The following is a 44,218-nucleotide window of genomic DNA, read 5'->3' as shown; positions in this document are numbered from 1 at the left end:
TGGCGCACCACATCGGCGTTGCCGCCATGGCGGAAGAAGCGCTCCCGCAGCCAATCGTCCAGCCCGTCAAACGCGGTCCGCCGCACAGGCTTGCGGAACGGAAAAGTCCCGCCCTCGCGCAGATACCGACGCACCGTGTTGCGCGCGCATCCGAATTCCTTCGCAAGTCGCTTCGCTCCCCAGCCAAGCTCATGCAGCCGCAGCATCGCTGAACTTCTTCAGGCTGAAGCAGCTCCTCCCCCCGCATCGTTCTCGACAATGCAGGAATCGCCGAAATCTCAACCGTCATCCATGCCTCCTCTCATAACCGAGGGGTCAGTTCTTCATTTCGTCAGGGGGTCAGTTTCTCAATTCGGCCGACATGAGGGCTTCGCGTCTCCGCCGGTTGCTCCAACCGCGCCATACGGCGTAACAGAAACGGTCGAGGCTCTAATCGCCACTGATGAAAGTTCAGTGGCAGGTCAGTTCCAAGAAGGTCTCCGACGGAACCTATACGTGATCGCCGTGGACGCCGGTTCAAGCGACCAGGGGCCATACTACCCAGGAACTGACGTTTGCTTTGATGGAAAAGCTCCGTGAAACGCGGGATCTCCCCGCGAGATACCCGTCATCATCGGATCGGCGGGCGGAGCGGGAGCTGGGCACATCTCAACCGGGTCGCCGAGATCTTTCGAGAGATTGCGCCAACTTTTTAGAAACTAAGGTTATTTCTATGTTGCGCTTTCATAACGATAGCGAAGCATAAATTCAAGTTAAATAACACTAATAACAGCAACGATGTGGTAGAGCTTTGACGATGCCAGCCTGACGAGGACGGCGCGCAGAGCCGTACCTTCAAAGCCGGCAGCTTGTGGGCCAGTGACACCCTCCTGTGCAAATGGCTGTGGAGCAGAGACTATGGAACACCGGCGGATTAGCGGCATCGAGGAGATACCTCCCCTTTCTCCAAGAGAAAAGGAGTGCATCCTATGGACGGCGAAAGGGAAGTCGTCGTGGGAAATAGGGCAGATTATAGGCATATCTGTAAATACTGTTAACTTCCACATAAAAAACGTTATGAAAAAGACGGACACTGGTAGCAGAATAACAGCAGCCATAAAAGCGCTACAATTTGGAATTATCGAATTGTGAAAAATCGACCAAAAATCTCGCACAAAGAATGTCATGCCGCGCAAAGAATGTCATGCCTAAGTCACGATGCTTTTGTTGCGGAGAAAGGCACTCCTGCGATTCGGCGGTTTTAACGTCCGTTGTGCCAGGAGTTTTCTTGAACCTGGATCTGTCGGAGCGGTGGGAGCACTAAGCTTCGGTCCATTTTCGGAAACGGTCCAAGGCGAGCCGCGGTGCACTGCACACTGACGCAGGTAAACGCCCGATCGATGTAGGAAGAAGTATACGTTGGCTAGATCACCTCTCGCGTTGCTTGTGCCTTGCTTAACATCACCTCGCGATGCGTGTTCGGCTCGGCACCGGGAACAGTGGAGCGCCGGGTAACGCGGACAGGTAATTGGTAATCGTGTCGGAGACCGGCAGCACCTGAAACGCCAAGGGCTTCATGATAGTGTCGGTCTGGATCAGCCCGAGGGCGGCTGTGACTAGAGGGGCCTCCCCCTCGCGTTGCGACCGATGTGACACCTGTCGGCGGAAGCCGGTCTGTCGCTGCGACATCCAACTTCAGGTCCACCAGAGAACTAGATCCGGCCGCGCAAACCCGAAAAAGCTGTTCAGCACTAGGCGACGCTTTCCGTTGCCTGGTTGACCCGTGACCCCGTGAACGAAACCGCCATCGATCAGGCCGATATCCCCCGCCCTGAGCTGGAAGTCGCGACAAGGAACGCCCTCGAGATAGGCTGCCGAATAGGGATAGCCCGTAGTCTCCACACGTTGAGACTTTCGGTCGATGACTCTCGGCTTGTGGCTCCAGAGCCGCAGATTGCCACCTTCCTCGGGCATGCTGGGATAGAAGTTGAGTGCTGCGACGGTGTTGTGCGCCACCGCAGGAAGCTCGTAATCGTTCCCAGCACATAACACTTGAGCGACGTCGTCGTGGGGGTCCAAGGAGAATGTGCCGCTGCCAGACCAACTGAGAGCGCGACAAACATTAGCCTGACCGTGCTCCGAACGGGCCAGCCGCAATTCAATGCCCTGTTTGTGAAGCTCGCGCTTCAACGCGTCGAACAGTGCTCGGACCGGATCAACCAAATTGCCGAAAAGGGCATCGACGTAGGGTCGCGCAGTTTCTGACTCTGCGAAATAGGTGGCTGCATCCTTCCTGTAGTGGGATGCGCCGACATATTGTCCGGGGACGCCATCCTTACGCTCCTTGAGACCGGGACTGCCACTGAAGTTCGCGGTGATCTCCTCGGCAATTTCGGTGCTGAAAGCTTGCTTGACGTGCAGAGCGGTGATCTCACCTTTCAGGACTGAGATGATGTCCGCAGTGCTGATCGAGCCGGTTCGTTCTCTGATCGCAACAGGCGAGGTGGCTGCGGCTTGGGATGCTTGATTAGCCTTCATTGACTTGCTCCTTTAGTGCGTGATCAAGGATGGCGATGCCATGATCGAGTTCGTCATCGGTGATGGTTATCGGTGGGAGGACTTTGATGACGTCGCGATTTGGTCCTGAAGATTCGATCAGCAGGCCATTTTCGAATGCGACATCGTGCACACGGCCGACAACGGCCTGTGAACGGCATTTGAGACCGGCCATCAGACCACGGCCGCGCTTTTGTTCGATGCACGTGGGAAATTTCGCAACGAGCCTGTCCAGGTGTCTTTGGAGTTTGGCGGCTGTCCGCTCAACGCCTGCAGTGAACTGCGTGTCGGACCACATTTTGCACATCGCCCCTGCAGTCACGAAGGCGAGATTGTTGCCTCTGAAGGTCCCGCTATGTTCTCCGGGATTCCAAATGTCCAAGTCGGGGCGAATCAGAACGATGGAGAACGGGCTGCCTGATCCGCTTAGGGACTTTGAAAGGCATATGATATCGGGATCAATGCCCGCGAACTCGAATGAGAAGAAGTCGCCCGTTCGGCCCGCACCAGCCTGAATATCGTCGACGATCAATACAACGCCGTGTTTGCGGCAAATGCGCTGAATTTCCGTTAGCCAAGCTGCTGATGCGGCGTTCATGCCGCCTTCTGCCTGAATGGTCTCCAGAATAATTGCCGCGGGCTTTTCTATCCCGCTTCCTGGGTCGCCCAATAAGGAGTCTATGTAACTCGGGGAATCGAAATCTTGGTTCGGATATCCGTCATAAGGGACGCGGATCACATCGTGACGAGCAACGCCGCCTAATTCCCTGGTCGACGCCGAACCCGAGACCGCCAGAGAGCCGAGCGACATACCATGGAATGCGTTTGTGAAGGCCATGACGCTTGAGGCGCCGGTATATTTTCGCGCCAGTGCCAGCGCTGCTTCGTTAGCGTTTGTGCCGGTCGGCCCAGGAAATTGTATCTTGTGAGAAAGCCCCCTGGGCTTCAGGATCGAATCCACAAACGCTTCAATGAAGTCACGCTTCGCCGCTGTATACATGTCTAGGGATAGGAGAATGTTCTCGCCAACCATATATTCGATTGCTGGCGCAATAATGTCTGGATGGTTGTGTCCGTAGTTGAGTGCGCCGGACCCTACAAGGAAATCGATATAAGGGTTACCGGCCTCGTCCCAGATTGTCGCCCCAAGGGCCTTCGTAAAGACTGTAGGAAACGACCGCCCGTACCGACGAACGTTGGACTCATGAGCCGTAAAAATCTCAGTGTTCATTTCAGGGTCCCTCTGCGTGTCGCGTCGCGTCAACGAGCAAGTGATTAAATGCGCTTGGTTTGTTGCGGTTGTTTTCAGCTTCACTTGAAGATCGGAACGGTCCGGGCGGAACTTTGGGCGGTCGTGACTTCCCATGAATATGTTGAGGAATGCCGAAACGCTCCTCAAAAACGTCCGTGACAAAAGGGAGACCGGACTTCGGCAGCTCAACTGCTGCACTGACGCACTTCGAAACCTCCTCTACCGTAGTCACGTTGCTCTGCACGGCGATATCTCTCGTCTAAGCGTTGGTCGAGCTCCGTTCTAGAGTTTTTGGGGAGGCGTCGATACTACGGCATTTGGTAGTTGACGCACCTCTTGTACCCGGCGAGACGCCCTGCCAATCCTATCAAGCTCAGCGCTAGCACCGGCTCATGTGTGACGGGCGCTTCTGCCATGCTGCAGCAGCATGCTAAGGTGTTGCAGGCCGCTTCGGCCGCAACACGAGCGGCGTAGCGGCGATGATCGGCGTTCTTCGATGTCGGGGCCGCTTTCGGACGGCTTATGAAGCGTCTCGACCAATTATGCCTAAATGAGGATCAGGCTCCCGAAAGGCCAACGGCGGAGGATATTACAGTCTGTTTGTAGGACCAGACTAAGCCGGTTCTCCCCCCATTTAGGCCAACAAGAGTTTACCAGACAACTTTGTGCTGAGAGATGCGCCCACGGATCGGTCGGAGCCGCGCGAGAATAGGCGACCAGACTCGTCGACCTGTTCCACATGATGCCCGCCTTATGCAGTCTCAGGAGGATCGAGATTCGCTCGCGCTTTCAGGCGGTTTGCCGACCTCCAGTCAGCATGCGAACGCCTTTGGATGGGCATATTCGCACATCCTACAAAGCAGAAAGCCATCCGTCCCATTCATGCACCATGATCCGGCTCAAGAGAATGTTGCCGAACCGGTCGTAGACGGTGTCCTCATGGGGTACCCCGCTCTCCTGACCCAGGAGACATTTCATGCCGATCTTGGCGGCGACCGCGGCGACCATCCGCGTGTGGTTGGACTGCACGCCGCCGATGGAGACAAGCGTGTCCGCATTTAACACGATCTCGTCGGGGATGATGTATTCGAGCTTGCGGAGCTTGTTTCCGCCAAATGCGAGACCGGAGTTGCAGTCCTCGCGCTTAGCGTAGATTTCCACCCTGCCCCCCAGATGCTTGGAGAGGCGGTCGAGCTTCTCGAAGGCGTGGGCCCAAAGGTGAGCGATAGCGTTCGAACTTTTGCAGCATTTTCTCTCCGGCAACACGCGATGGAGCTGATTAGCCATGCACGAGTGATTTTAGAGGCGTCTTTGATTTTGCGTCGTCTGTGTTATCCGACGCCCAAAAGTGTCCCATTACTATTTCCAGCGCCTCGTTCGTCATTGGGAGTCGCAACCGCACGCCGGCATACTGCGACCGGCTACCAATATGGCATTCACGAACTGCCTCTCCTGGATTAACCAGAATGACCGGATTGCGGTCACCATGGACTTCTCAAGCACAGTATTCCTTCTAATATCTGCTCAATGTTGATGGGGTCCAAAGTCTGCGCTATCTTGAGCACTGACCTTGTCAATGGGCCTCAAGGCAGCAGCAGCGATATGGCGAGCATTTGATCGCGCTGGAGCAAATCTGCGGACTCATTCGTCACCTCATCAAGGTCTGGCGGCTCGGATCCAACTTCCTTGCAACTGCCGAAATGCTCAGCCCTTCGGCTAATTCGGCTATCGCAGCCAGACCGCCAGATCAGAAAGAGCACGCTTGCGAAATACGCCAGCTGAAGGAGCAGGGAACAAGCCAGGGTTGTGACGACTACTGTGCCGATCGAATGAGATGCGAAGTAGACAGTCAGTGCGGTGCTGCACAGCACCACCCCCAGGACTCGACAAAACATTCTAAAGGTCAACGCCGTTCTCCTGGTTTTGTCTCCTCAGATCACGCTGCGACCTGATCGGCCGCAACATGGGTCTGGCAGTTCTTCGGGCAGACGCGGGCGCATGCCCCGCAGCCAATGCAGCGGCCGGCATGATCGACGACCATGATCATGCGATTGAGCTCGCCATCGAAATCGTCGTCTTCGCCGTCGCAGGCGCCGAGGATTTCACCCGCGTCATCGACGCCGTAAAGATGCATGACCTCGCGAGAGCAGACTTTGAAACAGCGGCCGCAGCCGATGCAGGTCGTGCCGTCTATAGCGGTGAGATATTCCGGCACCCATCCGGAGCCGTCGCGGGTGATAAATGTGTTCGTCATCGTAACTTCTTCATTGCAGCGAGGGCTCTTTTGGCACCATCCAACTCGGAAAAAACCGCCGACTTTTCCTGAGCAACTTCCTCTATCTCAGTCCATTTTCCCGGGAGATCCTCTGCAAGGTCGCAATTGCATCTTGGCAACTGCCGCGCGCAGCTGAAGCCTTCGGACTTTCTTCCCCATCTCGTCTAGCTTTGACATAAACTCTTGCTCGAAATCGGTTTCTTCACGCCCGTGCCACGTCGGGCTAGGCTTCGATGGCTGAAGTCGAACCAGTTTCGTACCGGCCTCCTCGATCTTCCTGAACGTCTCGAAGCCGAACCCATGGACGTCTGGACAGAAAGACGAGTTGCCCGACCATGAAAAGGACGGCCCGAAGTCCTTACGGTTTCATCTCCACGATTGGCGATGTCACCGGGCGGAGACGCTCCGCAATGGCAAGCCCGACGGCGGTGTAAAACAAATCGAGCCTCCACAGCAGGTCCGGATCGGGGTAGCCCATGCCACGGATCGCTTGGCGCTTTTCTGGTGATGATGAAGTCGGCCAGCAGCGTGGCGTCAGATTTGCCTTCCCATAAGCAGTAGGACTCCTGAGCACGGATCATCCGCACCAGGCATTTGACGAACGGGGTGGCAAGGGCCGCCTCGTCCTCGTTGACAGCTAGGCTGACCGCGGCATCAGACATTTCGCCTTTTGCTCATTTCAGTCCTCTTCCTCGAAGCACGATGTCTTTTTTCTGGCGCGCCTACTTCGGGCACACTTGCACAGCCGACGCCCGGCTCGGCGCCGCTGATTCCACGCAATTGACGTCCCTTTGGCCGACCTTGAACACGTCCTCGGCTGCGAAGTCTTCCACGCGAATTCGCGTCGAACATCACTTCCGCCGCAATGCGGCCGGAGGCCATGAAGATTCGAGCCTCGATCCTGCTGCAAACGATCGACCAAGTGCTGCATGGACCCTCCTTGCTGCGGTCACGCGAGGGAAATGGACGCAGTGGCCAGTAAGCCCTTTCGACCAATTACCCTTTTTTATCTTTCTTTCTTGGCCGACCGCGCTTTGGCACCTTCGGGAAACTGTTTTGCGCAGCGGCAAAGAGAGCGCCGCAACAAGCCTTCGCACGCCTGTACTTGGCGAGGGCCTGCAGCAAATCCGGCAGATGCTGCTCTTTCAATTCGGCCGGGATAGGCTCCGGACCGTCCAGCGACGTCAGTGCCAGTTCGACCAACTCGATCGCGCGATCATTGTTGCCGTTCTCGTGATAGTACCGGGCGGCCGCGGGATAAGATCGGAACTTGGGACTGTCGCCTTGCGGGGGATTCAGCGCCAGGATGTGTTCGGACAGCTCCTTGCCCATCGCGAAGCGCTCAGCAGGGGGAAGGCGCGAATGGTCATTGGCCGGATGGAAAAGTTGGTCTAGCGCCGAAACCATCCAATCCTCGGAGTTTTTGTCGATCGCGTCGCGAACCAACTGGCGCATCACGGGCAAGCCGGTCCACATGTCTTGTATTTTGTGAAGCAACAGATGTGCATGGGCCAAGCGGAAATTGAGGTCGTCCGGCATGAAGGCAATGCCCTCTTCGATCGCCCAGAGCGCCGTCTTCCAATCTTCCAACTTCACCGCCGCCCAGAACCTGTCATCGATCGGCTTCTCCAACGCTTGTTCGCGCGCCAGGGGTTCGCTTGTGGCGATCCGCTCATGATCGGCGGCTTTCGCTTTCTTGCTGGTACGCCAGCTGCCGTTGAGCACTTTCGGCAAAACCTCACCGAGTTGGCTCGTATGGCCGATAAAGGCGATGCAGCCGTCTCGGTCGACTACGAACGAGCTCGGAATCCCGACGCAAAAACTGGGTTCCCTCCAAAGCTTCTTCATTTCGCCTGTGTAGTCGAACCCAATCCGATGATTCAGATCCGGGCACTTTTCGGCCAACCACGCGTCCAACTTGGTCCGGGCCTCGACGGCCGTTGGAGCGTCTTCATCAGCCGCGATCCCGACGACCTCAAGTCCGCTGTCCTTGTATCTCTCCTGTAGCTGCATCAGCTCGAGAATCTCCGCCGCACATAGTTCGCACCAAGTTGCCCAAAACCGGGCGATATAAATTTTGCCGGGCTGGAAGTCCGCAAGGGGCTCGCCACGCAGCCAGTCCTCCACTTTGATCGAAGGAGCCGGAGACCCCATCCGCAACATATCTTGCCCTCCAAAGCTGTTGCCAAAGGTTGCGTGGCCTTATGCGCAAGCTTGTTCCCCCTTTGACACGGGGCACGAGGTAAGGAAGAGAGACCATCGCTCGTCTCGCGCATCTGCGTGCAGTCAGCCTTCACTCAGTGTTGCTGAATCTCAATTCGCAAAGGCCGTGCCACGCGCTCAGCGTACAGCAAACGCTTGATTATCCTTAGAAAGGCTTCCGGGGCGCGCAGTAGCCGGTTGTATTAGTCGCGACATGTTTTTGCCACTGTCAGGTCTTGGACACGCATCACCCGCTTCCCGTCGGCGCAGAAGCGTGGCCACCGACGTCTCGACATATAGGGACGAACAGATGCATGACCGCGTTGGCTGCCGCCAGCCTCGTCATCATCGTCCGCCTCAAGCCTTGCTTGAGCTTCTTGCCGTTCCGGTCGCCCAGCGGAACGCCATTGCGATTGCGGGGCCGCTCCCTCCAGCATCGCCTCTGCCTTACCTCTTCCGCTTTGCGCTTGAATTCCTGCTGGCGACGCAGGAGTTCTTCACGACGACGCCGGTTATGTCCGGCTGCGGGTCGCGAGTACCGTTATCGCCAGATGATGATCTGGGGAAGAGGGCCAGGATGAGTGCCGGCCTGTGCCGGGCCGGTGAACTCTCCCGGATCCTACTTTTGTTGTTCTGTGTCCCTGTGCGCAGGCCCTACAGGGACCACCTGGTGCGAATGTGAGCGTTGTCGGAATTTGGCCCGCCTGAAGGCCGCTAGGTCGCCACGCGATGGGCCAAGGCAGACTGAAAACGCCGAAGATGCGGCCGCCCTCGCCGCTGACGGCTACCATCCCAGGCGATGCTACGTGATTGATGCCACCGTTCGCGCCGAGGGCCGGCAAGAGCCCGACCGCCGGACTCGAAGGTCGGTGCGTTGGCCGCTGCACGGTCGTTCCGTGTTCAGTTCCCGGCCAGTGGTGAGGGAAATCGTGATAACGCTAGTACGAAGAGGCTATGGTCCGAACGCGGCCTGCCGCGCTGAAACGACTCTCTTTCTCGACCTGACGCCGGCTCGAGTATCTGTGTTTGAGCGCATTGAGGACGCCTGGGCTTCTGCCCGGCCGTTTGTCTGAGCGTTACGGGTTGTCTCGGCGAGCAGACACCGAGCGCGTTAGAGGCGTCCGGGGAATGTGCTTCGCGACGGCGCTTCCAAGTTGCGGGGCCGACGATTGTCAGGTCGGTGCAGAGCGCCCGCTGTCGCACCGCGTCACCGACGCCAGCCTTGTCGCAGTGTTCGGTGTCGACATCATAGCAGCGCCACGTGGCTCTCAGCACTTTGTGAATTTCCCTGCATGTCTTTTCCAGGTTGGCCATCTCCTGTGAAAATTGTTCCCGTGCGGCAATGTGGTGTGTGCGATGTCTAGACCACTCGGGGATGCCACCGCCCAACGCCGGAGGGGGACCAATAAGCGGAGGCGACATCAGGAGCGGCGGAGGCGATATAATCAGTACGGAAAGATACGCGCCGACCTCGGCGCACAAGCGAGCAGCTATTGCGACGTCCTGATCGGAATGGTCAGCTCCCGTCACACTGAGTATTTTCTTGAAGGCCATCTGACTGCTTCCCCCTGAGATGTCGGGCCCGTAGCGCGTTTCGAACCGCAAGACTTGCCTTTCAACGAAGACGGAGAGTGGCACACCATCCGTTCGCGATTCAGTCGTCCGGCTTCTCGAGCGAGTAGCCGGCAGACCTGACAGTACGAATGACGCTACCTGGCGAGGCCGCCTTCAGCGCCTTTCTAATCCGGCTGATATGGACGTCGACAGTGCGTTCACCGATATGGATATTGTCCGGCCAGGCCGCGTCGATCAGCTCGTCTCGGCTGAAGACCTTGCCGGGAGCCTCAAGAAATTGCCGCAGCAGGTTGAATTCGAGAGGTCCGAGGTGGATGTCGTGGCCATTGCCGCGAACTCGGTGGGCATCGAGCTTCATCTCAAGGCTGCCGCAGCAGAGCCAGCTGCCATTTTCGATCCCGTTTGAACCCGGCTTCGGTAGCGCCAGCTTCGTGCGTAGATAGTCGAGCAGCATCGCCGGCGTGAAGGGCCGCACAAAGCTCTCATCAATACCTGCCTTCAAGAGATCGAGCTGCTGGTTTTCGGCGCCGGGCGCGATCAGCGCAATAACCAGCAGGCCTCTGTTCCGGAACTCCGCCTTGAGCTGGGCACAGATGGTAGACCCTGTCGAGCTTGCCGGCTGGCAGTCCAGCACCACGGCCTGCGGCTCCCGTTCACTGGCTAATGCCAGCGCTTCCTCCACGCTTCTGGCCAGTTCAATCCTGAAGCCATCCACCCCCAGAATGTGGCTGTAGTACAGATACAACTCCGCATCTTGCGAACAGATCAGTACCCCTGGCTTCATCAGCGCTACCCCAAGAACCATATCGGCATGGACCGCCTCAATTGAGAGGGCTGGCCACCGCATGTCCTCAAGACCTGACATGATCCCCTCGATCGAAAGTCGGTTGCATCACGCCCGCGCCACCTCGGGATGAGCCTCAATGGCTGCGGTGGCATCGCCGGCCAGTTTGGTACCGGCCGCGGCGAGCTTCCAGAACGTCTCGAAACCGAACCGGTGGACGTCGCGCAGGGTCTTTGACAGAACGACCAACCGCCCGGCTGTGAAGAGCACGCGCCCGAAGCCCTCATGGCTCATCTCCATCATCGGCGATGCCATCAGGCCCGTGCGCTCCTCAATCGCAAGCCCGACGGCGGTGTAGAACTTATCGAGCCTCCACAGCACGTCCGGATCGGGATCGCCGATGATTGGAATTGCACGGCGCTGTTCCCTGGTGATGATGAAGTCGCCCAGCAGCTCGGGGTCCGATTTGCCTTCCCATGACCCGTGGGAATCATTGGCACGGATCAACCGCACGAGGCATTTGACGAACGGGGTGGCAAGGGCCGCCTCGTCCTCGGTGGCGGCAGGGCTAACAGCGGCTTCAAACATTTCGGCTACTCCTCAATTTAGCCCTCGTCCTCGAAGGAGGGTTTCTGTTCAGCGACACCTGCCTGCGCCAGCACCTTGCGCAGCCAAGGGGGAGGACACGTCCTGAGCATCATCTGCGTGCGCAACAGCACCTCTTGGATGGTCTGGGGCTGCGGGACTTTGATCGGATGGATCTTTGCGGAAACAAGTTTGGCTGCCGAAGGTCCGCCGATCGCCAGACAAAACAGGAGATGACAGCCCTTCAGCGCCTCCACCTTCGGGGTGATGCGGTCGTCGCCCTCAGTTGGGTGCTTCCCGCTCTCGTCGGAAACGTCATCGAAGGCCACGGCTTCGACGAGCTTCCACTCCTCGCGCATCACGTCGTAGACAGCAAAGCGCCTGGCTGAACCGAAATGGGCGTTGAGGTTCTTCATGTCCTGCGTGGCGATCGCCACGCGCAATGCGCCGGCTTGGCGTTCCGGCCTCGGTGCGTGAACCTCGTCAGTGACGAGCGAGAGGCGACGAACGGAGCTCATCTGGCATTTCTCGCTTACGGAGTGGATCAAGCGCCTCAGGCGTCGGCGCTCGCCCGTTGGCTTCGAAAATGTTGGCAACCTCGAAGATCAGGTCGCGGGTCCCCTGGTAGAGGATTGTGAGCTTGTGCTGGGCCCCGAGCCGGTCGAAGATCGGGAAGCCGACCCGCATGAGCGGAATGCCGAGGCGCTGCGCCGCCTGGCGGCCGTGGGAATGAGTAACGAAAAGATCAGCGCCGGCGCCAAGCGCTTCCAAATCGCCGAGATCGCCGATTTGAACCGACTGCGCCGGCACTTCCTCCAGAATTTTCGACATAGCGGCCGTTGTGACCGCCGCCCCGATTTCGGAGCCCATGCCGATGAAGAAGCTCGCGAGTTGGTAGAGTTGGTCTGGTTCAGCAGCGATCGCAATTTTCTTGCCTCCAAAGTGGAAATGTCCGTCGAGCAACGCGTCCTGCAACTGCGCCCGCCGACGGCGCACCTCAGCCGGCGCCGCCGCGCCCGAAACTGCGGACAGCAGGGAGACGAACCGGTCGGCGTCCCTCAATCCGGTCAGCGACCGGAACAGCACGTAAGGCACGCCGGTCAACCTCTGCAGCAGCTCGGCCGGGCGGCGCATATGCTCACCGATGACGATACATTGCTCGGCCGTGCCAAGCTCGCGGATATCCTCGACGCTGGTGCCGCCATAGGTGGTGGTGACCCAACGGTCGGGCACCGTTCCGTCGAGCGAGCCGGATACATCCGGCAGAACCACCGGCTTCAGTCCAAAGCTTTCAACCATCTGACGCAAATGCTCGATGTCAGCCACAGTGAGGTTCCAGCCAGGCAGGATCACGATCTTCTTCGATTGCCGCGCCTGCTCGCCGGGCCGTGTAATCCCTTCGATCATTGCGGTGACAGCTTTGGCCCAGCCCTCTTCGATCGCGCCATCGAAATCCGGTGTGTTGGCTAGCACCACCTCCGTACCCGCGAGTTCTTCCGTGCGCTTCAGCCTGATATTGGCGATATCTCCTGCGCAGTCTTCGCCCCGGGTTTCCAACAGCGCGGTCGTGCAAACCCCGATCAGCGTTGGCTTTGTGCGGGCCTTGAGGTTGAGGATCGCCTCTTCCAGATGGTCTGCCCCGCCGAGGATCGTCGCGACCTCGTCCATCGCGGTTGTCTGCAAGGGAATGGCTTCCTTGAAATGTCGCACGAAGAGCACGAGCGCGAAGCTGGTGCACCCCTGGCTGCCGTGGAACAACGGCATCGCGCCGTCGACGCCAAGAAAGGCCAAGGCGGCACCCAGAGGCTGCGATGACTTCAGCGGATTGACCGCCGCCGCTTTGGTCTGGGGAAGGATGCGGCCCATTGGCTTCTCAACACTCGCCGAAATCAGCGGCGTCGTGCCGGAGAATTCCTGGACAGCATGCAAGGTCACGGTCTCGCTTTTCGTGCGCGGCAGTTCCTCCCTCACCGCAGGCTGGCAATCCCATGGTGCCGGCTCCCGTAGCTGGCACCAGATGGGGTTTTGAATGGCCAGGTCGATCTGGCGTACGAGTTCCACCATGCCGTCATAGCCGGCGTAAGGGTGTTGACGCTCCTGGTTGATATCGAGCCAAGGTGTCTTGGCCTTCAGAGCGACGAATTGCGTGCGCCCGCCTGATAGCAGGATATCGGCCTTGTGTTCGGAGAGCATGGCGTAAAGCTCGCGCGCTGCCATCTGCTCGAATATACGGTTCTCGTCCTTGAGGGTCTGCTTGATCCGCTCCTTGTCTTCCACGGTCGACTTCTTGACAGAGGTGCCAACGATCTCGATCCCGATCTCCATCAGCGCATGGACGACCGACCAGGACTTCACGCCGCCGGTGTTGAGCAGCACGCGCTTACCTTCGAGCCTCTGCCGGTAGGCGGCTAGCTTCTTCCAGGCGATCGCTTCTTCCTCTGCAATCAATGCCTCGGTGCGGCCGAGGATCTCCGGATCAGCACCCTGCTTCACGAGCAGCTCAGCTATGTTCCGGAGTGCATCCGAGGTATCGGTGATGCCGTAGAAGGAGCCCTCGAAAAACGGGATGCCCCAGCGCTCGTGCATCTTGCGGGCGAGATTGATGAGCGCAGTGGAGCACACCATCATAGCCGCCCGGGCGCGGTGCGCGCAGGCAATGTCGAAGTAACGCGCGTCACCCGGAATGCAGGCGCGCACCCGGATCCCGAGCCGATCCAGCAGCGGCTTCACCAGCCAGAATTCGCCTGAGAGGTTGAATTCGCCAAGGATGTTGATGTCGTAAGGGCCGGGATCGTCGGGCTCGGCCGTTCCGATGACATGCTTGAGCAACGCCTCGCCGGCAAGCTTGTTGCCAAGATTCTTGGAGCCGACGAAGCCCGGCGCATTGACCGGTACAACGGCCAAGCCGAACTTTTCCGCCGCGCGCTGGCAGACGGCCTCTATGTCGTCGCCGATCAGCGCCGTCACGCAGGTTGGATAGACGAAGATCGCCGGCGGCCCATACGCTTCCTTGATCTCGCGGATCGCTTTGAAGAGCTTCCGCTCGCCCTGCCCCATGACAACATCGAGTTCGGTGAGGTCTGTCGTGAAGCTCGTGCGCCACAGCGTTGGCCCGGACGAAGCCGCACCGCGGTTGTCCCAGGAATTGCCCTCGCAGGCGAGCGGCCCATGGACCAGGTGTGCGACGTCCGTGATCGGCTGCAGCACGATCTTGGCGCCATCGAAGGCACAGCCGCCGGCCGCCGCCCCGGGGATCAGTGGCTTCGAACAGCCCTCCTTGCGCGCCTTGGCATCCTTGCCGCGGTTCTTTTCGCAGCCAGGCTCGTTGAAGACATCCTGGATTTTGGCTCTGAGCAAGGACATTGCGTCGGTCTCCAAAGTCCCTCGGGAAGACGACCGGCCAAAGCCGACCGTCAAGCTTAGCGGGTGAGGTCATACGAATAGTCCGTCACGCCCGTCTCGCTTGTCTCGCGATCGAGCTTGTCGAAGATCTTGTCGAGGATCGTCGTCAGCACGCGCAACCCGCCTTGGTAGCCCATCAGCGCAAACCGATGGTGATGGTGGCGATCGAAGATCGGAAACGTCAGCCGGATCAGCGGCGTGCCGGTGTCGCGCTCCAGATACTTGCCATAGGAGTTGCCGATCAGCAGGTCCACCGGCTCGGTGAAGAGCAGCGAGCGCATCGCCCAGAGGTCCTTGCCCGCCCAGACTTGAGCATCCTTGCCGAAGGGCGATGATGCAAGCAGTTCCTTCAACTCCGCTTCCCATGCCGACGTGCCGTTGGTGGCGAGGCAATGGGTCGGCTCGCCGCCCGTCTCCATGATGAAGCGGGCCATGGCGTAGACAAAGTCCGGATCGCCGTAGATAGCGTATTTCTTACCGTGCAGCCAGGATTGGCTGTCGGCCATGGCGTCGACAAGTCGGCCGCGCTCGAGGCGGATTGCCTCGGGGATTTGCTTGCCGGAAATCGCGGAAACCTCCATCAGGAAGTCGTCAGTCGCCTTTACACCGAGCGGGTAATGGAACGAGGCCGTCGCCTGCCCCACCCCCTCGCAATACTCTAGCGTTTTTCGGCTGTTGTAATGCTGCAGCGACAGCGTCGCCTCGGCGTTGAGCGCCTTCCTCACGTCTTCGATCTTCGTGCCGCCGTCATACATCCGGTATTCGCCGTCGGACGGCGTGTCGAACTGGTCAGAGGCGTCTTGGATCAAGGTATAGGACACGCCTATCAGGTCGAGCAGGCGCTTGAGTTCCCGGTTGTTGCCAACACAGAATCCGTCGAAGCCCGGAATGACGTTGATGGTCCCCTCGGCTTCCGTTCGCTCCTCGCCTTTCCAGAAATGCTCCAAAATCCCCTTGAGCGTGACGTCGTAGCCATCGACATGACTGCCGACGAAGGCCGGCGTATGGGCGAAGGGGACGTCGAAGTCGCGCGGGACCGAGCCTTCGTCCTTGGCGTTCTCGATGAAGCTGTGCAGGTCATCGCCAATGACCTCCGCCATACAAGTGGTCGAGACGGCGATCATCTTTGGGTCGTAGAGTTGGTACGTGTTGGCGAGCCCATCGACCAGGTTCTTCAGGCCGCCGAACACTGCCGCGTCCTCGGTCATCGAGGATGAAACCGCCGAAGCAGGCTCCTTGAAATGGCGCGACAGGTGCGAGCGGTAATAGGCCACGCAGCCCTGGCTGCCGTGGACGAATGACATGGTTCGCTCGAAGCCCGCGGCCGCGAAGACCGCGCCGAGCGGCTGGCAGGCCTTGGCGGGGTTCACGACAAGCGCTTGGCGAGCGAGATTCTTTTCGCGGTATTCCCACGTCTTGGTGAATTCGCGTTGGTCGGTAACGATCTGGTCCGGGTGCGGACATTCGAAATTCAGCTTCTTCTCGGCAAGCATCTGCCTGTATTCCGGTTCGCGGAACAGGGGAGCGTGGTCGAGAACTTTTTCAGCCGACTGCGGCATGGGTGGTTACCTCTTTCCATCTGGCCCGCCATACGGCGGCACAGGGACGTCGAAACGTTTTCAGGTCTCCCGCGGACAAGCGGCCACAGGCGTTCGCGGCCTCCCGGCTTCCGGGAGGCCAGGGTTTCATTCGGCTGCGATCGCCGCCGACGGCTCGGCTTTTTTCTTCCAGGGGGCGTCGTAGAGGTTCCAGACCGGGTTGTTGATAGCCAGGTCCATATCGCGCGCGAAGATGGCGAAGCCGTCGTAGCCATGATACGGGCCGGAATAATCCCAGGAATGCATTTGACGGAACGGTATGCCCATCTTCTGGACCGGGTACTTTTCTTTGATGCCGGAGCCCACGAGATCGGGACGGATCCCCTCGATGAACTTCTCCAGCTCGTAACCAGTCACGTCGTCATAGATCAGCGTGCCCTTTTTCACGTAGTGGCCGGTGCGCTGATAGTCGTCGTTATGGCCAAATTCATAGCCAGTGCCGACGATCACCATGCCCAGGTCCTCATATGCGGTGACGACGTGACGGGGGCGCAGCCCGCCGACATAGAGCATCACCGTCCTGCCTTCGAGGCGCGGCCGGTACTTGGCTATGACCGCCTCGACCAGCGGCCGGTATTTGGCGATGACCGCCTCGGCCTTTGCCTCGATTTCCGGCCCGAAGTGCTTGGCTATCTTGCGCAGAGAGGCTTCGGTCTGGGAGGGCCCGAAGAAATTGTACTCCATCCAGGCGATGCCATACTTTTCCTCCATGTGCCGGCAGATGTAGTTCATCGACCTGTAGCAATGGATGAGATTGAGTTTCGCCTTTGGCGCTCGCTCTATTTCGGCCAGCGTAGCGTCGCCCGACCAGTTGCCGACCACGCGCAGACCCATCTCCTCGAGCAGAATGCGCGAAGCCCAGGCGTCGCCGCCGATATTATAGTCGCCGACCACATTGACATCGTACGGGCCGGCCTCGAACTCGAGGTCCTTCTTCTCGAACACCCAGTCGCGGATCGCGTCGTTGGCGATGTGGTGGCCGAGGGATTGCGAGACGCCGCGGAAGCCCTCGCAGCGCACCGGCACGATTGTCTTTTCGTGCTCCTTGGCCTTGTTGCGGGACACAGCTTCGGTGTCGTCGCCAATCAGGCCAATCGGGCATTCGGATTGCACAGTCATGCCCTTGTTCAGCGGAAACAGTTCCTCGATCTCGTCGATGATCCGTTCCAGCTTCTTGTCGCCGCCGAAAACAATGTCCTTCTCCTGGAAATCGGAGGTGAACTGCATGGTGACGAACGTGTCGATGCCGGTCGTGCCGACGTAGTAGTTGCGGCGTTGAGACCAGGAATATTGCCCGCAGCCGACCGGCCCGTGCGAGATATGGACCATATCCTTGACTGGACCCCACACCACGCCTTTCGAGCCGGCATAGGCGCAGCCGCGAATCGTCATCACGCCGGGGATGGACTTGATGTTCGATTTGACATCGCATTCGGAAAGGACCTCGCTTTCCTCGCCAGCCTCGTCGCCGCTCTTTGCGACGTTGAGGTGCTTTTTGCGGCGCTTCGCCGACTTGTCAGGATATTGCGACAGCACCTCCTCGATAAGCTTCGCATGGAGGGCACCGTCATTCTCGTATTCCAGGCTCATGGGACCCCTTTCAAGGTTCAGGGACGCCTCACCGACGAGGCGCCGTTCTTTGAAAGGCGCACCAGGTCAGGCGGCGCCTTATGTCGCAGCGGTCGCTACTGTGCGGCCGCCTTGGCCGCTTCCTTGACCTGAAGCTCGGCAAGCATCTGCTCGTCGGTCTTCATGATGCCGAAGTCGAGCAGCATGTCCTCGAGCTCCTCCATGGTGATCGGGGTCGGGATGGTGCCCTGGCCCGAATTCCCATGGATCTTCTCGGCCAGCGCCCTGTATTCGCCGGCCTGCTTGGAGTCCGGCGCATACTGGATCACAGACATCTTCCTGAGCTCGGCGTGCTGGACGATGTTGTCGCGCGGCACGAAGTGGATAAGTTTGGAATTGAGCCTGGAAGCAAGCGCCTCGGCGAGGTCGAGTTCGCGGTCAGTTTGGCGCTCGTTGCAGATCAGGCCCCCGAGCCGCACGCCGCCCGAATGGGCGTATTTCAGGATGCCCTTGGCGATGTTGTTGGCGGCATAGAGCGCCATCATCTCGCCGGACATGACGATGTAGATTTCCTGGGCCTTGTTCTCGCGGATCGGCATCGCGAAACCGCCACACACCACATCCCCGAGCACGTCGTAGGAGACATAGTCGACATCGTCGTAGGCGCCGTTCTCCTCGAGGAAGTTGATCGAGGTGATCACGCCGCGGCCGGCGCAGCCGACACCTGGCTCGGGTCCGCCCGACTCCACGCATTTGATGCCTTTGTAGCCGACCTTGAGCACGTCCGCGAGTTCCAGGTCTTCCACCGAACCTTCCTCTGCCGCGAGATGCAGGACCGTATCCTGCGCCTTCGCGTTGAGGATCAGGCGGGTGGAGTCGGCTTTGGGGTCGCAGCCGACGATGAGGATTCTCTGCCCGAGGTCGACCAGGGCGGCGAGCGTATTTTGGGAGGTGGTGGACTTGCCGATGCCGCCCTTGCCGTAAAAGGCGATCTGACGCAAACCTGACATGTAGCTTTCCTTCCTTCGTTCCCATTCATCGCGGCTGCCGCGACTTGAATGCCGGTCGGGCAGCTCTAGCCGCCTCGCACCTAAGGATCTCAAGACTCATGCCAATTTGGCTGATCCAACCGAAGAATAACTTCATGGTTGCTTTTCAGGGGTTTAGCTTGAGTTCCAAGAAAGGATCGTCGGAACGGCCCGTGTAGCGGACGCGACATTGGCGACACAAAGCGTCGGATCGCGATCCTCAGTCACCGCATTCGGTTGAACCGCATCGTTGTATTGAGGTGGACGAACAGCATCTCGACCCTCTGCGGGATGCTGCGAACTCTTCTGTGCCCGCGAGCTGACGTGCTTGCTCAACGCGTGTCCAAGTGGACACTCCGCCGACTTTGCGCGCGATCCTAGCATGCCACCGATCCACGGCCACTCATCCGGGGCACGGGCGAATAGTGTCCGCTATATCAACCCGAGGGACTCGGTTTACTTCTCGGCGCAGGAGTTCAGTACCGTCGTCATCGCCTTCACATGTTCGTCGATCCGCTCGAGCACTTTCGCTGCGACAACGTCGCGCTCAGGCAGATGCCACCAGTACTCGTTGACGAGTTTGACCGTCTCGACCACTGCCTTCAGGACTGCTGGCTCCGGAAGCCGTGCACGGTTCGCAAATGCTTTCCATCGCGGTGCTGCTAGCGCCTTGAACGAGCGCTCTCCTCCAAGCGACAGCGCCATGGCGTCGGCGGGAATATATGGCACGGTGGACAGGAGGTCGTAGATTGGTGCAAGCGCCGGCTTGTCGCCGTTATCGGGATAGATCAAAGACCAGTTCTTCAGGTGCATGTCGCCATTGCCGGTGATGACGGTCAGTGCCAGGCGGCGGACGAATTCGAGAGCCGCCGTAGGCGAGACGGCCACGCCAAGAGCCAAGGCTATGTCGTGATAAGCAGCCCCCTCATATTTGCGCGAGGGGTAGACACCGAAGACCTGAGCGAAATCCTCGATGTGTATCCTCTCGCCCTCAGCGCCGCGATCGAAGCGTTTGACGAGAAGGACCTTGCCCTCTGACAGCGTGTTGAATTCTTCGGGAATATCCTCAAAATCGGACTTCTCGACAAGTTCGCGTTCAGGAACCTCCATGCCGATTGCTGCTGCCAGCGCCAGGTTGGCGAATTCGTTCTCGGAAACGCCCGGAAACGCCGTCGAAGGGAACTTGGCGATGTACCGGCCCTGCTCGTCGTCCATCGGCAAGGTAAGGCCGCCGCCTTTTCCAATGTTCTTCATGACCGACAGCTTCATCTGCACGCCGGCAAGCGAGAACCGTGCCTTGGGCTGATCCTTTGAAGCGTCCTGTGAAACCGCTATCGCGCCGTCACTGGGCAACGCCCGTACGGCTCCCGGCAGATCGGCGCCCAGCGCCGCTAAAAGGTCGAAATCATTGCCTGGCCGCACATTGCCTTCGTGGTGCCTTTCCATCGCCTCGCGCAATTTCTCCTCCGGCAGGAGGTTCGCGAAGAATGCGGGCAAGGCGCTTGCCAGAGGCTTCGGATCTTTCCGCAATCCTCCCGTCGCTGCCCGGAACGACAGGCTGAGAACCGGAAAGCCGCCCGTCGCGCGGTAGGCCTCATCGAAGTTGAATGCATTGAAATCGCCCGGCGTCCTGACGATTGTGCCGATTTTCGCTGCGTTCAAGAGCACGTCCAGCGACGGGATCGTCTTAGGTGCGCGAAAGACTGGAGCCATGATCGTCATCGTCAGGTTGAGAAACAAAGGCGGGTCGATCGTCATCATCATGTGGACGCAATAGAGCCTGGACAGCCGGCACCATGACTTGCGGAACCAGCATCATTTCCAGACCGAGCGCGCGAGCGATATTCATGAGGGTCGTCGCACGCGCCGCTGCGGCTCCCTTTTCGATGTCGCGATAGCGGGGACGGGATATACCCGCCAAGTCAGCAACCTGCTCCTGCGTCATGGCGGCGGCCAGCCTCGCCTTCCTGAAAAGCCCACCGATTTCGCGCAGAATTTCCGATTCAGAGTCCATAACGATACGCAGATGATTCATTCCAATGCCAAATGATACGCAGGGGTATCTTATCCAGCGGAGCAAGTCAAAGCTTTATGATCTGTTCACGTATCATATATGGAAATGATGATATGCAAAGATATCTTTAGCGCCTCAGAGCGAACGGCGGTCCTCGAAGAGCAGCTGCTACTGCCACCGTGCACCCGGCGTTTCTACCGACTGGGCCGGCCAGGTGCGTACGTCGCCCGAAAACGGCCAACTGCGAACATTCAGCGAAATGGCTATTTTGACCTCGGCGCAATGCGCCCGACGGTGTCCCTATGAACACGAAAGAGATGAGCGATTTCAGCTGCCGTTAAAGTGGTGACGTCCGGACAGGCCTAAAAGCTGGATGGGACGACATCGACGCGATTGGAACTAGAAGCACGAAAGCGCATGGCCGCTGATCAAGGCTGGCAAAGGCCAGGTGGTCGCCCCTCCCACTCGGGCGGGTGGGACGACCACCCATGGCTTGGTCTAAGCGGCTGCTAGAAGCTGGTATCCGTCGTCATTGCTGTGCTGAATTTGGATCGGTTGCGGCTTCAGTGTGTGCACACTCCGACGCGACAGCTCATCCATCCCAGCTCCGGAAGCTAGATCGAGTTTTTCAATCGCTAAACGCCGGATGATTGTCTCCGCCGACCCATCGATCACAAACTCGCCCCGCTCCCATCGTCCCACTGACTGCTTGTCGTGGTGAACAAGCACAGCAAGCTCAGCTTGAGTATACCCCATTTCTGTTCTCAGAAAACGGAGCTCGTCAGGGCTAATCCCATGCTCGTGTGAGACTATGCCAAGAGCGATTACACGATGAAGTTCGTTGACAGCCGGGATGGTGATGATTTCGTCACCTTCATCGTCGTTCACGAAATCAAGACCGCTAATGAAAACGTTCTTCAGTCCGCATTCGGTGTAGTGGTGGCTATTCATCGCATTCTCCATTCAACGTACCTGCGCGGGTAGACGGCTCGTCAACCCACATAACACTGACAATTTTTAGGAAGGTGCCGGTCTTCTCAGGAATGACTATCACTCTCAGAGTGCGGCTATTGCCGTTGGGACAGAGACCTTCCATCGCATATTTTTTGTACGCGGGTCGCGTACTCTCCATCGGCTCCATGTGCACAAAGCCATTTTTGAGGACGTACAAAACGTCACCCATGATAATGTTTCGTTCGGCCATACGGTCGATCGCGTGGCGCTTATAGGAAATCGTAAGCGCTTTCGAACGCGCAATCGCGCGTATTTCGTCCGTTGCTTGCCCCTTCGGCCAATCACAACGACGGACTACAACGCCCCCATGCCCGCTTGGTTTCACCTTAGGTATATCACTATGATACATTTTAAAAGAGTCCCTTTCGCTAAAATTTGTGATTTGGTAAAAAATCTCTCCACGATAAAAAGGGCGCCCTGGGAGGTAAGGGCGCCCTATTTATCACTTCTTGATGTGCGTCACGATATGCGTGTTCGGCTTGCGAACCGCAGTCGTAACAGTCGTGAACCGACCCGAGACCGCACTGCGGCCAACCGTAATCGTCTTCCTGCTCATGCTCATCACCTCCTTTCCGGAGCACGGCGCTCCTAGGGAGACGGGGTGAATCACATGGGCGTAGGTATCATGATGATACTTTGTCCGTCAACGCCAGTGGGCAGAAATCGCCACACTTCGCCGCCTCCCGGTAGGGCGCATGCTTCCTAGCCGCGCCGTCGGTTCCATCAACTCCCATGTCGGGACAAATTTCCTTCAGAGCGAAGGCACCGACCATCCCTTGATGGCATTCCTGTCACAGCATCCATCGGGGATTAAGCTCAACGGCGCCGAAGACGTTCGGCTCCGGCGTATCGCAAACTCCTTGACCTGCCGGAAAGTATGGCAATCCGGGCAAATCCGGCGAAGAAGGCATACGTCACCGCCTGATGATTCACGACCGCGTTCCTTTGCAGCGCTGCCATGATCTTCTACTATCGCAGATCGACAACTGATGTCGCCGTAGAACAGGCTCTCCCAGCTCTTGTCTATCCGGACCTTACCGGCATGTCTCCCAATTCGTTCCAGCCCTCGATCATAACCGACCATTCCACCGCCATCGCTTTGTCTCAAAGCATGCTGATGAACTGCTTGAGCCTAACAACCCGTGTTTGACCCCAGAGAAGTTGTGGACCGCTACTCGTTCATTGCAATGGATTTGCACCATCTGCTCCTGCCGGTCTCCCGGCGCACCTTGTTCCGACCCTTTCAAGGGCTCAGCTCGGTCGGCGTTACCGATCACCCTGATCAAGTATCCGTCGGATACCGCTTTACTCTCGGCTGTCCGTTCGGGCATGGCGGGGTGCCTCCCTGATCACGAAGCAGCACCCGGACAAGCCCGCGACCAGCGCGATTCCCCCCGCATCCGAGACTTTCTGACTCATAAGACTAGGCGCCCGCCGCCACGGGCGCGCGACGCCGGGATCAACCGGCGGGCAGATGCGCCGAGGGCAACAAGCGCGCCTGACGCAACGCCACCAGATCAGCCGAGCCGGTGCAGAAGCAGGCGACGGCCAACTGGCGGATAACGATCTCGAAATGCGCGACAACGGCCTCGCTGGATTGCGTAGCCGCGCGCAGCACGCCGGCTGCCTGCCCGGCGATGTCCGCGCCAAGACGGATAGCCTTGGCCACGTCGACGCCGTCGCTGATCCCGCCCGACGCGATCAGCTTTACCGCTGGCAGCGCCCGACGTACCGCCTGCACGCTGGCCGGGGTCGCAATCCCCCAATCCGCGAATGCCATTGCCACTGCGCGGTCGGCGGCATCGCGGGCCCGCTCGCCCTCCACCGCGGCCCAGCTAGTGCCGCCGGCGCCGGCGACATCGATCACCGCCACGCCCGCCTCGACGAGCGCACGGGCCACCGAGGCGGACAGGCCCGACCCCACTTCCTTCGCCACGATTGGCACGCCGACGCTGCGTGCGGCGCGAGCGATCTGCGCCAGGACGCCGCGCCAGTCGCGGTCGCCCTCCGGCTGTACCGCTTCCTGCAGCGGATTGAGATGGACGATGAGTCCATCGGCCTCCAGTGCATCCACCGCCCGGCGCGCGAGGTCCAGGCCGTCGGCCTCGCGCAGTTGCGCGGCGCCGATATTGGCAAGCAATGGAACGTCTGGGGCCAGGCGGCGCAGCGCGCGCGTCAGCCCATGGGAGTTGCGGGATTGCAGGCTCACGCGCTGCGAACCGACGCACATGGCGATCCCCAAGGCTTGCGCTGCCTCGCTCAGATGCCGGTTGATGGACTCCGCGCGTGGCATGCCGCCGGTCATGGAGCTGATCAGCAGCGGCGCGCGCATGGTCTTGCCCAGCAGCGAGGCGCTCAGGTCGATCTGCGTCAGATCCAACTCGGGCAATGCGCAGTGTTCGAAACGGATGTACTCCCAGCCGGCGGCCTTGGCCCGTGCGGTTCGCCGATTCAGCACGATGTCCAGGTGGTCGTCCTTGCGTCGGCTCAACTTGGTGTCGCTGATGCTCGCTCCATCCGCGTCATCGGGCGACGGCGTTGCGTCGGGTCGGACCGACGGCAGCGCGCGCACGCCATCGTTTCCCCCGCGTTCAGGCCGGCGCACGCTGGCCTCCGCCTGCAGCGTCGCTGCGGTAGCGGCTGGTCGAGGTCTCGTAGTACTGCGCGCGGACTGCCGCCATGGCCTCGATCAACGGTCCCCACGGCGCGGGAAAACGTTCTTCCGCCATCACCCGGTGCAGCATGCGTGTGTGGCCGGCCAACTCGTCCTTGAGGAACTCCACCACAGGCATGGCGGGATAGCGCTGCAGCAGCAGGATCGCCGCGTTGTCGGCCTCGCCGGCCGATCTATCCTTTTCGCGTCCATGCAGATCGTTCTGCAAGCGCCCTATTGCGGATATGAGCCGCAGGGCCTGGCGAAACGCCGGACTCGCGCGCAAGGTCGCCATGTCCAGCCCCCACAGCAACGACAGGCAACAGAACACGTTCGTGTAGGCGATCGAATCCACGCCGTTCTGCAAGTACTCGGCGTAGGACCAGCGCTCCTCCCCTGCCGCCTTCGCGTGTCCGGCGCGCAGCGCCGCGCAGTAGCACCGGGTATCCTCGAGAAGCTGGACATAGTCGCGACGATCGTAGGCGAGCGCGGCCAGCGAAGCGCGCAGCGCAGCACAGCCCTCGAATCCGGGGAGCACACACGGCACGCCTTGCCCCAGCGCCTGCTCGACTGCGGCGAGCTGCTCCGGCGCAATCAGGCCAAGGTCGTTGCAATCGTCGAGCCAGAACAGCAGCGCCAGTTCGCGATAGAAGGCAACGATCAGCGTTTCGTCCAGCGGATCGCGGCCGGTGCGAGCGCTGGCGTCGCGCAGGCTCGGATGGATGCGCTGCAAGATGTACTGGCCGCCCCGGACTGCTTCCACGCCATGCTCGTCGGCGAACCCGGTCAGGGAACGCCCCCACTCCAGCACCTGCTGCAGCGCGCGATCGGTCGGGATCATGGCCCCCCTCCTGCTCCCTCGGCCGAGACGCGCCGCCCCCAACGAAGCGCCAGCCACAACCCGGCGAGTTCGGCCACGCGCACCACCCGGGTGGGGCAATACAGTTCCTTGCCGATCCACAGCGGCGTCTGGGGCAATACATGCGCCGCGTGGCGGGCGAGCATCCACTTCAGCGCACGCGCCACCGCCTGCGCGATGCGCCGGCGCCCTGCCGGCTCTTCGCTCCCGTCCATCACGTGCAACGCGAACAGCGCATAGGCGGTTTCCTCGAATGTAGACGCGCGACCGGCGCCCCAGCCGCCGTCGTCGCGTTGCGCCCGCAGCAGCCCGGCCAGCGCGCGCTCGTCGCGCCACTGGGGGTTGCCTTGCGCCAGCGCAGCAATCGCATGCGCGGTGGGATACAGCCACGAAACGTGCCATTTTTCGTTGTCCCATAGACCGTGCGGGTTGCGATTGGCCTCGACGTAGGCGCTGGTGCCGGCGGCGGGCTTTCCCAACATTCGCAACGCATGCAGGGCATGGATGTTCGTCGACACCGAGGCATTGCGCTCGCCCGGGAAGGTGACGAAGAGCTCGCCGGTTTCGAACTGGCGCAACGCGTCGGCCGCCGGGTCGCGCCCTGCAAGGCGAAGGACGCACAACGCAACGGCGGTGTCGTCCGCATCGGCCGCGAAGTGCAAGGCCGGGCCCAGACCGCGCGCTCCGAGGCGGGCGTCGAGCTGCGCGATGATCACTTGCACCGCCTCGGCGAAAGCGGGATGCGCGAACAGACCGGCCAGATGCAGGGTGTACAGCGACCAGGATGGCTCGAACACATTGATTGGCCAGACGTTGGGAACGACACCTTCGATGCCGGTGCGCGTCGCCCGCGATGCCGCCTGCAGATACCCGTCGGTGCGCCAGACTTGGGCCGTTCTTCCCTGTGTCACGGCGTGCGCACGCCACGCGGCGGTGGCCGCTGGACTGATGCCGATGCTGCTGTCGTCGTCCGGGCATGCGGTGGCCGGCGACGTCCCCCAGGCTTCCCAGGAGTGCAGCAACGGATGGCCGCTCGGCAACGTCGCCACAGCGCCCAACTTGACCAGGCGTGCTTGCCGCAACGGCAACAGCGCCGGGTGGCGCGGAAACGCCAAGCCGCCCAGCAACGATGCGGCCTCGTCGCACAACTGTGGCAGGATCAGCTCCGCGCCGATGGGCGCGTCTTCCGGCACCGCATGCGCGTAGGGATCGGGCTGGCGCTCGAGGAACCGGATTGCAGCCTGGACTGCGTCGGCAGCGCCGGGAAGAGGATCGGCACGCTGCAATGCCAGCAACGCCGCCCACGTGGGCGCATGGCGAAACAGCGGGAAGTCCGCACTTCCCCATCCGCCATCGGCCTGTTGCTGCGCGATGAGCCACGTGTACGCGTCCTGCCGACCGGTGACGTTGCCGTGGAACTGCAGAGCTCGCGCCGTGTCGTAGATGGACGGGCCGACGCTGCCGCCGTCGCTCATCTCGTTCAGCAGGTGGCGCAATTCGGAAAGGATCTGTTCGGACAGCGCGTTCACGCGGGATGTTCCTTCTGCAGAGGGCTAACGAGAACAGAAACGGGCAGACGCCGCGCACGTCGCCGCCGACACGGACACAGTGCAGCATGCAGCGCCCGCCGGCCGATCGCACCAGCACAGGGGCGAGTCCTTACGGATGGGCGCGCTCATGCGTATGGCGCGGACAGATAGACGTTGGCCCGCTGCAGCATCTGAGCCAACCCTTCCGCACGCGGCCCCAGAGGGGCGATGGCCTCCCCGGCGTCGTGCAACAAGTACTGGGCGAACTGGCGCGCTGCCTGCAGCCCCATGATTGACGCGCAGGTCGGCTTCTGCGCCGCCGCGTCCTTGCCGGGGGTCTTGCCAAGAGTCGCGGTATCCGCCGTCGCGTCGAGAATGTCGTCGGCCACCTGCAAGGCCAGGCCAAAACAGGCGGTGTAGCGATCGAGCGCACAGTACAGCGCAGCGTGCGCGGCATCCTCCGTGATGGAGTATAGCGCGCCCATGCGAACCGACGCGCGCACTAGCGCTCCGGTTTTCATCCGGTGCATCGCTAGGATCCTGTCCAGCCCGGCGTGCTTTCCGACCAGGGACAGATCCATGGCCTGCCCGCCTGCGGCACCCTCGGCGGACACCGCCTGCGCCAGTTCGCGCACGAGCGCGATACGATTGTCGCCCGGCGCATCCAGGCTCGCCAGCGTCAGGAAGGCGTGGGCCTGCAGCGCATCGCCGACCAGGATCGCAGTGGCTTCGCCGAACTTTACGTGCACGGTCGGAAGGCCGCGGCGAAGCACGTCGTCGTCCATCGCGGGCAGATCGTCGTGGACCAGGGTACAGGCGTGCATCATCTCGACGGCGGCACCGACGTCGTCGAGCATGTGCGCCGGCGTGCCCGCCAGTGCGCCGGCAGCCAGACAGAGCAAGGCGCGGGTGCGCTTCCCGCCATGCAAGGTGGCGTAGCGCATGGCCGCCATCAGCTCCGTCTTACCGTCGTCTTCGGCGCAGAGCAGACGCCCCAGAGCCTGTTCGACCCGCTTTGCGCCGTCCTGCATCCAGATCTCGGGGAGCAGCCCGGCAGATTCGCCGCGCGCCTGCGCGCCCAATCCGCCGAATGCGGAAACGCCAGTTCGGTCGCCGTGTATTGTGGAACCGGTTTGCATGTTGTTCATGTCCTTGTAGCTGAGACGGCCACGGCGAGCGCAAGTCGTCACACGAGTGCGTGCGCCGAGTGCAGCAATGCCGCGCCCCGCCGGCGCCGCTGCCTTGCCACAGGGCATGCGATGCCAGCTCATGAGAAGCCTATGCGGATTGCCAGGGACGGATGTGCGGTCGGGTAATAGCGCCGGCCTTTTTCGACGTCGCTCAGCAACTGCGGCCGCACCCCGGCCTTGTGCATGGTCAGCGCCAAGGCGATGCAGAACTGCACCATTTCCAGCCATACCAGATGGTAGCCGATGCAGACGTGTGGGCCGGTACCGAACTGCAGCATGTCAACCGGCCGGATCGGCTCCGTGCGTTGCAGCCACCGCGCCAGGCGGAACTGATCAGGCGCCTCGTGCAGCAGCGCCGAGGTCGAGAAATGCAGCAGCGGGATGCATAGATGGGTGCTCGCGGGAATGCGTCGTTGGCCGAGTTGCAATTCCTGCAGCGCGCGACGCGGCAGGAGCGTGGTCGCCGGATGCAGGCGCAGTGTCTCGCGGAACAGCGCCTCGGCGACCGGACACTGCGCCAGGTCCGCGTGCCGGGTCGGCACCGCGCCCACGCGTTGCGCCTCCTCGACGAGGGCGTCCCACAGCACAGGCTGCCGCGCCAGCTCGATCACAATCCAGGCCATCGTCGAGGCAGTGGTGTCGTGACCGGCAAGCAGTAGCAAGCGGATATTTGCGACCAGGACGTCATCGGAGAGCGGACCGTCGCTGCGGTCGAAGGCGCTCACCATGTCTTTGATCAGCCCGGTGCGCGCGGCATGCGCGCGCGCGTCGCGGACGAACCGGCGCAACTGCGCGTCGATCCAGTCGCGGGCGGCGCGGCCGCGCCGCAATGGCAGTCCGGGCAGGTCGACCGGTGGCGCGACGATCAACTGCAGCAATTGCCGGTACTTGCGATGCCATCCCGGCAGGTCCTGCGCGGGGATTCCCATGAGGCTGAAGATGAGCTTCAGCATCAGGTCGCCGGTTTCGCGCAGGATGGTTACCTCGCCGCGGGCGCGCCACGCCTGCACCCGCGCCTGGATGACGGGCGCGAACAGGTCGCCGATCCCGGCCTGGGTCAGCCCCTTGGGCAAGAACGCTGCCTTGATGGCATCGCGCGCCTGCCGGTGCGCGCCGCCGTCCAGGGCAACCAACGTTCCGCCAAGCAATTCGGGCGCGATCTCTTCGATCAGCGCCGAGGACACGTCCTTGTGCCTGAGCAGTGCGAATGCATCCGGATCCACGCAGGTCATCAGATGTCCGGCAGGGCCGAAATCCAGCCAGAAGTGGCTGCCCAGCGTGCGTTGCGCGCGCCGCAGCAGGCGCGGCAGGTCGCAGACAATGGCGGGAAGATGCCCGACCAGGGGGAAAGCGCCAGGCATGACCGGGATGTCGCATCGCAGCCGGTGCCGACGGTTGAGTGGGTTGAGCAGCATGTCCATCAGCAGCGCGCCGCCGCCGCCGATTCGGTGTCGCCGGCAGGGCGCGCGGCGCAGCTGTTGCCACCCTCGGCGTATGTCGGCACATGCGCCAGCATGCCGCCGTCGATGCACACGACCTGGCCAGTGATGAACGCAGCATCGTCGGAGAGCAGGAACGCCACGAGCGCGGCCACGTCCTCGGGGAGGCCGACGCGCTGCAGGAGCTGGTGCCGGCGCAGATGCCGTTGCATGCATTCGTCCAGCTTGGCGAGGAGACGCTCGGTCATGATAAGACCCGGCGCAACCGCGTTGCAGCGTATCTGAGAGTGACCGTACTGGGTGGCGAGCGAAGCCGAGAGCATGTTCATCGCCGCCTTCGACGCGGCGTAGGACGTCTGCGCCGTGTCACCGCTCAGCCCCTGGCATGAGGACATGTTGACGATCGCGCCACCGCCGCGGGCGATCATCCGTGGGATGGCCTGCCGGCAGCAGAGCAGCGTGCCGCGCAGATTGGTCGCCATGGTCTGGTCCCAGACTGCCAGGTCCAGGTCGAGGATCGCGCGGTCGCGCGGGGTCAGATGCATGGCGCTCGCATTGTTCACCAGCAGGTCGACCCCCCCGAAGTGCCGCTCCGCCGTCTCGAACAGCGCTGCCACCGCCTGATCATCGGCGATATCCATGGCTATGGGCAGCGCGTGGCCCGCTTCGGCCGCGATCTGCGCGGTGCAGGCGATGGTAGCCGAGCCATCAATGTCGGCCACCACCACTCTGCCGCCCCCGCGCGCGATGGCGAGAGCGCATGCCTTGCCGATGCCGGCGCCGGCGCCGGTCACCACGGCCACCTTGCCTTCAAACCTTCCCATCGTGTCTCCTGAATTGCATTGGTCTTTCGCGGCATGCCCCTCGGCCTGCGTCGGAGAAGGCGCCGGGTCGGCGCTGGCGCGCTCGTCATGGCCAGTGTCGTTTTCGATGATCCGAATGGCGGCGACCGGGCACTGGTTGGCCGCAAGCCGCACGGCGGCGTGCAGCGCCTGCGGGACCGTCGCCACGCACACTTCGGCCACGCCGTCCGGTTCGCGCTGGCGAAAGGTGCCAGGCAGCGTCAGCACGCACTGCCCGGTCGTTCCGCACAGATCCTGATCGACTACGACGCGCATCTCAGCCCTCCTGCCCATGCAGCCGTACCGGCAGCGCGCGGAATGTTCTAAGGAACGCGGAGGGCTCCCGGGTCGGCTGCTCGGCCAATGCCAGCGTGGGGAAGCGCGCCTGGATCCGCGGCAGGCTCTCGGCCAACTGCACCCGGGCCAGTTGCGCACCAAGGCAGAAGTGGATCCCATGGCCGAAGGTCAGCATGATCTTCCCGTCGATCGACATGCCAGGACTGGTGCCGTAGAACCGCACGGGATCGAAGCGATCGGGATCGGCGAAGGCGTCCGGGTCGCGATTGCCGGCCGCGATCAGCACGCGCACGTCCGCGTTCTTCGGGATCACCACGCCGCCCAGTTCGATGTCGCGCTGGGCGATACGCGGAATGGAGCTGAACATGGCGGGCGCGTCGTAGCGCAGGGCTTCTTCGACGAATGCCTTCACCCCTCCGGCATCTCCCTGCAGCCAGTGCCGCTGTTCGGGATACGCCAGCATCGCCAGGACCGCATGGCCGATGGCCGCGGCAGTGGTGGCGAAGCCGCCCAGCAGCATGCCCCAGAGCATGCTGATCAATTCCGCATCCGACAGCATCTCGGCATCGTCGTCGTGTGCGCCGACCAGCATTGACACGATGTCGTGGCGGGAATCGATACGCTTGCGCTGTATGAGGTCGCCGAAGTAGGCCTGCACCCTGGCGCTGGCCGCGTCCGCCGCGGCGAGCTGGGGATCGCTGGCGTGCGGGCTCAGGCCTTCCAGAATGGCGCTGATGCCGGTGACGAGCGCGAGAATGTCGTCCGGGGGCATGCCGAACAGTTCGCCGAAAACCAGCATGGGCAAGGCCAGCGCGAATTCCCGATGCAGGTCCACCGCCTCCCCGCGCTCCAGCGCGGGCGCCATGCCGTCCAGGCGCGCTGCGACGATGCGAGCGATGGTCGGCCTCAGCTTGTCGATCTGGCCCATGGTGAAATCGCGCGAGATCAGCCGGCGCAGACGCGTATGCGTTGGTGGTTCCTTCATCGCTAAAGTGGACGCCAGCAAACTTAGCGACAGGCTGGTCGCCGCCCGCGGGAAATAGCGCGCCAGTTCGCCTGGCGCCGGCCCCCGAAAAGCATCGCCAGTGGCTTTAAGCGCCCAGTAGATGTCGGCGTGGCGGCTCAACAGAAAGAGGCCCGACGCCGCGCGATGTACCGGATCGTGCTCGCGCAACCACCGCATGAATGGGTACGGGTCCTGAATGCACGCTGGCGACGCCAGTTCGGCGAAGGCGTCCCGGCATGCTACCGTGGTTTCTTGCACGTCCATCTTGGTCACCTGTTGGCTGGCTGATCTGATCGGCGCGCGGCAGGCGCGCCGGCAACTCGAGAACGTCGCGATTCCTGGTGGCGTCCCCGCATCACCAGAGCACCGGGAACTCCTCGAACCCGCCAGTGATGATCTCCTTGCGCAACTTCAGTTCTTCGGGCGCCACGGCCAGGCGTAGCGCGGGAAAGCGCTGGAAGATTGAACCGAACACCGCCTTGAGTTCCAGCCTGACCAGCGCCAAGCCGACGCAGTTGTGCGGCCCGTAGGAGAACGCCAGGTGCGGGTTTTCGTCACGTCCGATGTCGAAGATTTCCGGGTCGTCGAAATGGCGCGGATCGAAGGACGTCGCCGGCAGGCCGACCAGCACCTTGCTCTCCGCGGGAACATGCACGCCCGCAATGGTCACGTCGGTCCTCGGATAGCGCATGATGCCGTCCCAGCCCGCGCCCGGCGGGTACATGCGCAGGATTTCCTCCACCGCCTTGTCCACCAGGGATGGATCGCCGACCAGGCGTTCGCGCTGTTGCGGATGGCGGAACATGGCCAGCAGGCCGAATTCGATCTGCGCGACGGTGCTCTCGTGACCCGCCACGAGCATGCCCGCGGCCAGGCCGATCGCCTCTTCCTCGGTCGCCTTGCCCTGGTCGACCGCCGCGAGCAGATCCGTCAGCAGGTTGTCGCCCGGATCCTGGCGCTTGTCCCGCATCTTGCCGCGAATGTAGGCGCGGAGTTCTTCCCAGGCCAAGCGCGACGCGCTTCGCGGGCCGCTTTCATGCTGGTGCGTCATCACCTCGTCGGACAGCCCGGCGAAAAAGGCGTGATCCTCGTAGAGCACGCCCATCAGCGCGCTGATGACCGTGGCCGGAAGCGGAAAGGAGAGGTGGCGCCGCAGATCGGCGGGCTGGGGCTGGGCCGCCAGCGTGTCGAACAACTGCGCGGCGATCGCCTCGACCTGCTGCGCGAGCAGCTTCACCCTGCCGTTGGTGAAGGCCGGCGCCACGATCGTGCGTAACCGCGTATGCTCGCCCCCCTCGTGCGAGACCAGCCATCCTGGCGAACCGAGAATCACCGAATCCGGGGTGAATGCCGCCGGCGGCATTCCCGCGGGCCGGAACGCCGCGTCGGACAACACCGCCTTGGCCTCCTCATAGCCTGTCACCCACCAGCCTTCGTGCCCGGACGGGAAGCGCACGCGGTGGATCGGACCGTTGGCCCGTAGCGCCAACATCTCGGGCGAGGGCTCAATGTGATCGACGCGCCACATCGGCAGCGTCGGCAAAGGTTGTTCGGACATGCTGGCACTTCACTCTATAGCGATGGAAGGGCGGAAGGTGACCGGCGGGTGCTGCGGCAGCGAAGACCTAAGACGGCATGTAGACGACGTCGTCCGAAAGCAGACCGATTATCAAGATCGGCCAACGTGTAACTGTCTAGGCACACCGCGCGGCGAGATGCAGAACTTTATCCTGCACCATCGATTTCAGGATAAGGTCGGTGTGGTGGGCCTTTGAGCCGCCGGCGGCCAAGATTTCCTGCGCAAGGGTCGACAAGGGCGGCGAGCTGTTGGGTAAGGGCGGCTTCGCCGAGGACCCCCTGCCCATAGACGCTATCCGACGCGGATTTGACATTTTGCTTTTCTTTCTTCGTTCCATTCGTGCCATCCACGAAATGAAAGTCGGTCGGCGGCTCCCGGCCCGCAACGAAGGTGCTTCAAATCTCGTGCCAATTTGGCCGCAGCAGAAAAAGATTGTGGCAGCTTCTCAGCGGCTTAGCCTGAGGCCAGAGAAGAGCTAGGCGAAATAAGCCGGTGTCGCGGGCCAACAAAGGCGACGGAACAGTGTCGGACAGAACGCCTCGGGCGACCTTTAGGTCGGGCTTGCGACATTCTGGTCCAGTTTCGAACATAAGAGGGCGGCAAACAGACACGATTGTGGAATTCGATCCTCACGGAATCAGGGCGCTTGCCGAAGAGCGCGCGCTCATGGTTGCTGCGACAGGCGCGTGTTCGCGATAGCCGTGGCTCCGCACGCAAGAACACGCAATCGCTGCAGTGCCCGCCGGTGTGAGGTAGTGCATCGGCTCGGCTTCCGGTTCGTCTTTGCCCAGCCGGGGCGGAAGCGCCGAATACCCGCACCATACAGCACCGTTGCGTGTGGTGACGAGGCGGTTATAGCGTGCGCCCGATCTTCTAAGACACGGCCTCCGAGAAAAAGGGGGCGGTCCAAAAGCATCTCTATTTGAAATGGCACGCCGCTTGCTGCTCCTGGTTAGAGCACCATCAAAAACGATGAAAGCGACTTGCACTATGCCCGACACGCGAAGCTCTAGACCGTGGCCTGAGGAGACGGTGCCCGCTCCCGTTGAACATCGGGGGCATCGTCTCCTCCGGAGGTCCTTGCTCGGTAGCCGCTTTGCGCATGGCTGGTCCGGTGCCGGCACGCCAACACGGGGCGCTCGCGCAATTGCCGTTTGCCGGTTCTGTTCAGCATGTGAGTGCCGAAAAGTCCCCGTCAAAGGGTCGCCCAAGCCAAGGTCGGCGGGTCACCGCCACATATCGACAACACGCTGAACCAGTCCAGTGACGCGGGTCTGTTGCGTAAAGTCACATTTGAGGCCTGCACATGCTTGCGATATTGGCTACTTCCGGCCGCTATCACTTTTCCGTGGGCACGAGCGCGAGTGATCGATCCCGCTTGCGGCGCCATAGCCGTGGAAAGCAAGCGGCTCGACGGTCTCCAGCTCGCTCAGATCGATTGCGTTCGGATGGCAAAGACCAGCAGCCAGGACGTTCCCATACGTCGGGATGGAAAAGGAGGTTGCGACCCGCGAGGTCCTCATTCCGTGCCCGAGCATACGAGCCTTTTCTCGGTATTGCGCCAGCCTCTGCCCGAAATCAACGGCAGTTTTCTTCTTTAGGAGCAACTTGATGACAGTTCAAAAGAAAGTTCCCTTCGTCACCTTTCTCACGCGTGTTCACGATAAGTCGGTCCAGGGGCCAAATCCATATCGCTGGGAAGAAAAGACATCTGACGACTACTTTGCCGGCAAGCGGGTCATCCTGTTCTCGCTGCCTGGCGCCTTCACGCCGACCTGCTCGACCTACCAATTGCCCAAGTTCGAAGAGCTCTATGATGAGTTTGAGAAGGAGGGAATTGACGCGATTTACTGCCTCTCAGTCAACGACGCCTTCGTCATGAATGCGTGGGGGAAGTCCTTGGGCCTGAAGCAGGTCGAGCTCATCCCCGATGGCTCAGGCGAGTTCACACGCAAGATGGGCATGCTGGTTGCCAAGGACAATCTCGGATTCGGGATGCGCTCATGGCGCTACGCCGCCCTGATCAACAATGGCGTGGTGGAGCACTGGTTCGAGGAGGAAGGTTTCTCCGACAACTGCGAGGCCGACCCGTATGGCGTCTCATCCCCGCAAAACGTTCTCGAAACGCTGAAAGCCGCCGCATGACCTAGAAAACGTCTCACTGGCGCCATTGCAGGCCCCAAGAGGCTCCTCGACAGGATTATAGCACTCACCATGCAATCTTCAGCAAGCCTGTTTCAGCGCCAGAAGCAATCAATCGTCGCATCGCCTCAACTGATTGAGTCGATTCGCTTGCTGCAACTGGCGCATACTGAACTGCATCAGTTCGTGGAGCGGGAAATCGAGAAGAACCCGCTCTTGGAATCTGCGTCAAACGATGGCGGGCCTTTTGACGATGCTTCGATTTCGGGAGCGGATCAGCCTGTCGGCCCTAGGGCAAACGCCGTTGAAGGACCGACCGGGGGAGGTTCGCCTGAACGGCTCGGGCAATGGAAATCACTTCGCAACACGACCAACAACCCGCCCGGCAATGGCCCTTCCCTCGACGAGTATGCCACCCTCGCCGAAACATTGCACGACCATGTCGCTCGTCAGATCGCCCTCACTGCGTTCACACCACAGGAGCGGCTGATCGCTGGCCAGCTTGCCGCCGATCTGGAAGACACTGGCTATCTTCGGGCAAACCTTTTGGAGCTGGCCGAGAGCCTGAATGTCCATGAGGCTGTTGTGGAACGGGTTCTCGGAACCTTGCAGCAATTTGATCCACCGGGAGTTTTTGCGCGAAGTCTCAGAGAATGCCTCGAGATTCAGTTGCGCCAGCGAAATCGGCTCGACCCGGCAATGGCAGCTTTGGTTGCCCATCTTGAAAAGCTTGCGCGACGGGATTTTGAGGCACTGAAGCAGCATTGCGGCGTCGATGAAGAAGACCTTCTCGACATGATGCATGAGATTCGGGCGCTCGATCCCAAGCCTGGGAACAGATTCGAATCCGGTGCGTCTGAATCAATCATACCCGACGTCTGGGTCACGCCCTCGCCGCAAGGCGGGTGGCAGATCGAACTTGATCCCGCCACGCTGCCAAAGCTGCTGATCAACCAAACCTATTATGCCGAAGTCACGCGTCAAACTGCCCAAAATTCGAAAGATCAAGCATTTCTCGACGAATGCTTGCAAAACGCGAACTGGCTAATCCGCAGCCTCGATCAGCGCGCCAAGACCATTGTTAAGGTTGCGGCTGAAATCGTGCGTCAGCAGGATGCCTTTTTGGAACACGGCGTCGCCCACCTGCGGCCTCTCAATCTTAGAACCGTCGCTGACGCGATCGGCGTGCACGAGTCGACGGTAAGCCGGGTGACCTCGAACAAGTACATGCTTACCCCGCGCGGAGTTTTTGAACTGAAGTATTTTTTCACCGTCGCGATCGCGTCCTGCCAAGGCGGCGATGCGCACTCCGCCGAAGCTGTCCGGCATCGGATCAAAGCGATCATTGCCGCAGAATCTCCCGGCGACGTGCTTTCCGATGAGGACATCGCTGTCCGGCTGAAGGAAACCGGCGTCGATGTTGCGCGCCGCACCGTCACAAAATATCGCGAAGCAATGAACATCCCCTCCTCCGTGCAACGCCGCCGGGAAATGCGCTTGTGTTTTTAGATTTGGGTCAAGGCAGCCAACATCACGTTGCATTGCATCAAAGTGGAGACTTCGTTCATGACCCAATCCGCAGCAGGTGTCATGGACGCTGTTCTGCACCCAGAAAAGCCCGTCCCACCGTCTGGTCCCGCATGGGGTGCGGTCATTTCGCTTTCCTTGGGCACCTTCGGGCTGGTCACGGCAGAGTTTCTGCCTGTCAGCCTGCTCACGCCCCTCGCGCATGATCTCGGTATCAGCGAGGGAGCGGCTGGACAGGCGATGACGGCGACAGCTATCGTCGGGGCGATCTCGGCGCCGACGGTGGCCATCATCACAAAGCGCCTGGACCGCAGGACCGTCATGTGGACCATGACGCTGCTGCTGATCCTGTCGGACGTTCTGGCGGCCGGCGCGTGGTCGCTGGCGGTTCTCCTGACTGCACGCGTCGTGCTCGGCATAGCGCTCGGAGGCTTCTGGTCGATGTCGGCAGCACTGGCGATGCGGCTCGTTCCAAGCCACCTCCTGCCCCGCGCCATGTCGATCATCCTCACCGGCGTTTCCGTAGCTACCGTCTGCGCAGCTCCAATCGGCGCCTATGTCGGCGATATCTGGGGATGGCGAAGCGCCTTCATGCTCGCCGCAGCCGGCGGCGCGGCTACACTGCTGGTGCAACTCATAACCATTCCGAGACTGCCTCCGATTGGAGTGGCTAGCTTCCGCAGCCTGCTGGATGTGGCTAAGATTCCGATGGTCAAGGTTGCGCTTTTGGTCGTCCTGCTGGTCGCTTCCGGCCACTTCGCCGGAATCACCTATATCCGCGCCTTCCTCGAGAAGATTCCCGCGCTGGATGCAGAAACGATCTCGCTTGTGTTGCTTGCTTTTGGCATCGGCGGATTTTTCGGCAATCTGGCCGGCGGGCTTCTGGCCGAGTACAGTCTCAAGGCAGTCGCGGCCCTTGCACCGCTGCTCATAGCGATAGCCGCTGTTTCGCTGCTGACGGCGGGAGCATCGGCCTTGGCCTCGGCGATTGCTGTTGCCGCGTGGGGGTTTGCCTTCGGCGCGGTGCCAGTGGGATTGCAGACGTGGATGGTACGGAGGGCCGTTCCCGAGCAGGCCCAAAGCGCCGGTGTGCTGCTGGTCACAGTATTCCAAGTGGCAATCGCCGCCGGCGCGATTTTCGGCGGACTGTTGGTGGAGAATGCGGGGATTACCAGCGCCATTGCCTACAGTGCTGTTGCCACGTTCGTCGCTGCCCTCATAGTGTTCGTGCTCGGCCCGAAGCGCGAAACCTAGACCGCCTGACAGAAGAGGCCTCAGCAGCGCAGCGGGACGAGAGATGCGATGCACAGCGCGGCGCGGTCCTCCGCACGATTACGCATGGACCAGCGCAAGCGCCTCGCCGGCTTCACCTCCGGGCCACGCGACCTTCGCCGCCAGACACGCGAACCTCGCCGGCACCGGTTTCCATTTGGCGTCGGTGAGCGCTGCCGGCGCGATGGAACCCTTGCTGGCGGTCATATCCTTTACGACAAGCAGGCATTATGGGCAAGCGACAGCTACGCGCCGGCCATGCCCGTCAGAACGCCGGTGACGATGCCGCTCGATAGCGCAGACAGGTCGCGAATTGCCAGTCGTGTCAACGGCGGCCGGATTATCGTCGACGGCGCCTACCTTGTTTCGGCCGCAGACTATCGTTCGGCAGCTTGATGATGTTGACCACATAGCCTAGGAGCTATATATGACTTGGGAAGTCGTTTTTGGCGATGAGTTCGATGGGGAGTTCGAGGCGTTGCCCCAGACAGTCCAAGATGAGCTATTGGCCTCCGCTAAGCTGCTCGGTGTGTTTGGGCCCCAGCTGGGGCGACCGCATGCGGATACCTTGAATGACTCGTCGTTCGCGAACATGAAAGAACTTCGCTTCGATGCTGATGATGGTGTCTGGCGGGTTGCGTTCGCATTCGACCGGAAGCGGAAGGCGATCCTGCTCGTCGCCGGCGATAAGTCGGGCGTGAGTGAGAAGCGCTTCTATAAACGTCTGATCGCCAAGGCGGACAAGCGCTATCAAGGGCATCTCGACCGTTTGGCGGCGGCGAAGAAGGAGAAGAAGTGATGGGACGCAAGCTTGATGACCTAATCGCTGCGCTCCCCGAGGATCGTCGGGAGCGGGTCGACGCGCGTTTCGAAGAGTTAAGGGGAGAAGTCGAGAGTCTCGGCGATTTGCGGCGTGCCGCTGGAAAGGCCCAGGCCGAAATCGCTTCGGTCCTCAAGATCAAGCAGCCTTCGGTCTCGAAGATCGAGAAACAAGCCGACATGTACTTGTCTACTCTTAAAAGCTACGTCGAGGCGATCGGGGGGCAACTCGAACTCGTCGTTCGCCTTCCCTCGCGCGCGCCCCTCCGTATAGAGCGGCTCGGCGACGTCGTGGCTCCCAAAGCCGTCTCCGTGCGTAGCGTTAAAAGAGCGGCAGGTGGACGTAATCGCACAAAGGCCGCACGCGCCGGCTGACCTCACTCTGTTCGGCGAAAGACTACCGATGGGGGCGAGATGCTCTCGTCCATGCGAGGAGTAGGTATGAGCAAGGTCCTAGTTAAGCCAGCTCGCGGCAAGTTAACGGAGGCCGACATAGGTGTGAGCTGCGGATGCCGGCGACTTTGGCTGCCTCCTGGACTGCGCGGTGCAATTGCCTCGATGAGATCGGCGCGGTGAAGCTGCGCCCCGGGGAACAGTCAGCCATGTGCCCCTATTTCGGCAACCATCAAACTTGATCCGACGCTTAACGAAACGGGCGGGGTTTGTCCGACTTGCAGAGTATTGTCGTTAGCTCCCATCCCGCCACGGAACGTTAGCAGCATCGGAGGCAGGTGCTCAAACTTGCAGGAGACCACAGTCGGTTCTCCCGCCGCAAGCGCAACCATCTGAAAGGGCAGGCACAAAGCCACAGCCAGTCCAATTAGTCTCGCTGTCATCGTCGCCATTCCTAGCATAAGGTTTCGCACGCCTGCCCGTCGCCATCCCGGTCGAGCTTGCCGCCCCACGGACAATTACTGAGATACCATTGAGCCTCGTCGCACGAGCTGATTTGCGAGCATTTCCGCCGCGGCTGGCATGAGTAGCTTTGCGCTACCTGTTGACGGCTGATGGTGCCGAGCGGTTGGCTCACCGCCGGTTGGGCATTGTCTCCATGCCCGGCGCGCCATTCCCACGGCGCTTGGAACTTTCCGACCCACAGCCCGACCTTCGCCGCTTCCGCCTTCCCCTGCTGCGCTGCATAGGCACCATGGCTGTAGCGGGGCCAGTCGATCGCTTGGCCGTGCTCGACCATCCAAGCGCCCACGCTGGCGCCATCGGCACGCTGGCAGTCGCCGACAAAGCGGTGATAGCGATCCCAGGTCAAGAATGTGCATTGCACTGGCTTCGACGCGGCCAGGAAGGTGTCAAGCGCCTGTGCCGATCGCCGGCCGTAGGGATAGTCGCTCGCATTTTTACAAAGCTGCTGGCTCTCCGGCGCGTCGATGCCGTTGAAGCGGATGCGCTGTCCGTGGATTTCGATCGTGTCGCCGTCGATGACGGATGCCACGCCGGCAATCGTCGCCAAGCCCGCGCTGGTCCAGTTCGGCAGATGGAACTCAGGTACGCGGTCGCTGTGTTGCATGGCCGTTTGCGCAGCCAGAGCGCCAGCCGCGGCCACCGTCACCAAGATCAGGCGCCTTTGCACCACGCCAAGTGGCCTCCGGCGAGGCGATCGCATTCTACGCAGCATTGCTAGTTCGCCTCATGTCCGGTGCGGCCGCCCGGTTTCGCTTCGGCGGCACGTTCACCGCAAGCCCGGCCTAGGCTGTCAACCCCATTGCGCAGATCGCATGGATGATTGCCAGAGTCCCCGCCGCCACCTTGGCGCGCACCTTGGCCTGGCGGTGTCAGCGGGATTCCGCGAAAGGCCTGGATGACTCCAGCTGTTCGCTGGCCGTCGCCCTCGATATGCGTGTTCTGACTGTTCGGGTTGAACGGGTCGACTGTCTGGGCGAGGCTATTGGCGTATTGGCGTCGCCGGCAGAGAGCGTCACGCTGTCGTAGTGATTGAGATAATCCGCTGCGCAGCCGCTCAATGCTAGAACGATGCCAAGGCAGATCGCCAGGTTCCACTGCATGGCCCCTAGACCGGCGCCGGGTTTATGCCGGCGGCTCTCAGTTGCGCACCAAGCTTCGCTCGAGTCCCACACGCGGCCTTGTCGCCGGCGACGCACTTGTTATTCGCGTCTGACCAGTCCAGCAGCGCCGTATTGATCCAGCTGCCAGGTGCGCGCTGGATCCCATAGGGTGTCGGTGGCGCGCCACCAGCAACGGCTGGAGCTGCCGTGGCACTCTGGCCATGCGGGGCACGCTTCCACCCGCTTAGGATGAGGCAGTTCTTCATATACTGGTCTTCGGCAGCCAAGTTGCCGAGGGCATTGCCGATTCCGGCCCCCGCAACAAAGCCCGGGGACCCGATAGCAATATAGCCTTGGTCAACCGACCCCTTGTGCATTTCGCATTGAGCGTGGGCGACGTCGAAACTAGGCCCGTAGCCTATTTGCATGTAGTCAGCTTGATTGCTTGTTTGGCAGCCGCCCAGCGCTGCCGTGGCACCAAGTGCCACAAATGCTTTTATTCTCATCCCCCAGCCCTCCCAAGGCCGAGTTAGCATCTCCTAAAGTTGAATTTTGGTGCAAGAGTGATGAACAAATCTGGTAAATTCTGCCAAATTCCACCTGCTGGCAGTTCGTAGACTTCCCTATTCCGACGGATATACCCCGTTATTTTATCCATCATTCCGTAGGAATGAAGATGCGAAACAGCGAATTGGCGCAACGGCTATGCAAGGGCTGGACCCCATGGGCAAAGGGTCCAGGCGACCACGATATTGAGAAAATATGATGGGCGGCCCGCGTGCTGCATTTTCCGAAGCTGAACTTTTCGACTTGGTTCGAGGGCTCGGAAGTCGTCGGCACCTGGCATTGGGGATTCGTCAGGAGCGGCATGCTTCCCCTCTGACCCGATCGTGCATCTCTTACGGGATGTAGAGCTACGGATTCCGGCTGACGTCCGCGACATGCGCCCGCAGAGCAGAGTGAACCTCTAACATGGAAGGTGGAGGTTTTTGTCCTCCTTGGGCGATCAACGCTGGAATTTCGGCGGGGGGCGCTCGACCAAGGATGCCGAGACCGAGATTACGCCTTTTGAAGGCGTGCAGAATTGACAGAAAGGGCAGTTTCAGGTCATGCGGCCGGCAGCATTCGCCATAGCGCCGATTTGATCCGCAGCTGCAAAGCTCGGCCTCCTTAAACTGAGTTAGCCGATAATAGGGATCAGATTGGCCCAGTTCATCAGGCATCGCATACTGGCGTCCCGGCCACCGATCAAACACCACCAAATGAAGGTGACGAAGCGCCCATACGCTATAAAGGTCGAGCAACGTGCACAAATCACCACCTGGCGACCAAGCTTTGTCGAGCATGGGGTGATAAGCGCAGACCGAGCCGTCAGGGAAATTGGTATGTCGCGGGCCGATCCATTCGACCTGCCCATCTTGCTCCCAGAACGCCCATCCACGCGGCTCGACCGCTGGTGTTTCTGGTAAGGCAATAAGGAATATGGCTTCTCGCGCTAAACCATCTATGACTTGGCTGCGAGCGAGAAGCCATACTCCATGGTCATCGGGGAGGAGAGTTGCTCCGGGGTATGCCCGTTGCACATTCTCTAGCTGCCCGGCGTAGTTGCCGGCGAGGCCGACGATCCGTGATCCGGCACGGGGCGCCCGTGATCGATCGGACGACCTTTGCCGTCTGGTGGACCCTTGCCGTGATCGGGCTGCGGGTCCTCCCGCTCCTTGCTGTTGCTCATTACTTTTCTCCTGGACAGTCGGTGATGTGGGCTGTGGGCCGAGAATTACGATTCCCCGGTCCCTTACCCCCACGGGCTGGCGCGCGTCCAAACCGTCGCCAATCCGCTGCAACTCAGCCCGCGCATCGTTGGTCAACAACACTTCCATTTTGCTTGCCGATGTGCGAGTCTGTGTCACCAGCACAGGATGCATTCTGGAGCGGAGTGTGTCAAGGTGTGCTGATCGCACAATGGTGAACATGAACGAATTCGAAGAAAAGCTCGTCGGGGCGGTCCGCGAGAAGCGGGAACGCGAAGGTCTTAGTATAAGGGCATTATCGGGGATTGTGGGGATCAGCTTCTCCACGCTGGCCCGCATCGAGCGGGGCGACGGATCGCCCGACAACAATTCCAAAATTAGGCTGCTCGAGTGGCTCGGCCCTGATGCCGATGAACACGAGCTTGGCTTTGATCGGGTGGCATTCGTCCACTTCCGCGCTGGCAAAAACGCGTCCTCCGGGACTGTGCAAACCCTACTGCACGCAGCCGTGTGTCTTCGTCAGCACTACACTAAGGGTGATATATCAGAACCGAGCAGCGCGCCGATAGATGCTGAAGTTATCGCCATGTCTAAGGAGGAGCTCGAGCAGACGGCCGAAGATTTCCGAAAAGAGTTAGGGTTGAAGAAAAGCGATCCGCTGGATCCATTTTATTTGGTTGTTGATTCTGTTACGGTAGAACGATTGCGGGAATCCACCTGTATTTCCGGAAAGGCAAAAAACACGCTTGCTGGACCGTCGCGCGGCGAGTGGTCCGCGATGAGCGTTCCCTTGAATTCCGATCAGGATAGCTGGGTTGTCTTTTTAAACGACTACCATACCCTTGAGAGACAAAGAGTGACGCTACTTGAGGAGTATTGGCATATTCTTGCCGGGCACAAGCTAACCAAGATAGCTAAGATTGCTGGCTGCTTCGGTCGAACATATGATAGCGCTGAAGAGCACGACGCTTATTTCTTGGCATCGGCAACTTTGCTTCCACGAGACGCGATCAAGCGTATGGTCTCGGATGGCAAAAGTGCCCCCGAGATCGCATCCTTCTTCGGGACCTCACCGGAACTTGTTGAATATCGAATAAAGCGGCTCGGCTTATGGCGCGATCATATTGGAAAGAAAGTGAGTCTCGCCAAACCCTAACGATGCCACCCGTCGACCGCCAGCGGCGCGTGGTTCAACAAGGTTCCGATTCGCAGTTACGCTTAGGCAGTGCAAAGCCGGTCGGGAAATGTCGACCCTACTACAAACTTCAAAATAGCGCCTTCTAGCTCCCCTGACCTTTCGATGCCGTCAAAGAAGGAGACCGGCGAGCGCGTCATCCCCCTCGGCAACGAGCCATTTCTGCCGGAATGGGTAGTGTGCTGAGAGTTCTGCAAATTCGCTGAGAGAGGGCGGTCATGGCAGGCTGGTGATGTTCAACGTCACCGATTCCCGCGAAGGAACGCC

Annotated in this window: 34 protein-coding genes and 5 pseudogenes; 9 read left to right on the top strand and 30 right to left on the bottom strand. The window is 60.7% G+C overall.

Annotated features, from left to right (window positions below; translation table 11 throughout):
* Positions 1 to 289, bottom strand: a pseudogene (locus NKJ58_RS29755) (helix-turn-helix domain-containing protein); the annotation flags it as partial.
* A gap of 608 nt (positions 290 to 897) precedes the next feature.
* On the opposite strand from NKJ58_RS29755, the gene NKJ58_RS29750 reads away from it, so the two are divergent.
* Complete coding sequence (locus NKJ58_RS29750) at positions 898 to 1,131, top strand: helix-turn-helix transcriptional regulator (protein WP_352854584.1); 234 nt, start codon at positions 898 to 900, stop codon at positions 1,129 to 1,131.
* A 543-nt stretch (positions 1,132 to 1,674) separates the two neighbouring features.
* Here the strand turns inward: NKJ58_RS29750 and NKJ58_RS29745 are convergent.
* From NKJ58_RS29745 to NKJ58_RS29610, 28 genes and pseudogenes are all read right to left on the bottom strand, one after another.
* Positions 1,675 to 2,517, bottom strand: coding sequence for a 2OG-Fe(II)-dependent halogenase WelO5 family protein (locus tag NKJ58_RS29745; protein WP_352854583.1), 843 nt, complete (start codon positions 2,515 to 2,517; stop codon positions 1,675 to 1,677).
* A complete protein-coding gene (gene ectB, locus NKJ58_RS29740) occupies positions 2,507 to 3,766 on the bottom strand; it encodes a diaminobutyrate--2-oxoglutarate transaminase (protein ID WP_352854582.1) in 1,260 nt (419 codons plus the stop codon). The genes NKJ58_RS29745 and ectB overlap by 11 nt, the downstream gene beginning before the upstream one ends.
* 909 nt (positions 3,767 to 4,675) lie before the next feature.
* Positions 4,676 to 5,036: pseudogene (locus tag NKJ58_RS29735) on the bottom strand (pyridoxal-phosphate dependent enzyme); the annotation flags it as partial.
* Positions 5,037 to 5,370: 334 nt separating this feature from the next.
* On the bottom strand, positions 5,371 to 5,682 hold the full coding sequence (locus tag NKJ58_RS29730) for an exopolysaccharide production repressor protein (RefSeq protein WP_352854589.1): 312 nt from the start codon (positions 5,680 to 5,682) through the stop codon (positions 5,371 to 5,373).
* A 41-nt stretch (positions 5,683 to 5,723) separates the two neighbouring features.
* Positions 5,724 to 6,041, bottom strand: a complete 318-nt coding sequence (gene fdxB, locus NKJ58_RS29725; RefSeq protein WP_023672812.1) for a ferredoxin III, nif-specific — start codon at positions 6,039 to 6,041, stop codon at positions 5,724 to 5,726.
* A pseudogene (locus tag NKJ58_RS29720) lies at positions 6,038 to 6,239 on the bottom strand (CCE_0567 family metalloprotein). Before NKJ58_RS29720 ends, fdxB begins: the two are co-directional and overlap by 4 nt.
* A gap of 69 nt (positions 6,240 to 6,308) precedes the next feature.
* Positions 6,309 to 6,724 (bottom strand): annotated as a pseudogene (locus NKJ58_RS29715) (DUF269 domain-containing protein); the annotation flags it as partial.
* Between the two features lie 334 nt (positions 6,725 to 7,058).
* Positions 7,059 to 8,225, bottom strand: a complete 1,167-nt coding sequence (locus tag NKJ58_RS29710; protein ID WP_352854581.1) for a TlpA disulfide reductase family protein — start codon at positions 8,223 to 8,225, stop codon at positions 7,059 to 7,061.
* A gap of 1,693 nt (positions 8,226 to 9,918) precedes the next feature.
* Positions 9,919 to 10,704: a response regulator transcription factor gene (locus tag NKJ58_RS29705; protein WP_352854580.1), complete on the bottom strand. Its 786-nt coding sequence runs from the start codon at positions 10,702 to 10,704 to the stop codon at positions 9,919 to 9,921.
* A gap of 27 nt (positions 10,705 to 10,731) precedes the next feature.
* On the bottom strand, positions 10,732 to 11,211 hold the full coding sequence (locus NKJ58_RS29700) for a NifX-associated nitrogen fixation protein (protein ID WP_286461356.1): 480 nt from the start codon (positions 11,209 to 11,211) through the stop codon (positions 10,732 to 10,734).
* Between the two features lie 17 nt (positions 11,212 to 11,228).
* Positions 11,229 to 11,726, bottom strand: a complete 498-nt coding sequence (gene nifX, locus NKJ58_RS29695) for a nitrogen fixation protein NifX (RefSeq protein ID WP_352854579.1) — start codon at positions 11,724 to 11,726, stop codon at positions 11,229 to 11,231.
* Positions 11,692 to 14,571 carry a bifunctional nitrogenase iron-molybdenum cofactor biosynthesis protein NifEN gene (locus tag NKJ58_RS29690; RefSeq protein ID WP_352854578.1) on the bottom strand — a complete coding sequence of 960 codons (2,880 nt, stop codon included), beginning with the start codon at positions 14,569 to 14,571 and terminating at the stop codon, positions 11,692 to 11,694. Before NKJ58_RS29690 ends, nifX begins: the two co-directional genes overlap by 35 nt.
* A gap of 56 nt (positions 14,572 to 14,627) precedes the next feature.
* The gene (gene nifK / locus NKJ58_RS29685; protein WP_352854577.1) at positions 14,628 to 16,169 is read right to left on the bottom strand and encodes a nitrogenase molybdenum-iron protein subunit beta; all 1,542 of its coding nucleotides are present in this window, start codon (positions 16,167 to 16,169) and stop codon (positions 14,628 to 14,630) included.
* 126 nt (positions 16,170 to 16,295) lie between these two features.
* Positions 16,296 to 17,798, bottom strand: coding sequence for a nitrogenase molybdenum-iron protein alpha chain (nifD, locus tag NKJ58_RS29680; RefSeq protein WP_352812844.1), 1,503 nt, complete (start codon positions 17,796 to 17,798; stop codon positions 16,296 to 16,298).
* Positions 17,799 to 17,893: 95 nt separating this feature from the next.
* Positions 17,894 to 18,787 (bottom strand): nitrogenase iron protein, encoded by an 894-nt coding sequence (gene nifH / locus NKJ58_RS29675; RefSeq protein WP_023706403.1) that lies wholly within the window; start codon positions 18,785 to 18,787, stop codon positions 17,894 to 17,896.
* Between the two features lie 474 nt (positions 18,788 to 19,261).
* Entirely contained in the window at positions 19,262 to 20,518 is a 1,257-nt protein-coding gene (locus tag NKJ58_RS29670; RefSeq protein WP_352854576.1) for a type II toxin-antitoxin system HipA family toxin, read from the bottom strand.
* Positions 20,493 to 20,840 (bottom strand): helix-turn-helix domain-containing protein, encoded by a 348-nt coding sequence (locus NKJ58_RS29665; protein ID WP_156936469.1) that lies wholly within the window; start codon positions 20,838 to 20,840, stop codon positions 20,493 to 20,495. Before NKJ58_RS29665 ends, NKJ58_RS29670 begins: the two co-directional genes overlap by 26 nt.
* Positions 20,841 to 21,317: 477 nt before the next feature.
* A complete protein-coding gene (locus NKJ58_RS29660; protein ID WP_023706400.1) occupies positions 21,318 to 21,770 on the bottom strand; it encodes a helix-turn-helix domain-containing protein in 453 nt (150 codons plus the stop codon).
* Positions 21,763 to 22,182: a DUF4258 domain-containing protein gene (locus tag NKJ58_RS29655; RefSeq protein WP_352854575.1), complete on the bottom strand. Its 420-nt coding sequence runs from the start codon at positions 22,180 to 22,182 to the stop codon at positions 21,763 to 21,765. The genes NKJ58_RS29660 and NKJ58_RS29655 overlap by 8 nt, the downstream gene beginning before the upstream one ends.
* 1,110 nt (positions 22,183 to 23,292) lie before the next feature.
* Entirely contained in the window at positions 23,293 to 24,396 is a 1,104-nt protein-coding gene (gene fni / locus NKJ58_RS29650) for a type 2 isopentenyl-diphosphate Delta-isomerase (RefSeq protein WP_502899979.1), read from the bottom strand.
* 28 nt (positions 24,397 to 24,424) lie between these two features.
* Positions 24,425 to 25,327, bottom strand: a complete 903-nt coding sequence (locus tag NKJ58_RS29645) for a terpene synthase family protein (protein WP_352854574.1) — start codon at positions 25,325 to 25,327, stop codon at positions 24,425 to 24,427.
* Complete coding sequence (locus NKJ58_RS29640; RefSeq protein ID WP_352854573.1) at positions 25,324 to 26,874, bottom strand: hypothetical protein; 1,551 nt, start codon at positions 26,872 to 26,874, stop codon at positions 25,324 to 25,326. Before NKJ58_RS29640 ends, NKJ58_RS29645 begins: the two co-directional genes overlap by 4 nt.
* Positions 26,875 to 27,020: 146 nt before the next feature.
* The gene (locus NKJ58_RS29635) at positions 27,021 to 28,013 is read right to left on the bottom strand and encodes a polyprenyl synthetase family protein (RefSeq protein WP_352854587.1); all 993 of its coding nucleotides are present in this window, start codon (positions 28,011 to 28,013) and stop codon (positions 27,021 to 27,023) included.
* A 128-nt stretch (positions 28,014 to 28,141) separates the two neighbouring features.
* Entirely contained in the window at positions 28,142 to 29,485 is a 1,344-nt protein-coding gene (locus tag NKJ58_RS29630; RefSeq protein ID WP_352854572.1) for a cytochrome P450, read from the bottom strand.
* Complete coding sequence (locus NKJ58_RS29625) at positions 29,485 to 30,327, bottom strand: SDR family oxidoreductase (RefSeq protein WP_352854586.1); 843 nt, start codon at positions 30,325 to 30,327, stop codon at positions 29,485 to 29,487. The genes NKJ58_RS29630 and NKJ58_RS29625 overlap by 1 nt, the downstream gene beginning before the upstream one ends.
* A gap of 168 nt (positions 30,328 to 30,495) precedes the next feature.
* Positions 30,496 to 30,621: pseudogene (locus tag NKJ58_RS29620) on the bottom strand (ferredoxin); the annotation flags it as partial.
* A gap of 1 nt (position 30,622) precedes the next feature.
* Positions 30,623 to 31,912: a cytochrome P450 gene (locus tag NKJ58_RS29615; RefSeq protein ID WP_352854571.1), complete on the bottom strand. Its 1,290-nt coding sequence runs from the start codon at positions 31,910 to 31,912 to the stop codon at positions 30,623 to 30,625.
* A 91-nt stretch (positions 31,913 to 32,003) separates the two neighbouring features.
* A complete protein-coding gene (locus NKJ58_RS29610) occupies positions 32,004 to 33,206 on the bottom strand; it encodes a cytochrome P450 (protein WP_352854570.1) in 1,203 nt (400 codons plus the stop codon).
* Positions 33,207 to 33,406: 200 nt separating this feature from the next.
* Between NKJ58_RS29610 and NKJ58_RS29605 the strand changes: the two genes are divergently transcribed.
* The 7 genes from NKJ58_RS29605 (at position 33,407) to NKJ58_RS29575 (ending at position 39,362) form a co-directional block, all read left to right on the top strand.
* Positions 33,407 to 33,706 carry a hypothetical protein gene (locus tag NKJ58_RS29605; protein WP_352854569.1) on the top strand — a complete coding sequence of 100 codons (300 nt, stop codon included), beginning with the start codon at positions 33,407 to 33,409 and terminating at the stop codon, positions 33,704 to 33,706.
* A 1,132-nt stretch (positions 33,707 to 34,838) separates the two neighbouring features.
* Complete coding sequence (locus tag NKJ58_RS29600; protein WP_023736335.1) at positions 34,839 to 35,372, top strand: peroxiredoxin; 534 nt, start codon at positions 34,839 to 34,841, stop codon at positions 35,370 to 35,372.
* A 69-nt stretch (positions 35,373 to 35,441) separates the two neighbouring features.
* Positions 35,442 to 36,878 (top strand): RNA polymerase factor sigma-54, encoded by a 1,437-nt coding sequence (gene rpoN / locus NKJ58_RS29595; RefSeq protein WP_352854567.1) that lies wholly within the window; start codon positions 35,442 to 35,444, stop codon positions 36,876 to 36,878.
* A gap of 57 nt (positions 36,879 to 36,935) precedes the next feature.
* On the top strand, positions 36,936 to 38,150 hold the full coding sequence (locus tag NKJ58_RS29590; protein ID WP_352486902.1) for an MFS transporter: 1,215 nt from the start codon (positions 36,936 to 36,938) through the stop codon (positions 38,148 to 38,150).
* 84 nt (positions 38,151 to 38,234) lie between these two features.
* The gene (locus NKJ58_RS31570) at positions 38,235 to 38,564 is read left to right on the top strand and encodes a hypothetical protein (protein ID WP_155930619.1); all 330 of its coding nucleotides are present in this window, start codon (positions 38,235 to 38,237) and stop codon (positions 38,562 to 38,564) included.
* Between the two features lie 31 nt (positions 38,565 to 38,595).
* Positions 38,596 to 38,967, top strand: a complete 372-nt coding sequence (locus NKJ58_RS29580) for a type II toxin-antitoxin system RelE/ParE family toxin (protein ID WP_023813997.1) — start codon at positions 38,596 to 38,598, stop codon at positions 38,965 to 38,967.
* Positions 38,967 to 39,362, top strand: a complete 396-nt coding sequence (locus tag NKJ58_RS29575) for an XRE family transcriptional regulator (protein ID WP_023801991.1) — start codon at positions 38,967 to 38,969, stop codon at positions 39,360 to 39,362. Before NKJ58_RS29580 ends, NKJ58_RS29575 begins: the two co-directional genes overlap by 1 nt.
* Positions 39,363 to 39,834: 472 nt before the next feature.
* On the opposite strand, the gene NKJ58_RS29570 is transcribed toward NKJ58_RS29575, so the two are convergent.
* The gene (locus tag NKJ58_RS29570) at positions 39,835 to 40,509 is read right to left on the bottom strand and encodes a thermonuclease family protein (protein ID WP_352854566.1); all 675 of its coding nucleotides are present in this window, start codon (positions 40,507 to 40,509) and stop codon (positions 39,835 to 39,837) included.
* 2,467 nt (positions 40,510 to 42,976) lie between these two features.
* On the opposite strand from NKJ58_RS29570, the gene NKJ58_RS29565 reads away from it, so the two are divergent.
* Complete coding sequence (locus NKJ58_RS29565; protein WP_352854564.1) at positions 42,977 to 43,912, top strand: ImmA/IrrE family metallo-endopeptidase; 936 nt, start codon at positions 42,977 to 42,979, stop codon at positions 43,910 to 43,912.
* Positions 43,913 to 44,218 lie beyond the last annotated feature (306 nt).

The organism is Mesorhizobium sp. M0139, from assembly GCF_040322455.1.
In the GTDB taxonomy this organism is placed as follows: domain Bacteria; phylum Pseudomonadota; class Alphaproteobacteria; order Rhizobiales; family Rhizobiaceae; genus Mesorhizobium.
The sequence above is the reverse complement of the archived record's forward strand: the minus strand, read 5'-3'. Positions and strand labels throughout refer to the sequence as shown.

What these genes read in the sequence shown, in the direction of transcription:
- NKJ58_RS29750 (WP_352854584.1), top strand. Translation starts at nt 898, where the DNA reads ATGGAACACCGGCGGATTAGCGGCATCGAGGAGATACCTCCCCTTTCT.
- NKJ58_RS29745 (WP_352854583.1), bottom strand. Translation starts at nt 2,517, where the DNA reads ATGAAGGCTAATCAAGCATCCCAAGCCGCAGCCACCTCGCCTGTTGCG.
- ectB (WP_352854582.1), bottom strand. Translation starts at nt 3,766, where the DNA reads ATGAACACTGAGATTTTTACGGCTCATGAGTCCAACGTTCGTCGGTAC.
- NKJ58_RS29730 (WP_352854589.1), bottom strand. Translation starts at nt 5,682, where the DNA reads ATGTTTTGTCGAGTCCTGGGGGTGGTGCTGTGCAGCACCGCACTGACT.
- fdxB (WP_023672812.1), bottom strand. Translation starts at nt 6,041, where the DNA reads ATGACGAACACATTTATCACCCGCGACGGCTCCGGATGGGTGCCGGAA.
- NKJ58_RS29710 (WP_352854581.1), bottom strand. Translation starts at nt 8,225, where the DNA reads ATGTTGCGGATGGGGTCTCCGGCTCCTTCGATCAAAGTGGAGGACTGG.
- NKJ58_RS29705 (WP_352854580.1), bottom strand. Translation starts at nt 10,704, where the DNA reads ATGTCAGGTCTTGAGGACATGCGGTGGCCAGCCCTCTCAATTGAGGCG.
- NKJ58_RS29700 (WP_286461356.1), bottom strand. Translation starts at nt 11,211, where the DNA reads ATGTTTGAAGCCGCTGTTAGCCCTGCCGCCACCGAGGACGAGGCGGCC.
- nifX (WP_352854579.1), bottom strand. Translation starts at nt 11,726, where the DNA reads ATGAGCTCCGTTCGTCGCCTCTCGCTCGTCACTGACGAGGTTCACGCA.
- NKJ58_RS29690 (WP_352854578.1), bottom strand. Translation starts at nt 14,571, where the DNA reads ATGTCCTTGCTCAGAGCCAAAATCCAGGATGTCTTCAACGAGCCTGGC.
- nifK (WP_352854577.1), bottom strand. Translation starts at nt 16,169, where the DNA reads ATGCCGCAGTCGGCTGAAAAAGTTCTCGACCACGCTCCCCTGTTCCGC.
- nifD (WP_352812844.1), bottom strand. Translation starts at nt 17,798, where the DNA reads ATGAGCCTGGAATACGAGAATGACGGTGCCCTCCATGCGAAGCTTATC.
- nifH (WP_023706403.1), bottom strand. Translation starts at nt 18,787, where the DNA reads ATGTCAGGTTTGCGTCAGATCGCCTTTTACGGCAAGGGCGGCATCGGC.
- NKJ58_RS29670 (WP_352854576.1), bottom strand. Translation starts at nt 20,518, where the DNA reads ATGGCTCCAGTCTTTCGCGCACCTAAGACGATCCCGTCGCTGGACGTG.
- NKJ58_RS29665 (WP_156936469.1), bottom strand. Translation starts at nt 20,840, where the DNA reads ATGAATCATCTGCGTATCGTTATGGACTCTGAATCGGAAATTCTGCGC.
- NKJ58_RS29660 (WP_023706400.1), bottom strand. Translation starts at nt 21,770, where the DNA reads ATGAATAGCCACCACTACACCGAATGCGGACTGAAGAACGTTTTCATT.
- NKJ58_RS29655 (WP_352854575.1), bottom strand. Translation starts at nt 22,182, where the DNA reads ATGTATCATAGTGATATACCTAAGGTGAAACCAAGCGGGCATGGGGGC.
- NKJ58_RS29645 (WP_352854574.1), bottom strand. Translation starts at nt 25,327, where the DNA reads ATGATCCCGACCGATCGCGCGCTGCAGCAGGTGCTGGAGTGGGGGCGT.
- NKJ58_RS29635 (WP_352854587.1), bottom strand. Translation starts at nt 28,013, where the DNA reads ATGCAAACCGGTTCCACAATACACGGCGACCGAACTGGCGTTTCCGCA.
- NKJ58_RS29630 (WP_352854572.1), bottom strand. Translation starts at nt 29,485, where the DNA reads ATGGACATGCTGCTCAACCCACTCAACCGTCGGCACCGGCTGCGATGC.
- NKJ58_RS29625 (WP_352854586.1), bottom strand. Translation starts at nt 30,327, where the DNA reads ATGGGAAGGTTTGAAGGCAAGGTGGCCGTGGTGACCGGCGCCGGCGCC.
- NKJ58_RS29615 (WP_352854571.1), bottom strand. Translation starts at nt 31,912, where the DNA reads ATGGACGTGCAAGAAACCACGGTAGCATGCCGGGACGCCTTCGCCGAA.
- NKJ58_RS29610 (WP_352854570.1), bottom strand. Translation starts at nt 33,206, where the DNA reads ATGTCCGAACAACCTTTGCCGACGCTGCCGATGTGGCGCGTCGATCAC.
- NKJ58_RS29600 (WP_023736335.1), top strand. Translation starts at nt 34,839, where the DNA reads ATGACAGTTCAAAAGAAAGTTCCCTTCGTCACCTTTCTCACGCGTGTT.
- rpoN (WP_352854567.1), top strand. Translation starts at nt 35,442, where the DNA reads ATGCAATCTTCAGCAAGCCTGTTTCAGCGCCAGAAGCAATCAATCGTC.
- NKJ58_RS29590 (WP_352486902.1), top strand. Translation starts at nt 36,936, where the DNA reads ATGACCCAATCCGCAGCAGGTGTCATGGACGCTGTTCTGCACCCAGAA.
- NKJ58_RS31570 (WP_155930619.1), top strand. Translation starts at nt 38,235, where the DNA reads ATGGACCAGCGCAAGCGCCTCGCCGGCTTCACCTCCGGGCCACGCGAC.
- NKJ58_RS29580 (WP_023813997.1), top strand. Translation starts at nt 38,596, where the DNA reads ATGACTTGGGAAGTCGTTTTTGGCGATGAGTTCGATGGGGAGTTCGAG.
- NKJ58_RS29575 (WP_023801991.1), top strand. Translation starts at nt 38,967, where the DNA reads ATGGGACGCAAGCTTGATGACCTAATCGCTGCGCTCCCCGAGGATCGT.
- NKJ58_RS29570 (WP_352854566.1), bottom strand. Translation starts at nt 40,509, where the DNA reads ATGCAACACAGCGACCGCGTACCTGAGTTCCATCTGCCGAACTGGACC.
- NKJ58_RS29565 (WP_352854564.1), top strand. Translation starts at nt 42,977, where the DNA reads ATGAACGAATTCGAAGAAAAGCTCGTCGGGGCGGTCCGCGAGAAGCGG.